At 66.9% G+C, this 54,941-nt stretch carries 48 protein-coding genes, 1 pseudogene and 1 CRISPR repeat array; of the genes and pseudogenes, 32 read left to right on the top strand and 17 right to left on the bottom strand.

Annotated features, from left to right (window positions below; genetic code table 11):
• Together D9T14_RS10390 and D9T14_RS10385 are read right to left on the bottom strand one after the other, a co-directional pair.
• On the bottom strand, positions 1-706 hold a 706-nt coding region (locus D9T14_RS10390; RefSeq protein WP_220668345.1), incomplete at its 3' end, for a hypothetical protein.
• Between the two features lie 211 nt (positions 707-917).
• On the bottom strand, positions 918-2,141 hold the full coding sequence (locus D9T14_RS10385) for an acetyl-CoA hydrolase/transferase family protein (protein ID WP_119162450.1): 1,224 nt from the start codon (positions 2,139-2,141) through the stop codon (positions 918-920).
• 304 nt (positions 2,142-2,445) lie between these two features.
• Between D9T14_RS10385 and D9T14_RS13685 the strand changes: the two genes are divergently transcribed.
• Positions 2,446-2,589 carry a hypothetical protein gene (locus tag D9T14_RS13685; RefSeq protein WP_170175609.1) on the top strand — a complete coding sequence of 48 codons (144 nt, stop codon included), beginning with the start codon at positions 2,446-2,448 and terminating at the stop codon, positions 2,587-2,589.
• 30 nt (positions 2,590-2,619) lie between these two features.
• On the opposite strand, the gene cysE is transcribed toward D9T14_RS13685, so the two are convergent.
• A complete protein-coding gene (gene cysE, locus D9T14_RS10380) occupies positions 2,620-3,411 on the bottom strand; it encodes a serine O-acetyltransferase (protein WP_119162446.1) in 792 nt (263 codons plus the stop codon).
• 227 nt (positions 3,412-3,638) lie between these two features.
• Between cysE and D9T14_RS10375 the strand changes: the two genes are divergently transcribed.
• From D9T14_RS10375 to D9T14_RS10360, 4 genes are all read left to right on the top strand, one after another.
• On the top strand, positions 3,639-4,679 hold the full coding sequence (locus D9T14_RS10375; protein WP_197720611.1) for an ABC transporter permease: 1,041 nt from the start codon (positions 3,639-3,641) through the stop codon (positions 4,677-4,679).
• On the top strand, positions 4,676-5,398 hold the full coding sequence (locus tag D9T14_RS10370) for an ABC transporter ATP-binding protein (protein ID WP_119162444.1): 723 nt from the start codon (positions 4,676-4,678) through the stop codon (positions 5,396-5,398). The genes D9T14_RS10375 and D9T14_RS10370 overlap by 4 nt, the downstream gene beginning before the upstream one ends.
• 165 nt (positions 5,399-5,563) lie before the next feature.
• On the top strand, positions 5,564-6,160 hold the full coding sequence (locus D9T14_RS10365; protein ID WP_119162443.1) for an SGNH/GDSL hydrolase family protein: 597 nt from the start codon (positions 5,564-5,566) through the stop codon (positions 6,158-6,160).
• A gap of 67 nt (positions 6,161-6,227) precedes the next feature.
• Positions 6,228-6,608, top strand: coding sequence for a hypothetical protein (locus D9T14_RS10360; protein WP_119162442.1), 381 nt, complete (start codon positions 6,228-6,230; stop codon positions 6,606-6,608).
• Between the two features lie 35 nt (positions 6,609-6,643).
• Here the strand turns inward: D9T14_RS10360 and D9T14_RS10355 are convergent, their stop codons facing one another.
• Together D9T14_RS10355 and dnaB are read right to left on the bottom strand one after the other, a co-directional pair.
• Complete coding sequence (locus D9T14_RS10355; protein ID WP_119162441.1) at positions 6,644-6,931, bottom strand: NAD(P)H-dependent oxidoreductase; 288 nt, start codon at positions 6,929-6,931, stop codon at positions 6,644-6,646.
• Complete coding sequence (gene dnaB / locus D9T14_RS10350) at positions 6,928-8,268, bottom strand: replicative DNA helicase (RefSeq protein ID WP_119162449.1); 1,341 nt, start codon at positions 8,266-8,268, stop codon at positions 6,928-6,930. The genes D9T14_RS10355 and dnaB overlap by 4 nt, the downstream gene beginning before the upstream one ends.
• Before the next feature lie 679 nt (positions 8,269-8,947).
• Between dnaB and D9T14_RS10345 the strand changes: the two genes are divergently transcribed.
• The 8 genes from D9T14_RS10345 to D9T14_RS10310 all read left to right on the top strand — a co-directional run bounded on the left by D9T14_RS10345 (position 8,948) and on the right by D9T14_RS10310 (position 16,547).
• Positions 8,948-9,304, top strand: coding sequence for a metal-sensitive transcriptional regulator (locus D9T14_RS10345; RefSeq protein WP_119162440.1), 357 nt, complete (start codon positions 8,948-8,950; stop codon positions 9,302-9,304).
• A 78-nt stretch (positions 9,305-9,382) separates the two neighbouring features.
• Positions 9,383-9,595 carry a heavy-metal-associated domain-containing protein gene (locus D9T14_RS10340; protein WP_119162439.1) on the top strand — a complete coding sequence of 71 codons (213 nt, stop codon included), beginning with the start codon at positions 9,383-9,385 and terminating at the stop codon, positions 9,593-9,595.
• 136 nt (positions 9,596-9,731) lie between these two features.
• Complete coding sequence (locus D9T14_RS10335) at positions 9,732-11,999, top strand: heavy metal translocating P-type ATPase (RefSeq protein WP_119162438.1); 2,268 nt, start codon at positions 9,732-9,734, stop codon at positions 11,997-11,999.
• A gap of 126 nt (positions 12,000-12,125) precedes the next feature.
• Positions 12,126-12,812 carry a response regulator transcription factor gene (locus D9T14_RS10330; protein ID WP_119162437.1) on the top strand — a complete coding sequence of 229 codons (687 nt, stop codon included), beginning with the start codon at positions 12,126-12,128 and terminating at the stop codon, positions 12,810-12,812.
• A gap of 138 nt (positions 12,813-12,950) precedes the next feature.
• The gene (locus tag D9T14_RS10325) at positions 12,951-13,853 is read left to right on the top strand and encodes an ABC transporter ATP-binding protein (RefSeq protein WP_119162436.1); all 903 of its coding nucleotides are present in this window, start codon (positions 12,951-12,953) and stop codon (positions 13,851-13,853) included.
• 1 nt (position 13,854) lies between these two features.
• On the top strand, positions 13,855-14,682 hold the full coding sequence (locus D9T14_RS10320; protein WP_119162435.1) for an ABC transporter permease subunit: 828 nt from the start codon (positions 13,855-13,857) through the stop codon (positions 14,680-14,682).
• 12 nt (positions 14,683-14,694) lie between these two features.
• Positions 14,695-15,597 (top strand): sensor histidine kinase, encoded by a 903-nt coding sequence (locus tag D9T14_RS10315; RefSeq protein WP_119162434.1) that lies wholly within the window; start codon positions 14,695-14,697, stop codon positions 15,595-15,597.
• Complete coding sequence (locus D9T14_RS10310) at positions 15,594-16,547, top strand: hypothetical protein (protein WP_126464128.1); 954 nt, start codon at positions 15,594-15,596, stop codon at positions 16,545-16,547. Before D9T14_RS10315 ends, D9T14_RS10310 begins: the two co-directional genes overlap by 4 nt.
• Before the next feature lie 362 nt (positions 16,548-16,909).
• On the opposite strand, the gene D9T14_RS10305 is transcribed toward D9T14_RS10310, so the two are convergent.
• The 9 genes from D9T14_RS10305 to D9T14_RS10270 form a co-directional block, all read right to left on the bottom strand.
• Positions 16,910-17,284, bottom strand: coding sequence for an FKBP-type peptidyl-prolyl cis-trans isomerase (locus D9T14_RS10305; RefSeq protein ID WP_119162432.1), 375 nt, complete (start codon positions 17,282-17,284; stop codon positions 16,910-16,912).
• 44 nt (positions 17,285-17,328) lie between these two features.
• Positions 17,329-17,472, bottom strand: coding sequence for a hypothetical protein (locus D9T14_RS13680; protein WP_170175608.1), 144 nt, complete (start codon positions 17,470-17,472; stop codon positions 17,329-17,331).
• Between the two features lie 147 nt (positions 17,473-17,619).
• Positions 17,620-18,999, bottom strand: a complete 1,380-nt coding sequence (locus D9T14_RS10300; RefSeq protein WP_126464127.1) for an Rv0361 family membrane protein — start codon at positions 18,997-18,999, stop codon at positions 17,620-17,622.
• 282 nt (positions 19,000-19,281) lie between these two features.
• A complete protein-coding gene (locus D9T14_RS10295; protein WP_119162430.1) occupies positions 19,282-20,424 on the bottom strand; it encodes a hypothetical protein in 1,143 nt (380 codons plus the stop codon).
• Between the two features lie 95 nt (positions 20,425-20,519).
• A complete protein-coding gene (locus tag D9T14_RS10290; protein WP_119162429.1) occupies positions 20,520-21,707 on the bottom strand; it encodes a hypothetical protein in 1,188 nt (395 codons plus the stop codon).
• Between the two features lie 95 nt (positions 21,708-21,802).
• Entirely contained in the window at positions 21,803-23,053 is a 1,251-nt protein-coding gene (locus tag D9T14_RS10285) for a hypothetical protein (RefSeq protein ID WP_119162428.1), read from the bottom strand.
• A gap of 309 nt (positions 23,054-23,362) precedes the next feature.
• Entirely contained in the window at positions 23,363-24,391 is a 1,029-nt protein-coding gene (locus D9T14_RS10280; protein ID WP_119162427.1) for a zeta toxin family protein, read from the bottom strand.
• Positions 24,384-24,863, bottom strand: a complete 480-nt coding sequence (locus D9T14_RS13360; protein ID WP_126464126.1) for a hypothetical protein — start codon at positions 24,861-24,863, stop codon at positions 24,384-24,386. Before D9T14_RS13360 ends, D9T14_RS10280 begins: the two co-directional genes overlap by 8 nt.
• Before the next feature lie 86 nt (positions 24,864-24,949).
• On the bottom strand, positions 24,950-25,159 hold the full coding sequence (locus D9T14_RS10270; RefSeq protein ID WP_119162425.1) for a hypothetical protein: 210 nt from the start codon (positions 25,157-25,159) through the stop codon (positions 24,950-24,952).
• A 231-nt stretch (positions 25,160-25,390) separates the two neighbouring features.
• Between D9T14_RS10270 and D9T14_RS10265 the strand changes: the two genes are divergently transcribed.
• The 7 genes and pseudogenes from D9T14_RS10265 (at position 25,391) to cydC (ending at position 33,403) form a co-directional block, all read left to right on the top strand.
• A complete protein-coding gene (locus D9T14_RS10265; RefSeq protein ID WP_119162424.1) occupies positions 25,391-25,591 on the top strand; it encodes an antitoxin VbhA family protein in 201 nt (66 codons plus the stop codon).
• 89 nt (positions 25,592-25,680) lie between these two features.
• A complete protein-coding gene (locus D9T14_RS10260) occupies positions 25,681-26,115 on the top strand; it encodes a Fic family protein (RefSeq protein ID WP_126464125.1) in 435 nt (144 codons plus the stop codon).
• A 240-nt stretch (positions 26,116-26,355) separates the two neighbouring features.
• Positions 26,356-26,979 (top strand): 3'-5' exonuclease, encoded by a 624-nt coding sequence (locus tag D9T14_RS10255; RefSeq protein ID WP_170175607.1) that lies wholly within the window; start codon positions 26,356-26,358, stop codon positions 26,977-26,979.
• A 221-nt stretch (positions 26,980-27,200) separates the two neighbouring features.
• Positions 27,201-28,709: a cytochrome ubiquinol oxidase subunit I gene (locus tag D9T14_RS10250; protein ID WP_119162421.1), complete on the top strand. Its 1,509-nt coding sequence runs from the start codon at positions 27,201-27,203 to the stop codon at positions 28,707-28,709.
• 26 nt (positions 28,710-28,735) lie between these two features.
• Complete coding sequence (gene cydB, locus D9T14_RS10245) at positions 28,736-29,860, top strand: cytochrome d ubiquinol oxidase subunit II (protein WP_374955800.1); 1,125 nt, start codon at positions 28,736-28,738, stop codon at positions 29,858-29,860.
• A gap of 135 nt (positions 29,861-29,995) precedes the next feature.
• Positions 29,996-31,606 (top strand): annotated as a pseudogene (gene cydD, locus D9T14_RS13950) (thiol reductant ABC exporter subunit CydD); the annotation flags it as partial.
• Between the two features lie 168 nt (positions 31,607-31,774).
• A complete protein-coding gene (gene cydC, locus D9T14_RS13945; RefSeq protein ID WP_232012569.1) occupies positions 31,775-33,403 on the top strand; it encodes a thiol reductant ABC exporter subunit CydC in 1,629 nt (542 codons plus the stop codon).
• Positions 33,404-33,424: 21 nt separating this feature from the next.
• Here cydC and D9T14_RS10235 read toward each other — a convergent pair whose 3' ends face one another.
• On the bottom strand, positions 33,425-34,015 hold the full coding sequence (locus D9T14_RS10235) for a YagU family protein (protein ID WP_119162418.1): 591 nt from the start codon (positions 34,013-34,015) through the stop codon (positions 33,425-33,427).
• Between the two features lie 139 nt (positions 34,016-34,154).
• Here D9T14_RS10235 and D9T14_RS10230 point away from each other — a divergent pair, with 139 nt between their 5' ends.
• Positions 34,155-34,463 carry a thiamine-binding protein gene (locus tag D9T14_RS10230; RefSeq protein ID WP_119162417.1) on the top strand — a complete coding sequence of 103 codons (309 nt, stop codon included), beginning with the start codon at positions 34,155-34,157 and terminating at the stop codon, positions 34,461-34,463.
• Between the two features lie 46 nt (positions 34,464-34,509).
• Here D9T14_RS10230 and D9T14_RS10225 read toward each other — a convergent pair whose 3' ends face one another.
• On the bottom strand, positions 34,510-34,947 hold the full coding sequence (locus D9T14_RS10225) for a TA system VapC family ribonuclease toxin (RefSeq protein ID WP_119162416.1): 438 nt from the start codon (positions 34,945-34,947) through the stop codon (positions 34,510-34,512).
• A gap of 5 nt (positions 34,948-34,952) precedes the next feature.
• Positions 34,953-35,186 (bottom strand): DUF2191 domain-containing protein, encoded by a 234-nt coding sequence (locus D9T14_RS10220; protein WP_119162415.1) that lies wholly within the window; start codon positions 35,184-35,186, stop codon positions 34,953-34,955.
• A gap of 582 nt (positions 35,187-35,768) precedes the next feature.
• Between D9T14_RS10220 and D9T14_RS10215 the strand changes: the two genes are divergently transcribed.
• The 11 genes from D9T14_RS10215 to cas2e all read left to right on the top strand — a co-directional run bounded on the left by D9T14_RS10215 (position 35,769) and on the right by cas2e (position 51,576).
• Positions 35,769-37,397, top strand: coding sequence for an NAD(P)-binding protein (locus D9T14_RS10215; RefSeq protein WP_119162414.1), 1,629 nt, complete (start codon positions 35,769-35,771; stop codon positions 37,395-37,397).
• Positions 37,398-37,582: 185 nt separating this feature from the next.
• Complete coding sequence (nifJ, locus tag D9T14_RS10210; RefSeq protein ID WP_119162448.1) at positions 37,583-41,173, top strand: pyruvate:ferredoxin (flavodoxin) oxidoreductase; 3,591 nt, start codon at positions 37,583-37,585, stop codon at positions 41,171-41,173.
• Between the two features lie 91 nt (positions 41,174-41,264).
• On the top strand, positions 41,265-42,269 hold the full coding sequence (locus D9T14_RS10205; RefSeq protein WP_259340985.1) for a dihydroorotate dehydrogenase-like protein: 1,005 nt from the start codon (positions 41,265-41,267) through the stop codon (positions 42,267-42,269).
• 389 nt (positions 42,270-42,658) lie between these two features.
• On the top strand, positions 42,659-45,517 hold the full coding sequence (cas3, locus tag D9T14_RS10200) for a CRISPR-associated helicase Cas3' (RefSeq protein ID WP_119162412.1): 2,859 nt from the start codon (positions 42,659-42,661) through the stop codon (positions 45,515-45,517).
• On the top strand, positions 45,510-47,132 hold the full coding sequence (gene casA, locus D9T14_RS10195; RefSeq protein ID WP_182482077.1) for a type I-E CRISPR-associated protein Cse1/CasA: 1,623 nt from the start codon (positions 45,510-45,512) through the stop codon (positions 47,130-47,132). Before cas3 ends, casA begins: the two co-directional genes overlap by 8 nt.
• On the top strand, positions 47,132-47,791 hold the full coding sequence (gene casB, locus D9T14_RS10190) for a type I-E CRISPR-associated protein Cse2/CasB (protein WP_119162410.1): 660 nt from the start codon (positions 47,132-47,134) through the stop codon (positions 47,789-47,791). The genes casA and casB overlap by 1 nt, the downstream gene beginning before the upstream one ends.
• 1 nt (position 47,792) lies before the next feature.
• Positions 47,793-48,914 carry a type I-E CRISPR-associated protein Cas7/Cse4/CasC gene (gene cas7e / locus D9T14_RS10185; protein WP_119162409.1) on the top strand — a complete coding sequence of 374 codons (1,122 nt, stop codon included), beginning with the start codon at positions 47,793-47,795 and terminating at the stop codon, positions 48,912-48,914.
• Positions 48,911-49,600 carry a type I-E CRISPR-associated protein Cas5/CasD gene (gene cas5e, locus D9T14_RS10180; protein WP_119162408.1) on the top strand — a complete coding sequence of 230 codons (690 nt, stop codon included), beginning with the start codon at positions 48,911-48,913 and terminating at the stop codon, positions 49,598-49,600. The genes cas7e and cas5e overlap by 4 nt, the downstream gene beginning before the upstream one ends.
• A complete protein-coding gene (gene cas6e, locus D9T14_RS10175) occupies positions 49,601-50,266 on the top strand; it encodes a type I-E CRISPR-associated protein Cas6/Cse3/CasE (protein WP_119162407.1) in 666 nt (221 codons plus the stop codon).
• An 8-nt stretch (positions 50,267-50,274) separates the two neighbouring features.
• Positions 50,275-51,213 (top strand): type I-E CRISPR-associated endonuclease Cas1e, encoded by a 939-nt coding sequence (gene cas1e / locus D9T14_RS10170; RefSeq protein WP_119162406.1) that lies wholly within the window; start codon positions 50,275-50,277, stop codon positions 51,211-51,213.
• A gap of 6 nt (positions 51,214-51,219) precedes the next feature.
• The gene (cas2e, locus tag D9T14_RS10165) at positions 51,220-51,576 is read left to right on the top strand and encodes a type I-E CRISPR-associated endoribonuclease Cas2e (protein ID WP_119162447.1); all 357 of its coding nucleotides are present in this window, start codon (positions 51,220-51,222) and stop codon (positions 51,574-51,576) included.
• 44 nt (positions 51,577-51,620) lie between these two features.
• A CRISPR array of direct repeats spans positions 51,621-54,809; the repeat unit is 29 nt; unit sequence GAATTCCCCGCGCCACGCGGGGGTGAGCC.
• Positions 54,810-54,941: the final 132 nt, after the last annotated feature.

Genomic DNA, 54,941 nt, shown 5'->3' with positions numbered 1-54,941 from the left:
CCTCAAACGCCGCAGCGACGGTGTTGACCCAGTTGACCTCGTTGGTGTTGTTCGTCTCGAACGAGGCCAACGCGGTCGTGATCCCAGAGGTGTTGATCTTGCACCAAGAGCACCGCTCCGCGAAATCGGTGATCGCCCCCTCCAGGGTGCCCTTCTGTGTCACCACAGTGTCGTTCGCACCCGACACGTTCGACGAGTACGTGCGCAGGTCATCAGGACGCGCCGACGACACCCCACCGGCGGCACCCGGAGCCGGCTCGGCCCACGGGGTCGTCACCGGATCATGAGGCTCCGGCATAGGGACATGCTCCGCGCCCACAGGCGGCTTGTCCGTCCCTACCCGATCATCCCACCAGCTCTTGATAGCCCATTCTTTTTCCTGCCGGTCGGCCCACTCCTTCGCCTTCCGGCGCCGCTCCCGCTCGGCCGCCGCGGCCTGCTTCAGTGCCTCCACCTCGGCAGCCAGATCATCCAGCGCCGAAGCAATACTCGTGCAATCCGTCGACGCGGCCTTCGCATTCGACTCGAACACATCCGCGTAATGACCCCGAAACTCCGTCAACGCGGTCGTAGCCCACCCCGACCGCGAGGCCCCCTGATCCTTCAACGTGCCCGACAACACCGTCGCAGCAGACTTCACCCCATCAGCTGTCGCATCATCAAACGGCACCGGCTCGTCATAGGCACCAAGATCGCCCGAACTCATCAGAACACCTCACAGCAGCCGCAAAGGGGATGCACGGCCACCGGACAAGAACGCTAAACCCCACCACCTGCACCCGTCACCCCCACCACCAGAACCCACCACCCCAACCCAGGGCACAACCAGGGACAACCCCCAAGGGCACGACAGGGTGAGAAGGACAACCCGAACCTGCTCACCGACCAGAAAACCCGCCGGGTCACAAGCCAGCGGTTCAGACCACAAGCCCCATCGCCCGGCCGGCCTCACGCAGCTCGTCCCGGGCGTTCGGGTGAGCGGCCTGCTCGATGATCTGCCGGGCCTGCTCGTGCTCGTCGTTGCCGAAGATCTGGGCTATGCCGTTCTCGGTGGCGATCGCGCTCATCTGCAGCGAGGTGACCGGCGAGGTGATCTTCGGCACGACCGTCGACACGTTCGCCTTCGGATGCCAGCTGTGCAGGGCGATGATCGCCTCGCCGCCGTCCGAGTGCATGGCGCCGACGAGGAAGTCCGTCGAGCCGCCGGTGCCCGAGTAGATGAGATCGCCGCGGCGGGTCGCGTTCGTCTGCGCGAACAGGTCGACCTGCATCGCCGTGTTGACGCTGACGACCCTGGGGAAGCCTGCGATGACCGCCGGGTCGTTCGTCACCTCGCAGCGCCGCAGCTGAACCCGCGGGTTGTCGTCGGCCCAGTCGTAGAACTCCTGGGTGCCCAGCATGAAGGTGCCGGTGAGCGGGACGCCGGGATCGAGGGCCCCCGCGCGGTCGAGCAGCATGGCGCCGTCGCTGACCAGTTCGCTCCAGAACCGCAGGCCGCGGCGCTGGTGCAGGCAGCCGAGTACCGCGTCGGGCACCGCGCCGATGCCCGCCTGGATGCTCGAACCGTCCTCGACGCGGTTCGCTATGAGCTCGCCGAGCCGCAGCGAGGCGTCGTCCGGGACGGGCTCGGGGATCGTGATCATCGGGTGGTCGATCTCGACGCCGTAATCGATGTCGTCCACGTCGAGGACGCCGTCGCCGTGGACGAACGGCATCTGCGGGTTCACCTGCGCGACGACGATGCCGCCGCGTGCCCGGGCCGCCTCGATGGCGCCGGACATCACCTGCACCTCGATGCCCATGGAGACCTTGCCGTCGCGCGGGGGCGTGGTGTGCAGGACGACCACGTCGGGCGGGCAGGTGGTGCGGAACAGTCGCGTCGACAGGGACAGCCGCATCGGGAAGTAACGGGTACGGCCCGACGCGCGCATGGCGGGGCCGAGGAAGATTGTCTCGTGGGTGATGCCCTCGCGCGAGGGGATGCCCGCCGGGGCGTTGACGCAGAAGAGGGACCAGTGTTCGAGCCGGGTGTCGAAGAGGTTCAGGAGCTCGAGGGGGGTGGAGAAGCTACCGGGGGCGACAAGTCGTGGTTCGTCGGGAAGGCCTGCGGTCACGGTGCCGAGGTCCTCGGGGCGGATCATTCGCATGGCGTTCAGCGTACCGATGAGCGTGCCGCGGCAGGCCCGGCCCACACGGTGAGACGACGGCTCCGGGGCAGCAGCCAGGTGCCGTGCACGGACGCCTGATCGCGCCGCGAGCGCCACAACCCGCTCAACCCGCCCGGTCCGCAGCGCTGCGTTAGCCCTGCGGGGTGCGAGCGGCAGTCAGAAGGATTTGCTGATTGACGATCCCATTGCGTTAGCCTTGCGTGGCGCGGGAGGAGCACCAGGATGCGCCCGCCAGCTGCGCCAGAATCGATGGCGCCCGGTGTGACAAGGGGAGACGATGGCAAGGAATCAGGTCAGGAGACAGCGCGGCACTAGAGCCTTCCGTGGCGAGGGGCTGCCCGCCCTGCTCATCCTGGCCATCGCCAGCGTTCTGTCCGCTGCCGTGCGCGGCTCGAACCGGGGACGCCGAGACCATTCCTGACAAGGAGGCACGCAGCGGCCCTGGCTCTGGCTAGCCCGCAGCCGCCTGCCCGCCGGTCCTTCCGGTGTTCGACGGGGGGTCCTCGACCGGGGTGTTCGTGACCCTGGCGGGCACGCCGACGACCGTCGCATTGGCCGGCACGTCCTTGAGCACCACGGAGCCGGCGCCCACCTGGGCGCCGTCGCCGACCCGGATGTTCCCGAGCACCTTCGCGCCGGCGCCGATCGTCACGCCGCGCCCGATCTTCGGGTGGCGGTCGCCGCCGATCTTCCCGGTGCCGCCGAGCGTCACCTCGTGGAGCATCGAGAAGTCGTCCTCGACCACCGCCGTCTCGCCGATGACGACGCTCGTCGCGTGGTCGAACATGATGCCCTTGCCGATGCGCGCCCCGGGGTGGATGTCGACGGCGAAGACCTCCGAGATGCGGCTCTGCAGGTACAGCGCCAGCACCGTGCGGCCGGCCACCCAGTAGTGGTGGGCGACCCGGTAGGACTGCAGCGCGTGGAAGCCCTTGAAGAACAGCAGCGGCGTCGAGTAGCTGCGGCAGGCCGGGTCGCGGCGCAGCACGGCGCGCAGATCCTCGCGGATCGCCACGCCGATGCCTGGCTCGGCGATGAGGGCGTCGTCGATGAGCCGGCGCAGGCTCATGCTGGACAGCGTCTCGCTGCCCAGCTTGGAGGCGAGGATGAAGCTGATCGAGTCCTCGAGGCGGTCGTGATCCAGGATCGAGGCGTGCAGGAAGCTCGCGAGCAACTGTTCCTCGGCGGCGTCACGCCGCGCCTCTGAACGGATCAGCTCCCACAGGGGATCCTTGGCAGTCATGGGCCCAATCCTATGGGCGGGGTCCGCATGGTGCCCGGCACGCGAGACGGGCGGTCGGCCCGGGGCGGGCGGAGCCGCTTCGATGCGGCGATCCGGGTTGCTATTCTCGACGCCAGCCCCCGAACGGCAGTGGTCATCATCGAGTTCGGAGTCATGTGTTCCTCGCACTACGCGAAATACGTCATCAGCCATCCAAGTTCGCTCTCGCCATCGTTGTCGTCGGCCTCGTGGCCTATCTCACGTTCTTCCTGGACGGATTGGCGAACGGCCTGGCCAGCAGCTTCCGCGCCGGGATCGAGCACCGCAGCACCGAGGCCGTCGTCATCACCCGGGACGCCAACGAGCAGGTCAACGCCTCGTTCCTGAGTCAGGGCCAGATCGATGCCGGGACTGGTGCGCTGGCCGCCCAGGGCGTGGAGGAGCTGGCCCTCGTCGCGGGCACCGCCCGCCCCGTCGCGGGCGCGGCCTCGAACGATGCGCGCTCCGATCTGTACGTCTTCGGCCTCGACCTCGACGGCTTCGCCCGACCCCAGGTCGTCGAGGGCCGCGGCGTCGTCGATACTGCTGGCGAGGTCGTCGTCGACGACTCGCTGAAACGCGACGGCTGGGGGCTGGGCACCGTCTTCCAGCTGGTCGGCTCGGAGCACCGGTGGACGGTCGTCGGGTTCACCCACGACGACACCTATCAGACCGCGCCGATGGTCTTCGTCGACCGTCAGGCCCTGTTCGCCAACGCCCCCAGCACGACGGTCCCCGCGGTCAATGCGTTGCTCGTCCACCACGCCGCCTCCGACGAGCAGATCGTCTCCGAGCAGACTCGGCAGAGCCTCGATGCGGCGGGCCTGCAGGTGCTGAGCACCCAGGAGTTCATCAACACGCTGAGCGGCTACAGCGCGCAGGCCGCCACCTTCACCCTCATGGTGGCCGCCCTCATCATCATCGCGGCCCTCGTGCTGGCGATCTTCCTGTACGTCCTGAACCTGCAGAAGAAACCCATCTTCGGTGTCATGAAGGCCCGCGGTGTGCCGACGAGTTACCTCGTGAGATCGGGCGCCGTCCAGGCCGTCGTCCTGTCGCTGGCGGGGGTCCTGGCCGGTTTCGCGCTCACCATGGCGACCTCGCTCGTCCTGCCGGAACAGATTCCCTTCCGCGCCATGCCCGGCCAGTACGCGGCGATCCTGGCGGCCTTCGTGCTCTGCTCGGTGATCGGTGGGCTCATCGCGGTTCGTTTCGTGTCCAGTATCGACCCCGCGGAGGCGATCGCATGAGCAGCACGACGGACAGGGCACGGCGCGCGGCCCTAGACGGCGAGGACGGTACGCCCGTGCTCGAACTGTCCGGGGTGAGCAAGCAGTACCGCCAGGGCGACGAGACGATCGACGCCCTGTGCGAGACCGACCTGAGTATCCGGCCCGGCGAATTCGTCGGTGTCCTGGGGCCGTCCGGCTCGGGGAAGTCGACCCTGCTGACCATCATGGGCGGGCTGCGCACCCCGAGCACGGGACGGATCCATCTCGCGGGCCGGGAGATCACCGGCCTGCCCGAGAAGGAGCGGGCGCGGCTGCGTCACCGCGAGATGGGCTTCGTCCTGCAGAACGCCGGACTGGTGCCCTATCTGAGGGTCACCGACCAGCTGATCCTGCACGACAAGGTCGAGCACGCCGCCTCGGACGATTCCCGGCGGCTCGGGCTGCTGGAGGCCCTGGGCATCGCCGACTACCGGGACAAGTACCCCGAGGAGCTGTCCGGTGGCGAGCGGCAGAGGGTGGCGATCGCGGCGGCCCTCTACCACGACCCGGCGGTCGTGTTGGCCGACGAGCCGACGGCCGCGCTCGACTCGGGCCGGGCGACGGCCGTGGCCCGGCTGCTCGCCGAGCAGACCCACGAGCGGGGCAAGGCCGCGGTCATGGTGACCCACGACGAACGACTGCTGCCGGTGTGCGACCGGGTGCTGCGCATGAGTGACGGGGTGCTGAGCCCCTGCTGACCGCCGCCGTACGGCCCGCGCGATTCCCCGCGGCCAGGGAGCGGCCCTTCAGCCTGCCCGGTCGCCCCGCGGGAGCTTCCCCGTCCGGCCCGCCGGGCGTTAGTCTCACGGGTGTGCCCCGGGTGCACTGATGAGCCGGGAGACGTCCGCGGAAGGCAGGGTGAGATGGCCGCCACAGGAGTCCTGAGCGGGTTCAGGTGCATCGTGATCGTCGGCGACTCGATCGCCTACGGGCGGGCGGACGCATCCGGCGGCTGGGCCCACCGGCTGGCCGAGCACCACATCGCCCGCGACGAGCAGAACAACCGCGTCTTCAACCTCTCGTGGCCCGGCGCGACGCTGCACGCCCTGGCCCAGGACACCGTGGACGAGGCCCTGTCGCGCCGGCCCGACGCCGTCCTCCTGGCCGCCGGGATCAACGACCTGGCCGGCGTGGACGGGGCCAAGGCCAGCCCGCTCGACGTGCTGACCCTCATGGACCTGACCGCCGACGCCATCGCACGACGCGGGGCGGGAGTCGTCGTCATGGGGCCGTGCTGGTTCGACGAGAAGGCCAACGGCTCCGGGATGGGTCTGGACGTCACCCTCAGTGCGGCGGGCATGCTGCGCCGGGCGCTGTCGCAGTGGGCGCCGGACAACGGCCACGGCTTCATCGACCCGTGGCCGGCGCTCGAAGGGCGCGCCGATCTGCTCGTCGACGGCATCCACCCCGGCCCCGCCGGCCACGAGCTGCTGTGGCGGGCGGTCCGCGACGTCTACTGAGCCCCGTGCCTGGCACGACGGCACGATTCCCGGCACGACCGGCAGAAACAGGACAAGGAGCACGAGAATGACCATCGGCACCCCGAACAGCGCGAGCACCCTTCGTCTCGTCTGGCCGCAGTGGCAGGGCGCCGGCGCGGCGACTGTCGCCGAGCTGCTGCCCGGCGTCGAGATCGACCGGGCCCGCCGGGCGTACTCGGTCGGCACGAGGGTGTTGCAGGCGGTACTGCCCGAGCACGCCGGGCCGACCCGGGTCGTCCCCGTCGACTCCGACGAGGTCGTCCTCCGTCTCGGGAAGGCGCCCGGCGGGCTGACCGGCACCCAGGTGCGCCGGGTCATCGACGACCTGTCCGGCGCCGCCGACGTCGTCGGCCTGACCGTCGCCGAGTTCATCCCGCGCAGCGTCCTCCGGCTCCAGACGATCCTCGCCGGTCTGCCCCTGCTCTGAGACGCAGACGGGAGGTGCGGCGATCGGCCGGATGCTCACTCGTCGAGCCGGTCGTCGGCGTACTCGCGGGCGCGGGCGGCGAGATCGGCCTCGCTGATCGTCATGGCCCCTGCGGTGACGAATGACATGACGAACCGCGTTCCGATCAGATTGCTGGTGGCCTGGAAGGGGCGCAGCAGGTCGGTGACCTGGTACCGGAAACCGCCCTCGCGCGTGTAGTTGGTGCCGAGGGCGCCGGGCGACACGGCGAGGAGCAGCTCCTTGCCGTGCAGGGCGGTGCCGGTCGAGCCGTAGGTGAGGACGTGCTGCGGTGGTGCGCTCACCGCTGCATGTCGACGAACCGCGAGTAGTGGCCCTGGAAGGCCGTGGTGACCGTGGCCGTCGGACCGTTACGGTGCTTGGCGACGATGAAATCGGCCTCACCTGCCCGGGGGCTGTCGCGGTCGTAGGCGTCCTCGCGGTGCAGGAGGATGACGACGTCGGCGTCCTGCTCCAGCGAGCCCGACTCGCGCAGATCGGACAGCATAGGCCTCTTGTCGTTGCGCTGCTCGGGCCCGCGGTTGAGCTGGCAGAGCGCGATCACGGGGATCTGGAGTTCCTTGGCGAGCAGCTTGATCTGGCGGCTGAACTCGGAGACCTCGAGCTGACGGCTCTCGACCTTGCGTCCCGAGCTCATCAGCTGGAGGTAGTCGATGATCACCAGGCGCAGGTCGTTGCGCTGGCGCAGACGCCGCGCCTTGGAGCGGATCTCCATCATCGTCAGGTTCGGCGAGTCGTCGATGAACAGGGGCGCCTCCTGCACATGCCCCGTCTTGCGGACGATCTGCTGCCAGTCGTCCTCGCTCATCTTGCCGTTGCGGATGTGGTTGAGCGGCACGCCCGCCTCGGCCGACAGCAGGCGCATGACCAGCTCGGTCTTGCCCATCTCGAGGCTGAAGTAGACCGTGGTCAGGCCGTTCTTCACCGCGGCCGAGCGCGCCAGGTCGAGCGCGAGCGTGGACTTGCCGACCGCCGGCCTGGCCGCGACGATGACCATCTGGCCCGCGTGCAGGCCATTGGTGAGCTCGTCGAGCTCGGCGAATCCCGTGGGCACCCCCGACATGGCGTCGTCGTGCGACTGGATGGCCTCCATCTCGTCGATCGTCGGCTCAAGCAGGTCCTTCAGCGACTGGTAGTCGTCGGACGTGTTGATGTCCGAGACCTCGTAGATCGCCTGCTGGGCGGCGTCGACGATGTCGGGCACGTCGCCCGCGCCCTGGTAGCCGAGCTGGGAGATCTTCATGCTGGCCTCGACCAGACGGCGCAGTGTCGCCTTGTCGTGGACGATCTGTGCGTAATGACCGGCATTCGCGGCGATCGAGACCGACTGCATGAGGTCGATGAGGTAGACCCGGCCACCCACCCGCTCGAGCTCGCCCGTCTTCTCCAGCTGGGCCGCGACCGTCACGGCGTCGGCCGGCTCGCCGTGGCCGTAGAGCTCGATGATGGCGTTGAAGATCGCCTCGTGGTTGGGGCGGTAGAAGTCGTCGGCGCGCAATTCCTCGGTGACGTCGGCGATGGCGTCCTTGGACAGCAGCATGGCGCCCAGCACCGATTTCTCGGCTTCGACGTCCTGTGGGGGGACACGGTCAAGGGCCTCGACCGGGGGCTCCTCGCTCATGATGGACGTGATGGTCATCGCCCTTGCCTCCCATCTGTTCCGTGCACCCCGCCGGGGGCTCCTCCGGTGGCACTCAGCACGCTAGCGGCGACCACTGACACGCAAGTCGTCTCCGTCGTGCTGGCGGCAGGCGGGGGAACCATCGGTTCCGGCAGCCCGGCGATCAGCTCGCGGCCCCTCACGCTAGCGCCGCGGGCACGGCGCGTTCAACGTTGGGGGAACCAAGGGAAGCAGAGTTATCCACAGGGGTTGTGGACAATGTTCGGATACGTGTGGAACTCCGTGGCGTGTCGCGTGGACGACTTGTGCACAGACCTGTGCGCTCACAGGTTCTCCGCTCAGAAAACCAACTTGACAAGCAAAGATAAGGGTTCGCTGTGAGCAATTCTGTGAGCATGGGGCTGGCTGGCCCTGATGTGTGATTCATGGACGCATGCGGTATGCCCCCACTGCACACCGGTGTTATCCACGACCCAGGTGGCACGCTGTGGATAATGATGCACCGTCGGACGGGCACTCCGGTCGGATGACCCCTAAGGGTTTTCATGCTCGCCCACTAGGGGGAATGAATGATTGATGATTGACGATTTGAGTACGTGCGATGGGATCGCCCCGTCCCTTCCTGGATACCCCTGTGGGGTATTTGAAAATACCCCACAGGGGTATTACTGTTCTGGCTATGAGTGAGCTGAGGACCGCCAGTGAGGACGCCCGCGCCACGTCCGACTGCTGCCAGGACCCGCAGTGCGAACACCACTACGGGTACCTGGCCGCCAAGGACAACTACCTCAAGCGGTTGCGCCGTATCGAGGGTCAGGTGCGGGGCCTGCAGAGGATGATCGAGGACGAGAAGTACTGCATCGACATCCTCACCCAGATCTCGGCCACCACGAAGGCCCTCCAGTCAGTCGCCCTGGGGCTGCTCGACGAGCACATGAGCACCTGCGTCGTCCGTGCGGCGCGGGCCGGCGGCGACGAGGCCGAGGTCAAGCTGGCCGAGGCGCACGACGCCATCGCCCGGCTCGTCCGTTCCTGACGGCCCGGCACCCACTGGTACGTCAGTGGCCGGACCACGGGGTCAGATGACCACACACCACTCAAAGAAAGGCACACCATGACCACCGCCCACTACACCGTCACCGGCATGACCTGCGAGCACTGCGTCAACCACGTCACAGAGGAGGTCTCGGCCATCGATGGCGTCACCGACGTCAAGGTCACCCTGGACGACGGCTCCATGGTCGTCACCAGCGACACCCCGATCGACTTCGCCACGATCACCGAGGCCGTCAGCGAGGCCGGTGACTACCAGGTCGCCACCGCCTGACGCGCCCCGGGGTTCGCCGCTGCGACCGCCGCGTCCTCGTGCACCGGCGGCCGCGGCAGCACGCCAGGGCTCCGCAGACCCGTCCCATCCTCACGACACGACCGAGCACCCGCGACCGGGTGCGGGAGGCACCGACATGACCGACACCGCGCGCGCCGAGCCGGGCGCCGGCAACCCCGCGTCCCAGGAGTTCTCGAGCATCGACCTCGACGTGCAGGGCATGACCTGCGCCTCCTGCGCCGCGCGCATCCAGAAGAAGCTCAACAAGGTCGACGGTGTCCAGGCCGCGGTGAACTACGCGACGGCCAAGGCGCACGTCCTGGCCCCTCACGGCACCGACGCCGATTCGCTCATCGAGGTCGTCCGGGCCGCCGGCTACGACGCCAGCCTGCCGGATCCCGGCGAGGACGCCGAGGCCAGGGCCCGGGAACACGCCGAGCGGATCAGGCGCCGCCTCGTCCTGTCGGCCTGCATCGCCGTGCCGGTCATGCTCGTGTCGATGATCACGCCCCTGCAGTTCCCCGGCTGGCAGTGGGTGGTCTTCGCGCTCACCACCCCCGTGCTGTTCTGGGGAGGCTGGGGCTTCCACCGCTCCGCATGGGTCAACCTCAGGCACGGCGCCTTCACGATGGACACGCTCATCTCCGTCGGCACCCTGGCCGCCTATCTCTGGAGCGCCTACTGTCTCGTCTTCGGCAATGCCGGGACGATCGGCATGAAGCATCCCTTCAGCCTCCACCTCATGCGCGCCGACGCCCTCGACGCCGTCTACTTCGAGGCGGCCTGCGGCACCATCACCTTCATCCTCCTGGGCCGCTGGATCGAGGCCCGCTCCAAGTCCGAGGCCGGCTCGGCGCTGCGCGAGCTGCTCATGATGGGCGCCAGACACGTCCACGTCCTCGACGACGACGGCACCGAGACCACCAGGCCGATCGAGGCCCTGCGGGTGGGCCAGCGCTTCGTCGTCCGCCCCGGCGAGAAGGTCGCCTCGGACGGTGACGTCGTCGAGGGCAACTCGGCCATCGACGCCCATGTCATCACCGGCGAGTCCGTGCCGGTCGAGGTCGGTCCCGGCGACCATGTCGTCGGCGCCACCCTCAACACCAATGGCCGACTCGTCGTGCAGGCCACGGCCGTGGGCGCCGACACCCAGCTGTCCCAGATCGCCCACCTCGTCGAGCAGGCCCAGACCGGCAAGTCCAACGCCCAGCGCCTTGCCGACCGGATCGCCGCCGTGTTCGTGCCGGTCGTCATCGGTCTCGCCCTGATCACCCTGCTGGCCTGGCTTCTCGCCGGGGCGGGCGTCAGCTTCGCCGTCACCGCCGGCGTCTCGGTGCTCATCATCAGCTGCCCCTGCGCCCTCGGCCTGGCCACCCCGACGGCCCTGCTCGCCGGAACCGGCCGCGGCGCCCAGCTCGGTGTCCTCATCCGGGGACCCGAGGCCCTGGAACGGGCCAGGGCCATCGACACGGTCGTCATGGACAAGACCGGCACCCTCACCAAGGGCGAGATGAGCGTCCAGCGGATCGTGCCGGCCGGCGGCGAGGACGACAGCGCCGTGCTCGCCAATGCCGCCGCCCTCGAGGCCGGCTCGGAGCATCCGATCGCCGAGGCCATCGTCGCCAGGGCGGCCGAGCGGGGGGCCGTGCCGCAGGCCGAGGACTTCCGCACCATCCCGGGCCGCGGCGTGCAGGCCGTCCTCGACGGTACGGCGGCCTTCGCCGGCAGCAGCGCCCTCATGGCCGACCAGGCCATGGCGATCCCCGCCCCGCTCGCCGAGGCGGCCGACAGCGCCTCGGCCCGGGGGGCGACGGTCGTCTTCGTCGCCTGGGCCGGTGCCGTCCGCGGCGTCATCGCCGTCTCTGACGAGATCGCCGCCAACTCTGCGCGAGCCGTCGAGCGCTTCCACGCACTGGGCCTGCGGACGGTCATGCTGACCGGCGACAACGAGCGGGCCGCCGGCCACGTGGCCGCGCAGGTCGGCATCGACGAGGTGCACGCCCAGGTGCTGCCCGAGCAGAAGCTGTCCGTCGTCAACGGTCTGCGCGGGAAGGGCCATCGGGTCGCCATGATCGGGGACGGCGTCAACGATGCGGCCGCCCTGGCCGCCGCCGAACTCGGCATCGCCATGGGCACCGGCACCGATGCGGCCATCGCGGCCAGCGATCTGACGCTCATGCGCCACGACCTCATGCTCGCCGTCGACGCCATCGCCCTGTCACGCGCCACGCTGCGCACCATCCGCGGCAATCTGTTCTGGGCCTTCTTCTACAACGTCTGCGCCATCCCGATCGCCGTGGCCGGCCTGCTCAACCCCATGATCGCCGGGGCCGCCATGGCGTTCAGCTCGGTCTTCGTCGTGACGAACAGCCTGCGGCTGCGCGGCTTCCAGCCGAATCGCTGAGCAGCCTCGCCGGCGGGGCGGGTCGGGGAGGCGAGCAGGAATGAGCAGCGCGGTCGATGAGCAGCCCCCGGCGATGGGTCGGGCCATGACGGTGCCATATCCGTTCGCCACTGGCACAATGGCGCCGTGAGCCCCGAACCCGTGGTGCTGATCGTCGAGGACGACAGGCAGGCCGGCCAGCTGCTCGGCGACATCTTCGCCGAGCAGGGCTGGCGCGTCGTGCCCGCCCGCACCGGCCCCGACGGCATCCGCCTCGCCCATTCCGAGCGCCCCGACCTGGTGCTGCTCGACCTCATGCTGCCCTTCAAGAGCGGCGACGAGGTCCTGGCCGCCATCCGCGCCGAGTCGCAGGTGCCGGTCATCGTCATCTCGGCCCGCGAGACCACCCGCACCAAGATCGACCTGCTCCACATGGGCGCCGACGACTACGTCACGAAGCCCTTCGACGTCGACGAGGTCGTCGCCCGCGCCGAGGCCGCGCTGCGCCGCGCCGGCAGCGCCGGTGCGGTCGGGGTCGTCCACGAGGCCGCCGGCCTGCTGCTCGACGAGACGGAGCGGCGGGCCAGCGCGGACGGCCACGAGCTCGCCCTCACGAGCACCGAGTTCGGCCTGCTCACCGCCCTCATGCGTGCCCCGCGCATGGTCTTGTCCAAGCCGCAGTTGTACGCCGAGGTCTGGGGCGCTGCGGCGGGATACGACGAGCGCACCGTCAACACGCACATGTCGAATCTGCGCCGCAAGATCCGCGAGGCCAGCGGAAGCGACCCGATCCGCACCGTCTGGGGCATCGGCTACACGCTGCGGCCGGCGTGATTGCCCGAGCCCTGTTTCTTCGAGCCCTGTTTCTTGAGGAAGTCTTGACCGTCTGCTTCACATTTTCTTGAGATCTGCCCGCGAGGATCGTCCTGTCGAACAGATAGCGGGGGCGCATCCCCGGGGCAGGAGTGGACGATGGAGACCGTCATCCGCACGCAGGGCCTGACCAAGGCATACGGGCGGCTCAGGGCTCTCGACGAGGTGTCGATCGAGGTGCAACCTGGGCAGATCTACGGCCTGGTCGGGCAGAACGGGGCCGGCAAGACGACACTCATCCGGTTGCTCACCGGGCTGGCAAGGCCAACGAGCGGCAGCATCGAACTGTTCGGCCGCTCGACGGGGCTGAACGAGCAGCGGCGCCGGATCGGCGCCCTCATCGACGCCCCGGCCCTCAGTCTCGACCTCACCGCACGCCAGAACCTGGAGGCCCTGCGCATCCAGCGCGGCCTGGCCGGCCGGCACTGGGTTGCCGAGGCACTCGAACTCGTCGGCCTCGCCGACACCGGGAAGAAGAAGGCACGTGCCTTCTCCCTCGGCATGCGCCAGCGGCTCGGGCTCGCCACCGCCTTCCTCGGCAATCCCGAACTGCTCATCCTCGACGAACCCGTCAACGGCCTCGACCCGACCTGGATGGTCACGATCCGCCGCGAGCTCGTCCGCCGGGCCCGCGAGGAGGGCACGACGGTCCTCATCTCCTCGCACCTGCTCGCCGAACTCGACCTGTTCGCCAGCTGGTACGGCTTCATCCACCACGGCAGGCTGGCCCAGCAGATCAGCGCCGAGCAGCTGCACGAGCGGTGCGAGCAGAGCCTGCGCATCCGCGTCGACGACCCGGCCCGGGCGGTCACCATCCTGGAGGAGTCCCTCGGCATCAGGCGCTACACCGCCACCGACGACGAGATCGTCCTGACCGAGCGGCTGGACGAGGCCGCCGCCATCAATGCCCGGCTCGTGGGGGCCGGCATCGCCGTCAGCGCCCTGGAGGCCCGCTCGATGAGCCTCGAGGACTACTTCACCGAGATCGTGAAAGGGGCCTGAGATGTTCGTCAACATCATGCGCGCCGACTTCTACCGCTTCATCCGCTCACGCTTCGCCAAGACGATCATCCCGGCGTTCGCGCTCGTCATCGGCGTGTTCAGCCTCTTCGTCTGGGGTGAGGGCAGTTTCTCCTTCGGCGGTGTGATCGGTGAGAAGGACGGCGTGGCGCTCATCGACGGCTTCCGCGGTTTCGCCTTCGCCGACCCCGACAACCCGCAGTTCTGGGAACTGGTCTACTCGGCGTCGTGCTTCGGGATCGTCGCCCTGTTCGCCATGGTGATCACGATGACGACGATCACCACTGCCGATGACCGCTCCGGCATCTCGAAGCTCGCCGTGGCGGCCGGTCAGCCGCAGGTGAAGCTGTTCTGCTCCAAGCTCGTTGTCGGTCTTCTCGTCACGGGCGTGCTGTGGTTCGTGCACAATGGCCTCACCATGGGGCTGACGCTCCTGGGCGAGCACCAGTCGCTCACCGGCGACCAGGTGCGCACCTGGCTCGGTTTCGTCGCGGTGCAGTTCTGCCTGTACACGGTGGTCATGCTCCTCGGCGCGCTGGTGGCCCTCCTCACGTCGAGTCGGGTCGTCTCGCTCGTCCTGATCCTCGTGCTCATCATGGGCGACCTGATCGCCATGTCGTTGGGCGGTGACGAGCCGGGCCGGGTCTTCGAGACCCTCACCTCGGTCAACCCGCTGCGCCACGTCAACCGGATCTCCCGGTACTGGGCCGAGCCCGAGCTGCTCACCCAGGCGTGGATCCTCGTCGCCGTCGCGATCCCGCTGCTCCTGGCCGCCTGCGTGGCGTGGCTGCGCCGCCGTGAGCTGAGCTGACAGGATGGGGCCATGACCGGGTGGATCGCGGCGGGCGTGATGGCGTTCGCCGCGATCCTGTTCGCGCGGCGTGCCCGACGGCTGCGAGGCCGGGTCGGCGAGCTGCGCGCCCAGGTCGCCGCCCGCAGGTCCTCGGGAGTCCAGGAGCCCCTGGTGGTGGACACCCGTGACGACGAACTGGAGGCCCTGGCCGCCGAGATCGACCTGGCCTGGCGGGACGGGCAGGAGCGCCTGGCGCAGGCCGAGCGGCGCGAGGGGCGGCTGCGCCGCGAGATCGCCAACATCTCGCACGACCTGAAGACCCCGATGATCGCCGTGAAGGGCTATCTGCAGCTGGTCGAACGGGACGGCCCCCAGGCCGTTCCTGGCCGGCTGGAGATCGTGCTGGCAAGGGTCGATGACCTGTCGAGGCTCGTCGACGACTTCTTCGAGCTGAGCGTCCTGGACTCGGCCGACCACACGCTGCGCATCGAGCGGGCAGATGCGACGGCCCTCGTCTCGCAGGTCCTCATCGGTTTCCAGACGCACTTCGCGGCCGGCGGCGTCGAACCGGTCGTCGCCCTGCCGTCCGTCGCGCTACCGGTGCGCGTCGACGTCACGGCGTTCACGAGGATCATCACCAACCTTGTCTCGAACGCTCTCGTGCACGGCGGCGGGCCACTGCGCGTCGCACTGTCCCGGGACGGCGACGTGGCCGTGCTCGCCGTGACGAACCAGACGACCGGGCTCACCGAGGCCGACGTCCAGCACCTGTTCGAACGCTCCTGGCGGGCCGATCCGGCCCGCGGCGGTCCGCATGCGGGTCTTGGCCTGTCGATCGTCGCCGAACTGGTGGACAGGATGAGCGGCACGGTGCATGCCGCCCTGGACGATGAGGACCTCGTCTTCACGGTGAGACTCCCACTGGCCGAGTGAGCCGGTGGCGCGCCGGGCCGGTGTTTGTGATGGGCCTGGCCCCATCACGCCGAAGGCAGGCCGGCGGCCCGGGTCTGGGCCTGCCGTGCGTCGGTCTGCGCGGAACCATCGGGGCGGTCGCGGGCCGTCCGGTGGTGACCGGTAGTCTCGGCGCAGTGCGGTTGCCCGCCGGGCACCTGACGAAGACCACCACTCCACGAGTCCCGCACGCGAAGGGCCTGACCATGAGCATGAGCCATGACAAGAAGATCACCTACCCGATCACGGGTGAGTGGTGGGGTGACCCGGACGCCGAACCGGTCCCCACGCCGGCTCCGGACGAGAACGGCGAGATCCACTACCAGCCGTATTCCGTGACGGTTCCGTGGGAGGAGGCCTGGCGGCTCAACAAGAGCGTGCTCCTGTCCGATGCGAGAGCGGTCGAGGCCGGCCGGGGCATCGGTGACTCGGACGAGAGCAACTGGCTGACCTATGGCGTCACCTTCGTCTGCCAGTTCGTGGGCGCATTGTCGTTGGCGTGCAGCATGCTCACCGATCTGGGGGCCCGGATGCGCGCCGCAGTCGACTCGGGCGAGCCCGTGCTCGTGCCGGACTGGCTCGCCGAGAAGGGCGCCGGCCTTGCCCCCGAGGACCTGCCCCAGCTCGTCGCGACGACGCTGGGTCAGCGCCTGGTCACCGAGTCCGAGCAGCAGGCCGAGGCCGCGGCCCGCGCCTACGGCATGCTCGTCGTCCGCGCCGCCATCGCCGGTGACCGCCACGAGTTCGACGAACTCGTCAACGAGCAGGCCGAACCCGAATGGCTCGTCCCCGGCCTGCAGGACGCCTGTATCACCATCGCCGTCTCGTGCGCCGGGATCGGCTGGGGCGCCGAACTCGCCCCATCGCGGGTCATCGAGATGACCGAGTACAGCTGGTCCGGGGAACAGGTTGCCGAGCTGCTGAGGCGGTGAGACGGGGCCGGTCGCCTTCACAGGAATCCCACTGATCCCACACAGTCATTCCTTGCGTCTGCGAGTCATTATCCTCTCCATGGATCCGGCGCAGGACCTCGGGTCAGGGCGCCGATTCACATGGGTGCGATTCCCCTCTGTGGATCGAGGGGGATCGGAACCCGCGCACTGCGCGGGGCGCCGCTCGCACGAGACGGGCTTGGGGGTTGCCTGGGTCTCGGGGCAGGAGCGGCGATGGTGGGCTCGGCGACGTCGGATGCGCCGAGCCCACCGCTGTGCCTCGGGTTCTCCTGCCGCCCGGTGTCTGCTCGTCCGCCGGATGGGTTCGGGCAGCCATGCCGGGTCGGGCGACTGCCCGGGGCTCAGTGAACGTTCACGAGATCACAGACGAAGACGAGCGTCTCGTTCGGCTTGATGACACCGCCGACCCCGCGCGTGCCGTAACCCATGTGCGCAGGAATGACGAGCTGACGACGGCCACCCACCTTCATGCCCTGGACGCCCCGGTCCCAGCCGGCGATGACCTGGCCTGCGCCGAGCTGGAAGGTCAGCGGCTCACCGCGACCGTAACTCGAGTCGAACTCCTCGCCCGTGCTCAGCGCGACGCCCACGTAGTGCACGTCGACGAGCGAGCCGGCGGTGGCCTCGGTGCCATCGCCTTCGGCGAGGTCCTCGATCATGAGGCTGGTGGGTGCAGCCGAGGGAAGGGCGACCTCGGGTTTCGTGGGATTCGTCATGGGCTCAGCCTAGACGTGGCGACCAAGCTCGTGCCGGGGCGGGCTCAGCTGGCCGTGACGATCACGTCCGCGTTCCTCGCGCTCTCCCGGATGAGACGGGCATTGGTCTCGTCGGGGCCGTTCGCCCAGGCCGCAGCCGCCTCCTGGGTCTTCCCGGTGGCGATGTGGCGGGCGGTCAGACGCCCCACCCGGGAAGTCCCTGAGCGAGGCGGCCAGCGTCGACTTGCCCGATCCGGGTTCCCCGACGACACCGAGGAGGTGCCTTGCGCCCCGGACCAGACCGGCTGCCCGCGCCGGGGCCTCCGCTGCTGTGATCGTCGCCGGGGCGGAGGCGGTCACTCCCACTTGACCTTCAGGTCCGGGTCGGTCACGTCGATGGACGGCGACCCGAAGTACCAGCCCGTTTCCACTCCGAAGAGGGTCTTGTGCACGGTGCACTCGCCGTGCTGACCGTCCTTGCGGCAGCCGACGGTGGTGTCGATGGTGCCGAGTTCGGCGTAGGACGCTGAGAGGATGGTCGCCCCCTTGAGGCCGAGCGTGGGGGACACCGACTGCAGCTTGGCGGCTTCGGTGGCGTTCTGGGAACGCTTGACGGTGCCCTCGTCGAGGGTTTCGCCGCTTTCCCAGGTGGCCGGGAGCGGTTCTCCGCAGCCGGAGTCGAGCCGGTTGGAGGCCAGGCACTCCTGGGCCGCGGCGATGACCTTCTCCCGGAACATCTGGGTACCGGCTTCGGAGACATCAAGGGTCGGGACGTCGAGGATGGGTTCTGTGGGGTCGTAGACCTCGATCTCGCCGTCCTTGATCATCAGGTACTCGTTGTCGGTGGTGATGGTGTAGTTGCCGGGGAAGACGTACGGGGAGTCGCTGTCGGGGGAGACCCCGTTGACTCGGACCTCAACATCGTCGAGCAGGCTCAGCGGCATGGTGGGGGGCGCGTCCACGAACGGGTTGCCGCTGGAGAAGGTGACCAAGAGCTTGGTCCGGGTGGTCGTGTCGTCGATGGTGTAGCTGACCGGGACCTGGTACTGGGTGTCGGAGCCGGTGACTTGCTGTGCGTCCTCGACGGCGACGTTGGTCATCGGGGCGCGCTCGTTGGAATCCTTGAGCACCTCGTTGGTGAGCAGGGACGTGTCGAGGAGTGAGCCGAGTAGGTAACTCCTGGCCTTGTCGGCATCACCTTGGGAGATGGCGGTGAGGTAGTCCTCGACGGTCTGCTTGGCCTTCTTCTCGTTCGAGCCGCCCAGGAGGGTGATGGCCAGTACGGTGCCGACGATGAGCGCCAGGATGATCGAAACGATGATGATGATCAGTTTCGCGGGCTTCGGTTTGGCCGAGGAGCCCATGGCTGCGGGCGCTCCGGGCTGCGCGGGGCCGGCACCTGGGTACGCATTGGCCTGGCCCGGGTACGCATTGGCCTGGCCCGGCCAGGGACCTTGCTGGGGCTGCTGCGCCGGGTTGGGCTGGGTGGGTCCCTGGGCGGCGAAGGCGGCTGGCTGCTGTGCTCCCGGCTGCCCGTAGCCCTGCTGCGGCTGAGGTTGATATCCCTGCTGAGCCTGCTGCCACGGCGTGTTCTGGGGTTGAGCGCCCTGGTTGCCCATCGGGCCCTGGTTCGGGACGCCCTGGCCGGGTTGCCAGCCATTGTTCGGCTGGGACGGCTGGTTGGCCCAGTTGTTCTGCCCGGCGCCACCAGCGCCCGGTTGCTGAGGTGTGCTCATAGGGGTTTGGTCCTCTCCGGTGGAGTAGGGCCATTCTAAGAGAACGCGCCGATCCGAACGCGCTGTCCACGATGGAATACCCTTGTTCTCATCGCGTTGAAACCAGGTGGTCCATGGGGGATCACCCCCATGGACCACCTGGTGACCTCGCCGCGAGGCGTCATCGGGCCGGGCCGGTCACGACACCGGTCTGGGCCGCTGGGTCCGCGCCGGTGCGTCCCAAGCCTTCAGGGAACAGGGCGAGGGCAAGGTGGTTCGGATCATCCTGACCGGTGCTGGGGGTCAGGCGTCCCAGGTGATCGTGAGGTCGGGGTCGGTCAGGTCGATGGATGGGGAACCGAAGAAGAATCCTCCGCTGAGCCTGGTGATCTCACGGTTGCTCCAGGTGTCGCCGAGGCGGCAGGCTGCGGTGATGTCGATCCGGCCGAGATCCATGAAGAGAGCCCAGATGGTGGTTGATTCCATGGGCTTGAGGCTGGGGGTCACGGATTCGAGCAGGGCCGCCTGACTGATGTCCTGCCGGCGGTGGACGGAGTCCTCCCGGATCTCCGCGCACCCGGGAATCGAGTCCGGGTACTGGGGCACCTCGATGCCGCAGCCGGGGTCGAGGCTGGTGGAGGCCAGGCATTTTCGGGCCTCGGCGACGACCTTCTCGCGGAACATCTGCACCCCGGCCTCGGAGACCACCACGGAGTTCTCCGCGGTCAGGCTGTAGGACTGCTTGGTCGGGTCGATGGCCGCGATGGGTTCGCCGGTGACCTCGAGGTATTCGCTGCGAGTCGTCAACAGATAGCTGCCAGGGAAGACGGTCGGCGAGGTTGTGTCGGGGACGGCGCCGTTGACCATGACCCCGACGTCCTTGAGCCCGCCGAGCCGTAGCGATGAGGCATTGATGATGACCGGGCCGTTGGTGAGGCCCACGTCCAAGCCGGCGGAGACCTCCTCGTCGCCGACGAGATAGGAGACCTGCACATGGTAGGGGGAGCCGATGCCCCTGTCCCTGGTCACCTTGCCGACGGTGATGCCGGTCAGCGGGGCGCGCTCGTTGGAGGCCCGGAGCACCTCGTCGGTGAGGAGGGAGTCGTCGTCGACCTCGCCCAGGTAGCCGCGGGCCTTCTCGGCGTCTGCTTCGGCGACGGCGGTGAGATAGGCCCGGACGGCCTCCTGGACGGCTCGCTGCTTCTTCTCCAGGACGGAATGGGTCAGGGCAGCCGCCGTCATGGTGCCGATGAGCAACGCCAGGACGACCGATCCGATGACGATGCGCCGGGTGGGGCTCGGCGCGCCGGCGGGGCCTGTCGTGGCGGGCATGCCGGTGTGGGTGGCCTGGCCCGGCTGCCAGCCGTCGGCTGGGCGGGCCGGGCGGCTCGCCCAGTCATCGGATCGTTCGGTGCCGCGGGTGCCGGGTTGCTGGGGTGTGCTCATGGCGTGGTCCTCTCCTGCATGCTCATCATGGCAGCCGGCCATGGCAGCGGCCCCTGAGCCGCCACGAGGCGGTCGGCTCGGGCCAGGTTTGGTGGTCAGCGATCCCAGACGACCGGGAGCTCCGGGTCGGTCAGGGCGATGGTCGGGGAACCGAAGAAGAGGCCCTGGAGCTGGCCGTAGTCGTTGATCTCGCGGCTGGTCCAGGTGTCGCCGGTGCGGCAGGTGACGGTGAGCGTGAAGCGTCCGAGCTCGGTGAAGAGGATGCCGATGATCGTCGGTTCCTCGCCGAAGGGGGCGGGTTCGGGGGTCACCGATTCGAGCCGGGCCGCCTGGTCGGCGTCCTGCTCGCGGTGCACGGTGCCCTCCTGGATCTCCTCGCACCCGGGGACCGAGTCCGGGTACTGGGGTATCGCCTTGATCCCGCAGCCGGGGTCGAGGCTGGTGGAGGCCAGGCACTCGGTGGCCTCGGCGACGACCTTCTCGCGGAACATCTGCACCCCGGCCTCGGAGACGACCAGCTCGTTCTCCACAGAGGGGCCGTAGGGCGCGATGCTCGGTTCCGTGGCGGCGATGGGCTCGCCGGTGATCTCGAGGTACTCGTTGCTGGCCGCCAGTTCATAGCTGCCGGGGAAGACGTTCGGTTCATCGGTGTCGGGGACGGCGCCATTGACCGTGAAGTCGACGTCCTCGACCCCGGTGAGCCACAACCAGGACACGCTGGTGATGACCAGGCCACCGGTGGTCTCCACCCGCACGACGGTGGAGACCTCCTCGTCGCCGATGGTGTAGGAGACCTGCACGTGGTAGGCGTCGTCGATGAGCCTGGTCCGGATCACCCTTCCGACGGTGATACCGGTCAGCGGGGCGCGCTCGTTGGAGACCTTGAGTACCTCGTCGGTGAGCAGGGAGTCGTCGTCGACCTCGCCCAGGTAGCCGCGGGCCTTCTCGGCGTCTGCTTCGGCGACGGCGGTGAGATAGGCCTCGACCGTTTCCCGGGCCGCCTGCCCGTCCCGGCCTTCTACGAGAGCACGCAGGAGGGATGCCGTGAGCATGACGTCGATGACCACCAGGGCCAGGAGGACGGCGACGACGATGGTGAGGGTGCGTTTCGAGGTATTCCGTGTGGGAGCAGGGCCCGTGGTGGCGCCGATGACGATGGGCCGGGTGGGACTCGGCGCGCCGGCGGGGCCTGTCGTGGCGGGCATGCCGGTGTGGGTGGCCTGGCCCGGCTGCCAGCCATCGGGCCGCTTGGCGTTGTCTCCTGGACGTGGGGGTGTGCTCATGGTGTGGTCCTCTCCTGCATGCTCATCATGGCAGCCGGCCATGGCAGTGGCCCCTGAGTCGCCACGAGGCGGTCGACTCGGGCCAGGTCTGGTGGTCAGCGATCCCAGACGATCGGGAGCTCCGGGTCGGTCAGGTCGATGGACGGGATGCCGAATTTGGTGGCCTCGAGCACACCGGGCAGCCGGCTTTCGGCCCAGGTGTCGCCGGTGCGGCAGGTGACGGTGATTCTCATGTAGCCGAGACGGTTGGGGCTGGCCTGGATCGTTGTCGGCGTCAAGGCATCGGGCTCAGGCGTGATCGACTGCAGCTTGGCGGCCTCCTCGGGCTCCTGCCAGCGGTGCACGGAGTCCTCCCGGACCTCCTCGCACCATGGATTGTTCTTCGGGTACCGGGGCACCTCGATGCCGCAGCCGGGGTCGAGGCTGGTGGAGGCCAGGCACTCGGTGGCCTCGGCGATGACCTTCTCACGGAACATCTGCACACCGGCCTCGGAGACGGCCAGCTCGACACCAGCAGCAAGGGCAGAATAAGTGTGCTCGCTCGGGTCGGTGGCCGCAATGGGGCCGCCGGTGATCTCGAGATATTCGCCGCCGACCGCCAGCTCGTAGCTGCCGGGGAAGACCGCCGGGTAACCGGTGTCGGGGGTGACGCCGTTGACCGTGATGTCGACATTCCTGAACTGGCTCAGTCCCAGCGAGGACCGGCTGGTGACGGTGATGGCCTTGGCGGCGGATGTGCTCTTGCGGGGGATGGACACGTCAAGGGTGGTCGAGACAGCCTCGCCGCCGATCATGTAGGAGACCTGCACCTGGTAGGCCGTGCTGACGTACTGCGAGTGCGCTACCCCGCCGACGCTGATGTCGGTCATCGGCGCACGGTCATTGGAGGCCCGGAGCACCTCCTCGGTGAGCAGGGAACCGTCGTCGACCTCACCCAGGTAGCCGCGGGCCTTCTCGGCGTCCCCGTTGGCGACCGCGGTGAGGTACATCTCGACGACCCGCCTGGCGCGCCCCTCGTTCGAGCCCACGGTGGTGCTCAGCACGATGGCGCCGATGATCATGGCCAGGAGAACCGCGGCGATGACGATGACCGTCACCGTCGATCTGCGGGCGGTCCCCACGGCGGGTGCCGGCTGTCCCGTGCTCCCAGAGAAGCCGCCCTGCCCGGCCAACGGGCCCCAGCCGGTCGCGTGCTGAGGTGCCGTGAGCCACCCTGCGTCAGGCGCGGGGCTCGTGCCGGCTGCCTGGGGGCTCGGCTGCCAGCCATCGACGGGCCGGGCCGGCCGGCTCGCCCAGTCGGCTGGCCGCTCCGTGCCGCCGATACCGGGCTGCTGGGGTGCGCTCATGAGAGGTTGGTCCTCTTTCCATGGAGATCAGGTCTTGAGGGGATGAACCTGTCCGTTCGGGTGTGGTTCGGAGCCTACCGGGCCCGGTCGTTTTCGGAGGCAGCTGCCGACGAGACCGGCCGGTGGGGTCGTCGCACCGTGCACCGGCCGAACTGATGCTCGCCCCGAAGCCTCAAGGCACGGGGAAGACTCTGTTCATGTGGGTGGTCGTGGAGGCTTGTTCACAGGAGACTCAGCGAGAGGTGAAATCCCTAGTCATTGCCTGATTCATTGAGGCTGTGAATGAGCCCCGTGGTGTTGGTCACAGTTCTATTCCGTGGGGTCCTGGGTTGCGGCCGTGGTTAGGTCGGTGGGTGGTTTGTCTGGTTGTTCTGGTCGTGGTGTGTGGGTAGGACGCCTGGATTGTTGGTCGTGTGGTTGCCGGTGGCGGGGTCGCGGCCCGTAGCCGGCCGTTCTCGTCGCGTTGGAGGTGGCCGGTGAGCCGGGGTGTGCCGGTGGCTGGCGAGCCTGTTCGGTGGTGGTGAAGAAACGCCGGTATTGTGAGACTTGGGGTATTTGTTCGGCTACGGTGCGTGCTGCTTTGTCGCTGCGGGAGTTCGTCCCGTCTGGGGTGTCGAACACCGATTCGCGGAATTCGCTGGGCACCCACCGGCCGCCAAGTTCGCTGGTGCGGGTCTGTTCCATCCACCGCTGCAGGATGCGACGTCTGGAGACTTCGGCGGGGACCTCGACGTCGACTACTTGGATGTCGTAGCCGGCCCGGGCGAGTTGGGTGGCCAGGTGCAGGGCCTTGCCCTGGTTCGCCATCACGCCGTCGATGACGATGTTCTCACCGAGCGCGATGGCGTCCTCGCGTACCTGGGACGCGAGGTGGGATGATTCCTCGTGGACCAGTGCGGCCAGTTCCATCGGGGCCAGGGGTGTCCCGCGCTCGGCCGCCTCGGGTGGCATGAGTTTCTCGATGCTGCCGTCCTCGACCGCCGCACGAACCAACAACACCTTGAACTCGTCGGGGTCCACGATGGTGAATCGTTGTCCGGTCTCGGTGATGACCTGGTCGCGGATTGTTCCCTTGCTGGCGCCGGGTGGTCCGGCCAGCATGATGGCTTGGTGGCCCGTCTCGCCGCGGCCGTGTTCCTGGTAGAACTGCGCCAGCAGCCGCTGGTGCAGTACGTAACGTTGCGGCGTCGGCTTGAGAGCCTCGCCGGGAGCCTGCTGGAACCATTCGGGGTTGCGCCAGGTGGCGTGTGGTGAGTCCGGGGACAGTGGCCCGTCGTCGCGGGACAGCTCGCGTAGTAGCTCGGCTCGGGCGGCCAGCTCGGCGGGGGTCTCAGCCACGGCCGTACACCGCGTCGAACACGGCCTCGCACACGTCCACGTCGATCAGGCCACGCCGTGCGGCCCGGTAGAGCTCGTCGATGGTGCCGGCGGGGAGGACGATGAGGTCGTCGCCGGGACTGGTGAACATGTCCTCTCCCATTGGTACGTAGGGCCAGGCGATCAGTTGTGCCATCAGCTCTTCGCGGTTCAGTTCTCCTGCTGCGTAGCGTTGGCATACCTCGTATGGGCCTGCGCTTGTGTAGCCCTGCTTGGGTATGGGGGTGTAGTGGGCTTTTTTCAGTTCTGCTGCCAGGCTTTCTGGTGCCAGGCGTAGTTCCTCGGCTACTTGGTCGTGTGAGGTTTGTGACACTGCTCGAAGGAGTTGGCGGTGGTATTCCAGGTCTGCTAGTTCCTTGCGCATGCGGGCGCGTCGCAGGGCCAGTAGTTCTTGCTGTTCGTCGTGGTGTTCGTCTGGTTGCCCGGTGGTCATCCTGGTCTCCTTCGGTAGGGGGCGAGGTGCTGCATCGACAGGCAAGACTGTATCCGCGAGCCGTGGACATCCGCCAGACAGGTGGATCAGGTGTTCCAGGCGACCCTGAGCGCCGGGTCCCTCAGATCGATGGACGGGGCGCCGAGGTACTTGCCGGCATGGGGTTCGAGGCGTTTCCGGGTGTCGCTGTCGCGGCAGGCGATGGTGGGGTTGATGGAGCCGAGATCGTGGGATGACCCCCGATGACGGGGCCTGGCAGTGGGAACACGGCCGCCGGGCTGCTGGGGTGCGCTCATGAGGATGGCCCTCTTTTCACCAAGATCAGGTCTGGGGGCGAACCTATCCGATCTGGTGTGGTTCTGAGTACACCGTGCACGGCCGTCTCTGAGGCCGGTGTGCAGTGCTCGCTCCGCTGTGCGGCGATCACCCGAAACTCGCCATCGAAACCTGGATGCGCCGAAACTGTCACTCGAACGTTTTCGGCCCATCCGGTAAATTGAGGCGGGGCTTGGACGAGTGGAGTCGACATGGGTGAGCACAGCACCGCTGGCACCCGACCAGTCGTTGATGACGTTGAAGGCGCGCTGGTGATGATCGAGAAGGCCCAGCAGCTCGCCGGGCACTTCCCGGATGCCGAAGCGCTTGACCGTGCCCGTCGTATCCTCGAAGGGCGCATCACTCTCGCTGAGGCTTATGCCGAGCTGGATGCGAAGTACGCGCGCGAGTGAGTGAGGATGACAAGTACACGTACCCCGGAAGCGGGGGCGTGCTCATCAACTCGGAGAGTATACGTGAGGCCGCACGGCTTGACGCTGTGATGAATGACTATGCCTCGGTCGCGATGGCCGGATTGCGGGCCGAGCCAGTGCCGCCCAAGCCCGGCTACGAGTACCTGCGCCATGTCCACACGCGGATGTTCGAGCAGATCGTTCCGGGTATCGCTGGGCGGCTGCGCGACGTGAATGTGCAGGCCATCGGGACGGGCGTCGCTTACGCTCGCCCGGAGTACATACAGGACAGTCTGTCGCAATTGTTCGATCGGCTTGACCGCGAGGATTACCTGGCCGGACTGGACGCTGAGACGTTTGCCACACGATTCGCGGATCGTTGGGGAGACTTGACAGCCATCCATCCCTATAGGGATGGGAATACACGTAGTCACGCGAGCCATTGGGCTCTCGCCTCAGCGCGTAAGTCAACTCTCCAAGTCAACTGGTCAAGTAGCAAGCAGAGAAGAAGACATGACCGTTGAGTCCACCGGCCGGTCGGACTCGATTGCTTCGGCGGCCGGTGTGGTGGGAGCCACCGGGCCAAGAGGGCGGTTCCGGGACCGATCGCGAATGCCTCCAGGTTCATCTCACGATGCCCGATGACTGGGGAGGACGCGGGCGTGCGGCGCGCCGGGTTCGTCCCCCTCATTCTGCCCGATGCCCGGGGCAAGCGCCGCTGGACGGGGTTTGGGCCGGTCGGTGCCGGGTGCGAGAATCGCGGCATGCCCGGATACGCAGTGCTCGACCTCGAGACGACCGGTTTCTCGCCGAGGAGGGGCGACCGGATCGTCGAGATAGGTATCGTGCTGCTCGACGAGCAGGGGCGCAGCCAGGGGGAGTGGGGCACGCTCATCCAGCCGTGGCGGGACGTCGGGGCCACCTCGGTGCACCACATCACCGACCGCGACGTCGCCGCCGCGCCCACCCTGGAGCAGGTCACCGGGCGCCTCATCGCCCAGCTGCGCGGCCGGCTCGTCATCGCCCACAACGCGTCCTTCGACGTGTCCTTCCTCGACACCGAGCTGCGACGCGTCGGCGCCGAGCTGCCACCGGAACCGATGCCCTCGGTCTGCACGATGCGCCTGGGGCGCACGCTGCTGAGCCCACGTCCGCCCACGTTCAAGCTCGCCGACTGCTGCCGGGCCGCGGGTGTCAGCCTGCGTCACGCCCACTCCGCCCTGGGCGACGCGCGGGCCACCGCGGAACTGTTCGGTGTCTACCTGGACATCGCCAGTGCCCTCGACGGTCCCGCGCCCTGGTCGGGGGCCGGCGGCCGCGCCGAGCACTACGCCTGGCCCGTCGGCCTCGCCGACCCCGTCGACGCGCCCCTGCTCCTGCGGTCATAGCCGCCCCGAGACCCTCCCGCAGCTCGTGGGGCTCCTGTTCACAACAGGTGAAATGCCCCGGCGAATTCCCTCTGACAAGGCATACCACCTACTGTTTTGCATGGCTGGAGTCGTACCTAAACCGTTGTCGAGGGTCCGAACGGCGGACTCGTCAGCCGGACGCGAACACCACGGTCCCTGATTTTTGCGTCAGGGTGTCTCGGGGGCCTAGCCTGCCTGCCATGGATGCTGAGGTTCTCTCGCGGTGGCAGTTCGGCATCACCACCGTCTACCACTTCCTCTTCGTGCCCATCACCATCGGCATCACCTGGCTCATGGCCGGGATGCAGACCGCCTGGATGCGCACGAGGGATGACCAGTGGCTGCGCCTGGTGAAGTTCTTCGCCAAGCTCATGCTCATCAACTTCGCCGCCGGCGTCGTCACCGGCATCGTCCAGGAATTCCAGTTCGGCATGAACTGGTCTGAGTACTCGCGGTTCGTCGGCGACATCTTCGGCGCCCCGCTGGCTCTGGAGGCACTCATCGCCTTCTTCATGGAATCCACCTTCATCGGTCTGTGGATCTTCGGCTGGAACCGCCTGCCAAGGATGCTGCACCTGGCCTGCATCTACCTCGTCGCCATCGGCACCACCGCGTCGGCGGCCTTCATCCTGGCGGCCAACTGCTGGATGCAGAACCCGGTCGGCGCCGTCTACAACGAGACGGCGGGCCGCGCCGAGCTGTCGAGCTTCACCGATGTGCTCACCAACCCGTTCTTCCTCGCCACCTTCCCGCACCAGATGGGCGCCTCACTCATGGTCGCCGGCGCCCTGCTGCTCGGGGTGAGCGGCTGGTGGCTGGCGGCCAGGCGCCGCGAGGCCCTGGCCGGCACCGGCGGCGAGGACGACATCGACACCTGGCGCAAGTCCGCCCGTCTGGGCGCCTGGGTGCTGCTGTTCGCCGGCGCCGCGACCCTCGTCTCCGGCGACCTGCAGGCCCAGGTCGAGACCCAGTACCAGCCGATGAAGCTGGCGGCCTCCGAGGGGCTCGTCGAGACCGAGGACGGCGCGCCGTTCTCCCTCGTCGCCATCATCACAAAAGAGGGCGAGGGCGCCGAGACCACCTACCACAAGGTGCTCAGCATCGAGGTGCCCTACGTCCTGTCGCTCCTCGCCCAGCACGACCCGAACGCCACCGTCCAGGGCATCCAGGACCTGCGCCAGCAGTACCTCGACGAGGGCTACCGGAGCAACGACGGCGAGGTCAACCAGCTGCAGGAGGCGTTCGCCGCCGAGCTCAGGGACATGCCCGTCGACCCGGTGCCGGATGTCATGGTGAGCTTCTACAGCTTCCGTCTCATGATCGGCCTCGGCTGCCTGGCCATCGGCATCGGTGCCGTCATGCTGTGGCTCACCCGCGCCGGCCGCGTCCCCGGTGGCGGCCGCCTCTACACGGCCATCATGGTGTGCCTGCCGTTCCTGCCGCTGCTCGCCAACTCCTTCGGCTGGATCTTCACCGAGATGGGCCGCCAGCCCTGGATCGTCTACGGCGTCCTGCCCACCGCGGCCGGTGTCTCGCCGGGCAACACCGCCCTCGACGTGCTCCTCACGATGGTCCTGTACACGCTGATCTACGCCGCCGTGGCGGTCGTCGTGCTCAAGCTGTTCATCCGCACGATCCGGGAGGGCCTGCCCGAGCTGGTCGCCCCCGCCGCGAGCGGCACCGACCGCCCGATGACCTTCGCGTACTGAGAGGTGACCGACCCATGCTGACCACCATGGTTCCCCTGCAGCTCCCGCTCGACGCGAGTCCGCTGCAGATCGTCTGGTTCTGCCTGATCGCCCTGCTGTGGACGGGCTTCTTCTTCCTCGAGGGCTTCGACTTCGGAGTCGCCATGCTGTACCCGGTGCTCGGCAGGGACCCCAGGCAGCGCCGCGTCATGATCAACACCATCGGCCCGGTCTGGGACGGTAACGAGGTCTGGCTGCTGACCGCCGGCGGCGCCATGTTCGCGGCCTTCCCCGGCTGGTACGCCACGCTGTTCAGCGCCCTGTACCTGCCGCTGTTCCTCGTGCTGGCCGGGCTCATCGCCCGCGGCGTCTCCTTCGAGTACCGCGCCAAGATGCCCGACGACCGCTGGCGCAACACCTTCGACGCCTGCGCCAGCGCCGGCTCGTTCATCGTCTCGCTGGTACTCGGCATCGGCTTCGCCAACCTCGTCCGCGGCCTGCCGGTCGCCCCGGACACGAGTGCCGCCTTCGGCGCGCCCAATCTGTTCACCGGCGGCTTCTGGAGCCTGTTCAACCCGTTCAGCCTGCTCGGCGGGGTGCTGTTCATCCTGCTGTTCTGCACCCACGGCGCGGTCTTCCTGGCCCTCAAGACCTACGGAGAGGTGCGTGAGCGCGCCATGACGGTGCTGAAGACCCTCGGCCCGCTCACCGTGGCGGTGCTCGCCGTCTTCGTGCTCGCCGCCTGCACCGTCCACGGCGCCGCCGAGAACCCCTACCTCGGCGCCCCGGCCACCGTCCTCATGTGGACGGCCGGTCTCGTCGCGGTCGTCGCCCTGACGGTGGCCGTGCTGGCCCAGCGCGCCGAGCGCAACGGCCGGGCGTTCCTCTTCACCGGACTGACGATCATCGCCTTCTTCGTGATGGTCTTCACCAAGCTCTACGGCACGCTCGGTTTCGTCTCGGCCGACCCGGCCAATCCGATCACCATGGTCAACGCGTCGAGCTCGCCGCACACGTTGCGGCTCATGACGATCTTCGCGGGCTGCATCGTACCGGTCGTCCTGGGCTACCAGATCTGGAGCTACTGGATCTTCCGCAGGCGCATCAGCAGCCGGGAGCTGCCCGAACACGAGGAGGAACCCAACGAGGTGCCGGCGACGACCTGGACGTGACGCGCTCGTGGCGCGATCCCGCCGAGACTGCCGACCCGACGGCCGGTTGACATCATTTCCACGGGTCTGGCTGTGGGGAAGTGTGTGCCTGGGCCCGCTGCGGCGGTGTGAGACGACCGGGGAGGAGACCAGCCGATGCCGGCCCCACTCGACCCGCGCCTGATCAGGCGGGCCAGGGCGACGAGCCGCTTCCTCGTCGCGGTCGCACTGGTCGGCGTGACGACGGCCTTCCTCGTCCTGGCTCAGGCGCGTCTCATCAGCGACGGCATCGCCCACGTCGTCGGCACCGGGAACGCGGCCGGTACCGGCCGCATCGCGGCCCTGCTGCTGGCCGTCTTCGCGGCCCGCGCCGGCCTGAACTGGCTCTCGCAGCTGTTCGCCCACCGGGCCTGCTCGGCGGTGAAGTCCCAGCTGCGCACCGACGTCATGCGGGCCCGGCTGCGGCTGCCCAGCGACGCATCGGCCCCGTCCGGCACGCTCATCACGCTCCTCACCCAGGGCCTGGACGCCCTCGACGGCTACTACGCCAAGTACCTGCCGCAGCTCATGATGGCCGTCAGCGTGCCGCTCGTCATCGGCGTCGCGATCCTCACCCAGGACCTGCGCTCGGCTGCCATGATCGCCGCGACGATTCCGCTCATCCCGCTCTTCATGGCCCTCATCGGCATCGCCACCGCCAAGCAGGTGGACCGGCGGTTCGCCCAGCAGACCCGCCTGTCGAACCACTTCGCCGATCTCGTGGCCGGCCTGCCCACCCTGCAGGTCTTCGGCCGGGCCCGCGCCCAGCTCAAGGGCCTGCGCAGCACCGAGCGCGCCCACCGCACCGAGACGATGCGGACCCTGCGCCTGGCCTTCCTGTCGTCCTTCGTCCTCGAACTGCTCAGCACCCTGTCCGTGGCGCTGGTGGCCGTCTCGATGGGCCTGCGCGTCGTCTCCGCACAGTTCGACCTGCGCACCGCGCTGTTCGTCCTCATCCTGACCCCCGAGGTCTACCTGCCGATCCGCCAGGTCGGCGTCCACTTCCACGACTCGGCCGACGGCACCGCGGCGGCCGCCCAGGCCTTCGAGATCATCGAGAAGGCCGAGGCCGGCGCCCTCGGCGGCGCGGCACCGGCGCCCGACCCCGGCCGGGTGCCGGTGCTCCTCGACGGGCTCTCGGTCACCTACCCCGGAGCCGACGGCCCGGCCCTCGCCCCGCTCAGCTGCCGCCTCGAACCGGGGCAGGTGCTCGCCCTCGCCGGGCCCTCCGGCGGCGGCAAGTCCACCGCCCTCAACGTCCTCATGGGTTTCCAGCCGGCGACGAGCGGGCGCGTTCTCGTCGGCGACGTCGACCTTGCGCGGATCGACCTCGACTCGTGGCGCGCCCGCATCGCCTACGTCTCGCAGGACCCGGCCATGCTGGGCGGGACGATCGCCGACAACGTCCGCGTCGGCTTCCCGGCCGCCGATGACGCGCAGCTGCGCGACGCCCTCGACCGGGCCGGGGGCGAGGCGCTCTGCCTCGACCACCGCGTGGCCGACGAGGGCGAGGGACTCAGCTCGGGGGAGCGCCGCCGCGTCGCCCTCGCCCGCGCCCTGCTGCGCATCGAGCTCGGTGGCGCCCGGCTCCTCGTCCTGGACGAGCCGACGGCCGGTCTCGACCAGGACACCGAGGCCCGTGCCGTCGCCGCCGTGCGCTCCAGCGGCGTCTCCGCCATCGTCATTTCGCACCGGCCGGCCCTGCTGGAGATGGCCGATCAGGTCGTCACCGTCACCCCGCCGACGGCCGGACCCGACACCCGGCCCACCGGGGCGCCCGCCGGTCCCGTGGCGCCGGAGGGCCGGCACGAGACCGCCGCCGGTGAGGACGTCTTCCTCCTCACCACCGGCGGCCACCCCCATGCCCTGGACCGCCGGCCGCCGGAGAAGGAGGTCCTGCTCGACCTCGATACCGCAGAGCACCTCGTCACGACGCCCGGCCGGCTCGTCAGCAGGCTGCTCTCGGCGGTACCGGCCGGCCGCGCGCGGCTGGCCGGGGCGGTCCTGCTCGCCGTCTGCGCGACGGGCTCGTCCGTCGGCCTGATGGGGGTGGCCGGCTGGCTGCTCAGCCGCGCGGCCGAGCACCCGCCGGTGCTGCACCTGCTGGCCGCGGCCGTGCTCGTGCGCTTCTTCGGCATCGGGCGCGGCGCCTTCCGCTACGCCGAACGCCTGCTCGGCCACGACCTGGCCCTGCGCATGGAGAGCGCCCTGCGTGAGGTCATCTTCGCCCGGCTCGCCCGCACCACACTGCTCGGCCGCCGGCGAGGCGATCTGCTCGTGCGCGTCACGGCCGATGTCGAGGGCGTCCTCGACGTCGTCGTGCGGGTTCTCGTGCCCTTCCTCGGCACCGGCCTGGTCCTCGTCGCCACGAGCGCCGTCATGGGGTTCTTCTCACCGGCGGCCGCGGTGCTGCTGTTCGCCACCGGTGCTCTCGCCGGATTCGTCCTGCCCTGGCTGGGTCAGCGGCTCTCCGAACAGGCCGACCGCGCGGCCATCCCCCTGCGCGGTGAACTCGGCGACGAGGTGCGCCAGATCGCCCGCTGCGCGCCCGAGCTCGTCGCCTACGGCGATGCCGGGGCGGCCCTGGCGCGGCTACGGGCGATCGACGGCGCCCTGGCCGCTGCCGAGGCCCGCGCGGCCTGGACCCGCGGGCTGGCCGCCGCCGGCCAGATGCTCCTGTGCGGCGTCGCCGTCGTCGGTGGTCTGCTCATCGGTGGCCGCGCCGTCATGGCCGGGACGCTGCTGCCCCGCGAACTCGCCGTCCTCGTCCTGACGCCACTGGCTCTCAACGAGGGCTTCAACGACCTGGTCAAGGCTGCCCAGAGCCTCACCCGGGCCCGTTCCGCGCTGGGCCGGGTGCTCGCGATCATGGCCGCCGAGCCCGTGGGGCGCGGTGACCGGGAGATCGGCGTCGACAACGGTGTGCGCGAGCTCGTGCTCGACCGACTGCTCGTCGGCTGGCCCGACGGTCCCGTCGTCGCCGGCCCCGTCGACCTGCGCGTCGCACCCGGCGAACGGGTGGCGCTCACCGGCCCGTCCGGAGCCGGCAAGACGACCCTGGCGGCCACCGTCATGGGTCTCATCCCCCCGCGCGGCGGGGAACTGCAGGCGCCGTCCGGCATCGGCTATCTCGCCCAGGACGCCCACGTCTTCGCCACCTCCATCGCGGAGAACGTGCGCATCGGGAACAAGGACGCCACGGACGAGCAGGTGCGCGCCGCTCTCGACGCGGCCGGCCTGAGCGCCATGAGCCCCGAACGCGAGGTGGGAGAGGCGGGTGCCACTCTCTCCGGCGGGGAGACCCGCCGGGTGGCCATGGCCCGCCTGCTCGTGAGCCGCGAACGCAACCGGCTGGTCATCCTGGACGAGCCCACCGAGCACCTCGACCACGACACGGCCGAGGCCCTCATGGGCGACGTGTGGGCGGGTGTCGGGGGCGCCGGGGTGCTCGTCATCACCCACGACCCGGGCCTCGTCGAGGCATGCGACCGGCAGGTGGGGCTGCGCCCTGCGGTGCGGGCCTGACCGATGGGGCGGCCGGACCGGTCAGCGGGTCGCGGCCGTCAGCGGTATCTCGGCGTCCGGTTCGTGCGTGATGCGGTTGCGCAGGTCCCGGCGGACGATCTCGATCGACCACATCCACACGACGTGGCCGAGCGCCTCGGAGAAGTGCTCTGCCCAGGTCTGGCCGCCGTCGACCCACGGGAAGGGTGAGGGGACGATGCCGGTGAGCGGCATGAGGACCAGGTGCGCGCCGACCCAGACGAGCAGGCCGAAGGCCGCGCCCTGCCACAGCTTGATCCGCGGAAGGTACTCGGCCAGGACGCAGTAGAAGAGCGCGACGGCGATCGAGAAGGCGAAGTGGACGATGAAGGAGTAGATCGGGAGCGTGTCGTTGAGGTTGAACGACACGGTCGTGTGGGACTGCTCCGGGCTCATGCCGAACCACTGTTCGAGCATGGTCTGCGGCGGGTTGGTGGCGTTGCGTTCGGGTGTGCGGGGCGGGAAGGGCACCTCCCAGCCGAACTTGACGATGGCCGAGAAGAAGCCTGCGATGGCGCCGACGAGGAGCGCCGTTCCGATGCGGCGACGCGCGGGTTCGGTCCTACCGAGCAGGGATGCGGTTCGTTCTGGCATGCTCGTTCCTCCGTCATGGACAGTGGTGGCTGAACCGGGGGCTTTCCTCGGCCCTGTTGGCCACACTGTTTCACTCGGGAACCCCGGAGTCCAGTGCCCGGTGGTTCTGTCAGGGCTGGGCGGGCCGTAGTCTCGTGTCATGCTTGTTGCCTTTGCGATCAGCCCTGCCGGCGGCGACGAGGCCCACGGCTACATCCATGACGCGGTGGCCGCCGCGGTCAAGGTCGTCCGCGAGTCGGGCCTGCCCAACGAGACCAATGCGATGTTCACGAACATCGAGGGCACCTGGGATGAGTGCATGGGGGTCATTCATGATGCCTGCGAGGCGGTGGCCGCGGTGAGTCCGCGTGTCTCGCTCGTCCTCAAGGCCGACATCCACACCGGTTTCACCGGTGAGATGACCGGCAAGCTCGAGCGCCTGGACGAGGCCCTCAAGCAGATCAGCTGACGGTCAGCCCCTCCGTGACCCTGGTCGCGCCGAACGCCCTTCCCACTCAGACGGGGATCAGCTCCACGTGCCTGCGGTCATCGGGGGCGAGCGCGTTCGGGATCCGGCTGTCCATCGTCGCAAGAACCGCACGATGCCGCGCCGCCAGGTCGACGAGATGAAGATCGGTGACCTGCTTGCTGCCGGACAGGACCGAGAAGTCGATCAGCGGCTCACTCAACGGTGCGTCATCGGACAGGAACTCGTGTCCGTCCACGGCGCACAGGGCGGCCATTCCGGCAAGGACGTCACCTGGTGCGATCCGGAACCCCGTCACATTCTGGTTGAGCAGCAGTCGTACATACGCCGACTGCGTGATCGGGCATGTCGCCCAGTCCCTGACGTCCTCGAACCAGGTCGTGACGATCTCGTGATGAACATGGGATGGCAGGGACAACGCGATGACGACATTGACGTCGAGGAGTCGTGTCCGATGCTGCGTCATGGGTTTCACTCGTCTTCGTCACGGTGCTGCTCGATGAGCTCAGGCGTGACCGGGTGGGGGCTGCTTCCCGGCGGTGGGGTGAACAGAGGGACCCCGCGGCTTCCGGTCTTGAATGAGATGCCGGTGATGCCCAGCAGGGCCAGTTGAGACACGGCACGCCCCAGGGAGATCCCTTCGCGTCGCGCTCGTTCACGGGCCACCGCCAGAACCTTGTCATCAAGATCAAGAGTCGTCCGCATAAGCACATCATCGCATCACGGCATCAATGTATCAAGAAAGGACCTTCGCGATTCGCTCATGTCGTCGGCACGGCTCGTAGCGCGGCGCCAAGGGATGCCGGAACGTGTGGCCGGGGCTCTTCCGGCCCTTGTCCCTCGGATTATGCCAAGGCGAGCCTTTCCTTTTGTTTCAGTTCGTTCGTGGCAGCAGTCCCGTAATTCCCTCCGGATCTCGGCTGTCAGTGGGGTGGCATTGGTGGCCGGATGAAAAAATTAAGGCGAGCCTCACCATAGCAGCGCCGCGAATGTCGGGTGGCTCGGAGTGAAGGATGGTTCTGTGAGCGTCGTGGCTGGACTGTGAATAACTCCCCGCGGGTCAGGAAAATACCAAGAACCCAAGCCGACGGGGGTTACTTTCCGCGCATTCTCATGTAGTTTGGGACCAAGCCGGTCCGTTACCTGTGGTGGGCTCAGGTCCCCTGCAGGCCCGCCGGAAAGTCAGTGGCCAAGGTCCTGCGACCGATGCGGGGTTCTTGGCGCGGGTTCAACGAGGCCCCGCTCACTGTGGAGTCCCGCTGACGAGGCAAAGGAAAAGGGTTCGCCATGACCACCGAGCGCAGCGACATCACGATGCTCCCCGACCTTGCGTCCAGTGCCGGCCGAGTGGGTCCGGTGCGCACGCGCATGCCGATCTACGTGGACCTGCTGCCGCCGTGCAACAACGCCTGCCCCGCGGGCGAGAACTGTCAGGAGTGGCTTCGCCTGGTCAAGGAGACCGACCCCGAGAACGCCTGGCGTCAGCTCGTACGCGACAACCCGTTCCCGGCGATCCATGGCCGCGTCTGCTACCACCCGTGCGAGACCGCGTGCAACCGAGGTGAGCTCGACCAGTCCGTCTCGATCCACTCCGTGGAGCGCTACCTGGGAGACATGGCCATCGAGCGCGGCTGGAAGTTCAACCGGCCCCGCAACAACACCGGCTACCGCGTCCTGGTCATCGGCGCGGGCCCGGCCGGCCTGTCCGCCGCCTACCACCTGGCGCGCCTCGGCCACGAGGTCGAGATCCACGACGCCGGTGAGAAGGCCGGCGGCATGATGCGGTACGGCATCCCCGAGTACCGGCTGCCACGCGACGTCGTCGACGCCGAGATCGCACGCGTCGAGGAGCTGGGCGTCAGGATCGTCCTCAACCACCCGGTCGAGGACCTGCTGGCCGAGCAGCGGGACGGCAACTTCGACGCCGTGTTCGTCGCCATCGGTGCGCACCTGTCGCGTCGCGTCGAGATCCCCAGCATGGACGCCGGCCGCATGGTCGACGCCGTCGAGTTCCTGCGCGGCGTCGCCCGCGGCGACAAGCCGGTCATCGGCCGCCGCGTCGCCGTCTACGGCGGCGGCAACACCGCCATGGACGCCGCTCGCGTGGCCAGGCGCCTGGGCGCCGAGGACGCGGTGATCATCTACCGCCGTACCGAGGAGCAGATGCCGGCTCACAAGGAAGAACTCGACGAGGCCGAGCGCGAGGGCGTGCAGATGCACTGGCTGCGCACCATCAACCAGATGGACGCCGAGGGCGTCGAGGTCGAGGTCATGGAGCTCGACGAGAGCGGCAGGCCCCACGGCACGGGCCGCTTCGAGCGGCTCGCCGCGGACACCGTCATCATGGCCGTCGGGCAGGTCGCCGACACGGGTTTCCTGCAGAAGATCCCCGGCATGCAGTTCAACGGCGACGTCGTCCGTGTCGACCCCACGACGCTCATGACCGACGTGCCAGGCATCTTCGCCGGCGGCGACGCGGTCCCCTCCGAGCGCACGGTCACCGTCGGTGTCGGGCACGGCAAGCGCGCCGCCCGGCAGATCGACACCTGGCTCAACCACCAGGCCCCGGGCCCGCGGGTCAAGCACCCGATCGTCCACTTCGACGACCTGCACCTGTGGTACTTCGGTGACCACCCGCGCGAGGTCCAGGCCGAGCTCGACCCGAGCGAGCGCATCGACTTCGGCGAGGTCGTCAAGGGCCTGACCGAGGACGAGGCCATCTTCGAGGCCCGCCGCTGCCTGAGCTGCGGCAACTGCTTCGAGTGCGACGGATGCTTCGGGTCCTGCCCGGAGGACGCCATCATCAAGCTCGGCAAGGGCCACCGCTACCGCTTCGACTACGAGAAGTGCACCGGATGCGGCACCTGCTACGAGCAGTGCCCCGTCCACGCCATCGAAATGATCCCGGAGAGGTGATCGACATGAGCACGACAACCACCCGCGGCCCCGTCCCCGGCTCCGACGTCATGTCGGTCGGCAACTCGATCCCCACCGGCGAGGCGGCCACCGCCACTCCGTCGCCCGTCGACATCGCCGAAGGCGCCAAGGACGCCGTCGAGGAGGTCCGGGAGACCCGCGAGGAACGCGACCGCCGCAATCAGATGATCTGCGACGGCAACACCGCTGCCTCCGACGTCGCCTTCCGCATCAACGAGCTCTGCTCGATCTACCCGATCACGCCGAGCTCCCCGATGGCCGAGCTCGCCGACGAGTGGGCGGCCAAGGCCCGCCTCAACATCTGGGGTCAGGTCCCGCACGTCATGGAGATGCAGTCGGAGGCCGGCGCGGCCGGTGCGCTGCACGGTGCGCTGCAGGGCGGTGCACTGTCGACGACCTTCACCGCCAGCCAGGGCCTGCTGCTCATGATCCCCAACATGTACAAGATCGCCGGCGAGCTCACCAGCACGGTCATGCACGTGGCCGCCCGCTCCCTGGCGGCCCAGGGCCTGTCGATCTTCGGTGACCACCAGGACGTCATGGCCTGTCGCCAGACCGGCTGGGCGATGCTGTGCTCCACCGGGGTCCAGCAGTGCCACGACAACGCGCTCATCGCACAGGTCGCCACGCTGCGTTCGCGCGTGCCGTTCGTGCACTTCTTCGACGGCTTCCGCACCAGCCACGAACTCAACACGTGCATCCAGCTGTCCGACGACGAGCTGCGGTCGATGGTGCCCGACTCGCTCGTCCGCGCCCACCGCGAGCGCGCCCTGAGCCCCGAGCACCCGTTCATCCGCGGCACCGCGCAGAACCCGGACGTCTACTTCCAGGGCCGCGAGGCGGCCAACAAGTACTACAACGCCGTCCCCACCATCCTCCAGGAGGCCATGGACGACTTCGCGGCGATGACCGGCCGCCAATACCACCTGGTCGACTACTACGGCGCCCCCGACGCCGAGCGCGTCATCGTCATCATGGGCTCGGGCGCCGAGACCGTCCAGCAGACCGTCGCCAGGCTCAACGAGCAGGGCGAGAAGGTCGGGCTGCTCGTCGTGCGCCTGTTCCGGCCGTTCCCCGCCGCCCAGCTGCTCGACGCGCTGCCGTCCACGGTGCGCAAGATCGCCGTGCTCGACCGCACCAAGGAGCCCGGCTCCAACGGCGAGCCGCTGTTCCTCGACGTGGCCAGCACGCTCGCCGAGGCCTACGCCGCCGGCGAGCGCTCCTGGCTGCCCGTCGTCACCGGCGGCCGTTACGGCTTGTCGAGCAAGGAGTTCACGCCGGGCATGTGCGCCGCCGTCTTCGACGAGCTCGCCAAGGACAAGCCCAAGCGCCGCTTCACCATCGGCATCACCGACGACGTGACGAACCTGTCGCTGCCATGGGACGACAGCGTCGACCTGGAGGACCCGCGGACCCAGCGCGCCGTCTTCTACGGCATCGGCTCGGACGGCACGGTCGGCGCCAACAAGAACACCATCAAGATCCTCGGCCACGAGCCGGGCATCTACGCCCAGGGCTACTTCGTCTACGACTCGAAGAAGTCCGGCGGGCGCACCACCAGCCATCTGCGCTTCGGCCCCGACCCGATCAGGGCCCCGTACCTGGTCACCCAGGCAGGCTTCATCGGAGTCCACCACTGGGCCGACCTGGAACGCATCGACGTGCTGACCTTCGCCCGCAAGGGCACGACGGTGCTCATCAACTCGCCGTACCCGGCGGAGGAGGTCTGGGATCGGCTGCCCGGCCCGATGCAGCAGAAGATCATCGACCTCGAGCTTCAGGTGTACGCGATCGACGCCGGAGCCGTCGCCCGCCAGGTGGGTCTGGGCAACCGCACCAACACGGTGCTGCAGACCTGCTACTTCGCGATCTCGGGCGTGCTCGAGGCCGAGCACGCGATCAAGGCCATCAAGGACTCGATCACCGCGACCTACGCGAAGAAGTCGATGGACATCGTCAACAAGAACCACGCCGCCGTCGACGCCGCACTCGAGCACCTGCACCGGATCGAGGTGCCGGCCCAGGTCACGAGCACGACCGGTTACCTGCCGGCCGTGCCGGACACCGCGCCGGAGTTCGTCAAGGACGTCACGGCGGCCATGATGACCGAGCGCGGCGAGACCCTGCCGGTCTCGAAGGTGCCGGCCGACGGCTCCTACCCCTCGGGCACCACGCGCTTCGAGAAGCGCAACGTCTCGGAGATCATCGCGGTGTGGGACGAGGAGAACTGCATCCAGTGCGGCAACTGCTCGTTCGTCTGCCCGCACGGTGTGCTGCGCGCCAAGTACTACGAGCCCGGCGTGCTCAACTCGGCCCCGGCCAGTTTCCAGTCCACGACCCTGGACGCCGCCGGCCTGCCCGATACGCGTTACACGCTGCAGGTCTTCGCCGAGGACTGCACCGGCTGCGGACTGTGCGTCGAGGCCTGCCCGGTGCGACCGATCGGTCAGCCCCAGCGCAAGGCCATCAACCTGGAGGCCGTGCTCGACCGCACGAACGAGCGCGCCAACGTCGAGTTCTTCCAGAAGATCCCGCACCCGCAGCGCACCAGGGTGAACTTCGGTTCGGTGCGCGGCACCCAGTTCCTCGAGCCGCTGTTCGAGTTCTCCGGTGCCTGCCCCGGCTGTGGCGAGACGCCCTACCTCAAGCTGCTCACCCAGCTGTTCGGCGACCGCGCGCAGGTGGCCAACGCCACCGGCTGCTCGTCCATCTACGGCGGCAATCTGCCGACCACGCCATGGGCCAAGAACGCCGAGGGCCGCGGCCCGAGCTGGAGCAACTCGCTGTTCGAGGACAACGCCGAGTTCGGCCTGGGCATGCGCATGGCGGCCGACCTGCACCACGAGCTGGCCTGCCAGCGTCTCACCGAGCTGCGTCCGCTCATCGCCGACGACGAGCTCGTCGACGCACTGCTGGGCGCCGAGCAGTCCTTCGAGTCCGAGCTGCGCGCCCAGGCGAGACGGGTCGACGTGCTCAAGGAGAGGTTGTCTGCCATCGCCGTCGACCCGATGATCGACGAGGCCACGCGCCTGAGGGTCGAGGACCTGCGGTCGGTCTCCGACAACCTGCTGCGCCGCTCGGTGTGGATCGTCGGCGGCGACGGCTGGGCCTATGACATCGGCTCGGGCGGCGTCGACCACGTGCTCGCCTCGGGGCGCGACGTCAACGTGCTCGTGCTCGACACCGAGGTGTACTCGAACACCGGCGGTCAGGCGTCCAAGTCGACGCCGATGGGTTCGGTGGCGAAGTTCGCCACGGCGGGCAAGGTGACGAACAAGAAGGACATGGCCATGCAGGCCGTCTCCTACGGCGACGTCTATGTGGCGCGTGTGGCGATGGGCGCCGACCCGGAGCAGACGCTGAAGGCATTCCGCGAGGCCGAGGCATACAGCGGCCCGAGCCTGATCATCGCCTACAGTCACTGCATCTCGCACGGCTTCCCCATGCGGCTCGGCCTGGAGCAGCAGTACAAGGCGGTGGCCTCCGGCCACTGGCCGCTGTTCCGCTACAACCCCGAGACCCGTAACGCCGGAGGCAACCCGTTCCTGCTGGACTCCGCCCGCCCGCGCATCCCGCTGGCCGAGTACCGCAAGGGCGAGCTGCGGTACAAGATGCTCATGTCCACGGACCCGGATGAGGCCAAGCGCCTCACCGACATCGCCCAGGAGCAGGTGAACCGGCGCTGGGCCGACTACGAGGAGATGGCCTCGCGTCCGGCCGAGATGTTCGCCTCCGCCGCCCGAAGGACGGACTGACATGGTCGTCGAGTTCAACGAGGCCCTGAGGGCCGCCGCCGAGTCCGCCGCCGCCAAGTCGGCGGCGGGCAGCGGCGCGACTGATCTGCTCATGCCCGTCGAGCAGGCGGGCGCCCAGGTCGAGACGTCGGCCGGCGGTGAGCTCGCGACGGAGTACATGGGGCTCCGCCTGCCGTCGCCGCTGGTGGCGTCGGCGGGTCCGCTGTCGCAGTCGCTCGACTCCATGAAGGAGCTGGAGGAGTCCGGGGTCGGCGCGATCGTCATGTTCTCGCTGTTCGAGGAGCAGGTGCGCGAGGAGAACGGCTCGCCGGATGCCCGCCCGGTTCCCCGGGGCGACGAGCTCGGCGCGACGGACGCCTACCTGCGGTTGCTCGAGGCCGGGGCGCGGACCCTGTCCATACCGCTCATCGCGAGCCTCAACGGGTTCAGGGGCGGCGAGTGGACGGCGACCGCGCGCCGCATGCAGGACGCTGGCGCGGCGGCCATCGAGGTGAACGTCTACGCCGTGCCAGGCGATCTGTCGATGAGCGGCGCCGAGGTCGAGCAGCGGCACCTGGAGATCCTGCAGTCCGTCAAGGACGTCGTGTCCGTGCCGGTCGCGGTCAAGCTCTCGCCGTACTTCTCCAGCCTCGGGCAGATGGCCCTGCGGCTGGACGAGGCCGGCGCCGACGCGCTCGTGCTGTTCAACCGTTTCCTGCAGCCGGACATCGACATTCGCCGCAGGGAGGTCGTCGCCGGGGCCGGGTTGTCCGGCCAGGACGAGGGGCTGCTGTCCCGCACCTGGCTGGCGGCACTGCACGGCAGGGTCAGGGCCTCGCTGGCGGCGGCGAGTGGCGTGGCGGGCCCCGATGACGTGGTCAAGGCCCTGCTGGCCGGTGCCGACGTCGTGATGACCACCTCGGCGCTGGTCCGGCACGGGGCCAGCTACGCCACCGAACTCGTCAACGGCCTGCGGCACTACCTCATCCGCAACCAGCTCACCCTGAGCCAGTTGCGCGGCATGCTCGCCGTGCCCGCCGACGCCCGGGTCGACGAGTACGAGCGCTCCGGCTACCTGGCGGTGCTGGAGCAGGCCAGGCGGCGCCACGGCCTGTGAGCCCGTGGCCGCCGCCGCGACTTGGGTAGATGCATGACGTGAATCATGAGGTCGGTTTGACTAGGCTGGGCGCCGCCACGCCAGGTCCCAGCCATCAGGGGAGTCTTCCTGGTGGCAGGGGTGAGCCGTTGCATGGGGTCTCTTGTGGCGTTGTCCCCGCCTATGCGGGGGTGGGCCGTCGTCGTGGACGCGGCCGCGTCTCCTGAAAGGGTTGTCCCCGTCTATGCGGGTGGCGAGTCACTGGTAGCGAGTGTCTCGGATTTCTCGCGTGGCGAGGGGATCTCGGTGAGGCCTGTGATGTGCGGCATGAGAGCAGGCGTCTGAGGATAATTTATGAACTTGCATGGGTTATCTTGACAAACAGATGAGGTGTATGTGACCATAAGATCATGGACACCCCGGCAGGAATAGATGCGGCGACATGGACGCCACGGGCGCGTTCGGTATGGGCCAAGACGAACGTCGATGACCAGACATGGTTCCCCCTGGTGCAGCACCTGCTCGATGCGGCTGTGGTTGCCGGCGAACTCTTCGATGAGCTGCCTGAGACCATCATGAGGGCTGCCACTGACGATTTCCGGTCAGACGAGGCTGAGGCGCGATGTTTCGCGATGTTCGTCGCCTCGGTGCATGACATCGGCAAGGCATGCGAAGACTTCGCGTTCAAGGCGCAACGGACCCGTCCGAGCATGGGGCACCTGTGCGAAGCCATGCGGGCAGAAGGCTTCCCGATCAGAACAGAAATCACTCACCCGCTGCCTCACGGACAGCTTGGGGCGGCTCATGTCAGAAGCTGGCTCAAACGGACCTATGCCGCTGGTATCCGTCGGCCGCGAGGCGTCCGGGCCATCGCATCGATCATCGGCGGGCATCATGGTGTCAACCCGACTTCGGAGGACATCAAACAGGCGGTAGAGCGACTTGCCAGTGAGAAAACCATCAGCCGCAACGGTGGTGATGGTGCCCTGTGGGGTGCCACCCGTGACGAGATCCTAAACGAGATGGCTCGCCTGACAGGAGCGGACCGCTACCTTGGTGAATGGGTGAACCATCGGTTCCACGACTCGACGCTGATCCTCATGGAGGCCCTGACCATCCAAGCCGACTGGATCGCGAGCTCCGAGGACCTCTTCCCCTACGAGCTCGATTCGAGGACTAGCGCCCGTCTCGAGCAGGCCATGTGGCGGCTTGATCTCCCAGGGGCGTGGCGGCCCCTTGAATGTGATGAGGGCATCGACGCGCTCTTCCGCGATCGATTCCCCCATCTCAGGGGATTCACGCCAAGGCCCGTCCAGCGTGCCGTCTTTCGTCTGGCCCAAGAAATCCGGGAGCCTCCGCTCATCATCGTCGAGGCAGACATGGGCAACGGAAAGACGGAAACCGCCCAACTCGGCGCGGAGGTACTCGCCAGACGTTTCGGATGCGGAGGCACTTTCTTCGGTCTACCCACCATGGCCACGAGCAATCCCATGTTCGTGCGGCAGAAGGATTGGCTCGAACAAGTCCCCTGTGAGGCGGGAGGTTCGACGATCGCGCTTGCCCACGGCAAGGCAGCGCTGAATGATGCCTACGCCCAGCTCATGCCGTGGACGCGCGGAATCCGAGGCCTCGAGCAGGACGCCACGGACAAGCAGGCCGACATCGACGTGCACTCATGGTTCCTTGGGCGCAAGCGCAGCATTCTCGCCAATCATGTGGTTGGCACCATCGACCAGGCATTGTTCGCAGTACTCAAGGCCAAGCATGTCGTATTGAGGCACTTGGGCCTGGCGGGCAAGGTCGTCATCATCGACGAGGTGCACGCCGCTGACACCTACATGCGCGTATACTTGGCGCGCCTGCTTGAATGGCTCGGTGCCTATCACACGCCCGTGATCCTCATGTCGGCGACGCTACCGCCCATCCAACGTGAAGAACTGGTCAAGGCCTACCTCAAGGGGCGCGGCGTCGAACAACCAGCCATCGAGACACCTCCGACTACCGCATACCCGCTGGTCACAGTGGCCGAATCAGGGACAGTGCGGTTCGTCCCTGTCGAAAGGGACAACAGTTCGCGGCTGGTGTCCGTGTGGCAGCTGGACGACGATGACGCCGCCCTCGTCGCAGAGCTCGACAAGCGGCTCGTCGAGGGCGGCTGCGTCGGCGTCATCCGCAACACGGTCAAGCGGGCCCAGCAAACCTATGACGTCCTTCGCCGGGTCTACGGCGATGACGTCGTACTCGTGCACAGCCGCTTCCTCGCGCCACACCGCGCCGCACGCGAGGAAGCACTCGTTGGGGAGCTCGGCCGCTCGCCCGGGCGCAGGCCCGAACGTCGCATCGTCGTCGGCACTCAGGTGCTCGAGCAGTCCCTCGACATCGACTTTGATCTGCTCATCACCGACTTGGCGCCCGCCGACCTGGTTCTGCAGCGCATCGGGCGGCTGCACCGGCACGAACGAACACGTCCTGAACCACTGCGTGACGCGGTCTGTCTCGTCACAGGGGTCAACGACTGGGCGGCGACACCACCAGTGGTCGATGGTGATGCCGAGCGCATCTACGGCAGGTCCGCTCTGCTGCGAGCCGCCATCGTCCTGTTCAGGGACCGCAGTACAACCCTTGCGCTGCCCCGTGACATCCCAGTGCTCGTAGAGAGGGCCTACAGTGAGGATCTGCAGGCTCCCACGGCATGGGGTACTGCGCTGGACGAGGCGGATCAGCAGTGGGACCAAGCCAACGAAAGAGCCAGGAACAAGGCGAGGAATTACCTACTGCGTGCCCCGGGGAACAGCTCCGACCTGGACGGTCTCATCGAGGCTTCCGCATCAGATCCTGCAGTCGAAGAGGCACGAGGACGTGCAGCAGTGCGCGACACCGAGGACTCGCTGGAAGTGATCGGCTTGGTGCTTGGTGAGGACGGCCAGGTCCGATTCCCCGCTGGGGTCGGGAAGAACGCAGGAAGGATCCTCCCGTCGATCATCACCGAGAGCGACGAAGACCTCGCAAAGGATGCGGCGCGCTGCACCGTCTACCTACCCCGTGCGCTGAGCGCCCCCTGGGTCATCGACAAGGTCATCGATGGATTGGAGAGACCGCCGGTCGACATCAGTGGCTGGCAGCGCTCCCGCTGGCTTGGGGGACAACTGGCCATTTTCTTCGATGCCGACGGAAATGCCTCGCTCAACGGCTGTCAACTCCATTACGACGAAGATCGTGGACTTATCGTCAACAAAACAATCGAAAAGGAGGTTGAGTGTTTTGACTGATTCCTTCAATCTGTGTGACGAGCCGTGGGTCAGAGTGCGTGACAAGCAGGGGCACGTGACCGAATTGTCATTGCGCGAGGTATTTGCGCATGGAAACGAGTACGCGGCTCTTGCGGGTGAGATTCCAACCCAGGATGTTGCCGTGCTACGGCTGCTGCTCGCAATCATCATGAGGGCTATGGACTTGCCGGGTTCAGACGAGGAACGTGTCGATCTATGGGACGAATGGTGGGGGCAGAGAAAACTTCCTACCGAAGAGATCAACGCCTATCTCGAGCGCTGGCATGGCCGTTTCGATCTGCTCGATGCGGCGACGCCTTTCATGCAGGTGGCCGATCTTTCATCCCCATCGGGTAGGGCTTCAGGATTGGTCAAACTGATAGCCGAGGTGCCAGACGGCAACAGGTTCTTCACACTGCGCGAGGGAGCCGGCCTCGACTCTTTGACGTTCGCCGAGGCGGCCCGTTGGCTCGTCCATTGCCAAGCCTACGACATGTCAGGTATCAAGACTGGTGCCGTGGGCGACACGAGAGTCAAGAGTGGCAGGGGCTATCCCATCGGTCAGGGCCTTGCCGGCTGGTTGGGAGTCGTGATTGCAGAAGGAAATACGATCACGGAGACACTCCTGCTCAATCTTTGCCTTGATCGGTGGACCAGTGATGACAGCGTCGTGTGGGAACGTTCCCCGCAGGGACCTGAGGAATGCGTCGACCACCCGGTTCCGGTCGGTGTCTCCGACATGTATACGTGGCAGGCCCGCAGGGTGCGTCTCTTCACCAAGGACAGTCGGATCATTGACGTTCAGCTGTCCAATGGTGATCGCCCGGGACTGCAGAACATGCATCGGGTCGACACCATGAGCGCGTGGCGATTCAGTGCGCCGCAGAGCAAGAAGTTCGGACATGACGTTCTCATGCCCAAAACCCATCAACCAGAGCGGACGATGTGGCGAGGACTGGAATCAATGCTTGTCAAAAACGAGGACCCCCAACGGGGACAACGGCCTGCGGTGATTGAGTGGGAAGCGAGACTGGTCAATGAAGAAGTTCTTGATCCGAACTATTCCCTGACACTGCGTGCGATCGGCATCGAGTACGGTCCACAAAGTGCCAGTATTGCCCGAGTCATTGATGACGAGATGAGCGCGAATGTAGCGGCCATCACCGACCCCGCGTTGATAGACACAATCAACTCTGCGGTTCAGAGCGCAGCTGCTACGGCCCGTTGTGTTGCCTTTTTGGCGGACAACCTGGGTCAAGCGGCAGGAGCGGAGAACGAGGGTGAACACGATCGTGCCTATGAGCGGGCTTACGGGGTGATGGACCCATTGTTCCGCGACTGGACGAGAACACTGAGAAAAGGTGCTGATACCACTCGCTACGAGCGCGCTTGGCAGTGCCAAGTAGCGGGTGCGGTGACGGCACTGGGCGTGAACATGTGTCGATCGGCGGGTCGGAAAGCACTCGTCGGACGACAAATTCAACAGGGTGACAGAGTCATTCTTCGTGACACGGCCCAATGTTGGCACGTCTTCATGCGTGGGCTCTACAAGGCACTTCCACTAGCATATGCGAAGGACGCAATGAATAATTCCGAGGCAAAGGAGGGCGACTGATGGGGCAACAGTCATCGGCGCTCAAGGATCTTTATGGCTATGCCAGCAGGAAAATTAACACCCTGCAGCGACTGTATTTGGATGACACCTCACAGGGAAAGCAGCTATTGGCTGAGTTGCGGCATGGCGACATGATGACTCCGGGTGTGGATCCACAGCTGTGGGCTGTCGTCTTCGACGGCATGCCGGACAGCCTGGTCGGGCGCACGGATGAACCATCCCGGGCTGAACTCGCGGTGCATGCAACATTGATTCTCTATGCAACGCACCAGCAATCTCAGCGTGCTGGTATGCATCGTCCCGCAGTGCGTTTTGGGCAGGCCGTGCAGCAGCTAGCCCGTTCTCGTGGCTCGGAGGGTGAATTCGATCAGGGAACCATCACTCGATTTCATCAGTTGTGTGCACAGCAGAGCTTTCCCATGCGGCTGCGCTCACTTCGTTCCCTCGTCACGCTGATGCGTAGTGAAAAAATAGTTGGTTTTGATTACGCTCAACTGGCCTGCGACCTCTACCTGATTCAGAACAATGCTTCGGTTAACAGGGTGCTGCTGCGATGGGGCAGGGATCTTCATGCCAACCTCCGTCAGGACGCCACGGACTCAACCTCTGACTCCACCTCAACGAATGACAACGACACGACTATTTCTAAGGAGAACTGACATGACATCCTACTTTCTTGACATCAATGTGATCCAGCAGCTTCCGCCGAGTAACGTAAACCGTGACGACACCGGTGCTCCCAAGACGGCCATCTACGGTGGCGTCAACCGCGCTAGAGTTTCCAGTCAGGCATGGAAACGTGCTGCTCGTCAGGGGATGAGGGATCATCTTGACGTTTCTGATCAAGGGGTTCGCACCCGCCGCGCCATTGAACTCTTGGCTGACCGTGTGACAGAACTCGATATCAACATGGCTCGCGAGGATGCGCTGAAGAAAGCAGCCGAACTGCTCAAGTCCTTGGGGCTGAAGGTCAAGACACCGAGGAAAACGCAAGATGACGAACAGTCGCCCGACCAGATCGAATACTTGGTGCTGTTCAGTAATCATCAGTTGGATCGTATGGCGCAATTGATCTTGGATTCAGGTGACAAGATTGCGAAGAAAGATGCGGTTCAAGCGGCGAAAATAGGACAAGGCGTTGACCTGGCATTGTTCGGCCGGATGGTCGCAGATGCCACAGAACTGAATGTGGACGCCAGCGTCCAGGTCTCGCATGCGATCAGTACTCATGCCGTCGAACAGGAAGCTGATTACTTCACGGCGGTTGATGACGTGAAGGAGGAGGGTGATGACGCAGGGGCTGGCATGATTGGTACGATCGGTTTCAACTCATCAACGCTCTATCGCTTTGCGACGGTGGATTTGAGTGAGCTGCTCAACAACATGGGAGACATGGCGGCGACCGCCCGTGCAGCGCGTGCTTTCGCTGAGAGTTTTGTTCTTTCCATGCCCACGGGCAAGCAGAACACTTTCGCAAACAACACCGTGCCCGATGCGGTGCTCGTGTCTCTTCGCAGAGGAAGGTCTGTGAGTCTTGTCGGTGCGTTCGAGAATCCTGTCACTGGTGAAGATGGTGGTTTCGTGAAGGAATCCTGCACCAGACTCGCCGAATACGACCGGTCCGTGCAGGACAACTTCGTCGGTACGCCGGTGATCTCCGTGCTCACCCGGACCGAGGCTGCCGGCCCGGCTCTCGATGCCGTTGCTGAGAGGTTGAGCCTGAACGAGTTGCTCGACAGGGTGGAGACCGAGATTTCCGCTGTTCTCGAGGACGTGTCGTGAGCGTGCTGCTGCTAAGGCTGGCTGGCCCCCTGCAGTCATGGGGCGACTCCAGCCGGTTTACCCGCCGAGAGACCCGCCACATGCCCACCAAGAGCGGGGTGATCGGTCTGCTAGCGGCCTCCCAAGGACGTCGGCGCGTCGATCCAGTGGAGGATCTCGTCGCGTTACGGTTCGGGGTGCGTGCCGATCAGCCAGGAACGATCGTGCGTGACTTCCACACTGCCCACAATGCGAAGGGTGAAGCCATGCCGCTGTCATACCGGTACTATTTGGCCGACGCTGTGTTCGTCGCTGCGCTGGAGGGGCCCCGCCCTCTGCTTGAAGGGCTCGATTCTGCCATCCAGGAACCTGCGTTCCCGTTGTACCTTGGCAGGCGCTCCTGCCCAGTGTCGGGGCAGATCTCGATGGGCATCACAGATAGTGAACTGATCCCTGCACTGACCGATGCCGAATGGCAGGCCTCTGCCTGGCACCGACGCAGGCAACCCCGCACCGTGCGTCTCGACATGGCCTATGACGCCGTTGGGGAAGGACCAGTGGAGAGCGTACGTGACGTGCCGATCAGCTACGATGAGGAGCGCCGCGAATACGGATGGCGTGCCGTAGCTTCCCAACAGGTGACGATAGACAATCCGTCAGGCAGTGATGCGGATGACTGGATCAGCGTGTTGGAACGGGTGATTTGAATGTTTTTGACTGAATTCCCGGTCAATACAGGACGCCGAGCGGCTCGACAGCTGCTGGGCAGCCCCCAACGGATCCATGGTGCGGTGCTCGGTTGTTTTCCGCCGGGACAGCATTCTGATAAATCTGCCAGATGCCTGTGGCGGCTCGAAAAGCGAGTAGGCCACGACGTCGTTCTACTCATAGCCAGCCCGTTGAGGCCTGATCTCACAGCATTGAACGAGATTGCAGGATGGTCCACAGGGGTGGTGGGGCGGAGCGCTGACTACGAACCATTCCTGACCAGACTTGCCGAAGGACAGCAGTGGCGCTTCCGGCTTGTCGCGAACCCGGTTCACAACGTTCCGGTCGACAACTCAGAACGGACGAAACGTTTGGCTCACGTCACGGCAGCTCAACAACTCGGCTGGCTCCTCAAGAGAGCCGAGGGGAATGGTTTCAGTCTGGGATATCCTGAGTCACCGACAGCGCGAATCACTGCCAGGGAAACGGTCTCTTTTGACAAGGGGATCGGATCAGAGCGCCGTAAGGTCACTCTGGCCCGAGCCCAGTTCGATGGGGTACTGGTGATCAATGACGTCGATTTCCTGCGTCATGCATTGCGATTCGGTATCGGAAAGGCCAAGGGCTATGGCTGCGGTCTGCTCACTTTGGCACCTACCCGGTAGGAGCTTCAGTGTCAGATAAGATTCCGGGCACGCGCCCCTCCGAGGTGCAGGAGTTGGCGCGTGCCCAGGACCGACTAAGTTTCGTATACTTGGAACACTGCGTCATCAATCGACAAGACAATGCCATTACAGCTGCGGATCAGCGGGGTGTCATCCACGTTCCAGCATCGATGATTGGTGCACTGCTGCTCGGACCGGGCACATCGGTGACCCATCAAGCGATGATGCTGCTTGCCGACAGCGGTGCAACAGCCGTGTGGGTAGGAGAACAAGGGGTTCGGTATTATTGTCACGGGCGCCCCTTGGCTAGAACGAATCGTTTGATCGACATACAGGCTGCTGCAGTGTCATCCAGGCAAGAACGTCTCAAGATCGCTCGACGGATGTACGAGATGCGATTCCCCGATGATGTTTTCGAAGGGGAAACACTTCAACAGCTGCGAGGACACGAGGGACGTCGCGTCAGGGATATTTACCGCGCCGAAGCTGACAGAACTGGCGTGGCATGGGATAGGCGCAGTTACAATCCAAAAGATTTCAGTGCGTCTACTCCTGCAAATCAAGCGATAACGGCTGCTGCTTCGTGCTTGTATGGCGTGGTTCACGCAGTTGTTGTCGCTTTGGGTTGTTCACCTGCACTGGGATTCATCCATACCGGTCATGACCGATCATTCGTTTATGACATTGCCGATCTTTACAAGATGGAACTAGCTGTTCCGGTGGCATTCGACGTTGCGGCTCGTGTTGAGGAATCGGAGATTAGCGGTGAAACCCGGCGGGCCATGCGCGACGCGTTCCGCGAGCAGAAGCTGCTGACCAAGTGTGTCAAAGACATCCATCGTGTTCTCGGTGTCCATGGTGATGAAGATGCTGAATACGGCTGGGACGTTATTGAGCTCTGGGATGACAAGATCGGGGTAGTCGCCGGTGGGCAGCAATGGGGGTGATGGGTGTTGGTTGTTCTTGTCCTCACTGCATGTCCTGCAAGTCTACGCGGACATGTGACTCGATGGGTGCTCGAGATAAGTCCTGGAGTTTTTGTTGGGCGCATGCCAGCCAGAGTTAGAGACGAGTTGTGGGATCGCGTCATGGAGCTCTGTCTGGATGGACGGGCTATCATGGTAATCTCGACTCGTAACGAACAAGGATTCGATTTTCGAGTCCACAACCACAACTGGGAAGTGATCGACGCTGATGGGCTACGCCTCATGCGCCGACCGTCTCAGAACAGCAATGGTGCCAACCCGATGCGTAGGGGCTGGAGCAAGGCCTCTCGCTACCGTAGGGCAGTCAAGCGAGGCCGAGGCTGAGCTATACTTCATCCACAAGCTGGTGAATGGGCTAGCCAGTTAGGGAATTCCCCGCGCCACGCGGGGGTGAGCCTGACTGGCACGGACGGCACCCGAAACGCCGGTGGAATTCCCCGCGCCACGCGGGGGTGAGCCGACGCCTAGCGGGTTGTTCCAGCTCTTCTGCCGGAATTCCCCGCGCCACGCGGGGGTGAGCCCTACGACATGCCCAACGTGCGGCTGACGGCCGGGAATTCCCCGCGCCACGCGGGGGTGAGCCCGCTCGTTCCTTAATATAATCACGAACGGCGTTGAATTCCCCGCGCCACGCGGGGGTGAGCCCTGTCGGGAGCACTCCGTGAGGACTCACTGAATGAATTCCCCGCGCCACGCGGGGGTGAGCCCCACATCTCCGCGCTCTTGGCCAGCTCAAGCATGAATTCCCCGCGCCACGCGGGGGTGAGCCCGATTGAAACCGTTGAAGAGGCAGTCGAGTTCCGAATTCCCCGCGCCACGCGGGGGTGAGCCCTCTAAGCGGAGCCCGCGCGGCAGTCAAAGCAGGAATTCCCCGCGCCACGCGGGGGTGAGCCCAGACCGGCAGCTGGGGACTGGATGTCCGCGAAGAATTCCCCGCGCCACGCGGGGGTGAGCCGCCTGCTGCCAGCATCGCTGACGCCCACGGCTCGAATTCCCCGCGCCACGCGGGGGTGAGCCCGCGGTCCTCGAGGTGTACGAGCTGTTCTTGACGAATTCCCCGCGCCACGCGGGGGTGAGCCCAAGCAGCCCGCACACCGCGACTGCAACCGCCAGAATTCCCCGCGCCACGCGGGGGTGAGCCTCGCCGTATTTGCAATCCCGCCTGCTATCCCACGAATTCCCCGCGCCACGCGGGGGTGAGCCCTCGCGGATATGTCGCTTACAATCAATCAGAGCGAATTCCCCGCGCCACGCGGGGGTGAGCCTGTCCACGGTGTCCCGATCGGTTACCCCCACACGAATTCCCCGCGCCACGCGGGGGTGAGCCCACGTTGCGGGCCCTGGACCGGATGCACACCACGAATTCCCCGCGCCACGCGGGGGTGAGCCTGGTTTTGTTGTGGCCAATTATCCGAACTCGAAGAATTCCCCGCGCCACGCGGGGGTGAGCCGTCGGTAAGAATCGTGAATGGGAACGCCGGTACGAATTCCCCGCGCCACGCGGGGGTGAGCCTTAATAACACAATTCATCGTAAAGTAGACAACGGAATTCCCCGCGCCACGCGGGGGTGAGCCTAGTCATGTAGCGATTAATTGCGTAGCCATAGCGAATTCCCCGCGCCACGCGGGGGTGAGCCCCAGTCAGTTTCCTGAGCACATTCTCCCACAAGGAATTCCCCGCGCCACGCGGGGGTGAGCCCCAGTCAGTTTCCTGAGCACATTCTCCCACAAGGAATTCCCCGCGCCACGCGGGGGTGAACCGTGGAACACGTGTGTGCAGATCGTGTACCGCCGGAATTCCCCGCGCCACGCGGGGGTGAGCCCGTGACGATCTTGTGGTCCAAGTCGTTGACCACGAATTCCCCGCGCCACGCGGGGGTGAGCCCAGCAAACCCAGGACCACCAGGACCGCCGGGGCGAATTCCCCGCGCCACGCGGGGGTGAGCCCCACGGATTGCACCTCTGATAATTCCACTGATGGAATTCCCCGCGCCACGCGGGGGTGAGCCTTACTCTAGGCAGAACAAGGCACAGCTCGAAAGGAATTCCCCGCGCCACGCGGGGGTGAGCCCACCTCGTGGGTTTCTTTCAGCGCCGCCATTGAATTCCCCGCGCCACGCGGGGGTGAGCCGATTAGCGAACCCATCCGCCAACACAAGATGTTGAATTCCCCGCGCCACGCGGGGGTGAGCCTGGCCCCACCGACATTACCGGACAGGGCCTGCCGAATTCCCCGCGCCACGCGGGGGTGAGCCCGGGCAAGTTTCTGGGCACGGCGGCAACCCGTTGAATTCCCCGCGCCACGCGGGGGTGAGCCGATTAGCGAACCCATCCGCCAACACAAGATGTTGAATTCCCCGCGCCACGCGGGGGTGAGCCTGGCCCCACCGACATTACCGGACAGGGCCTGCCGAATTCCCCGCGCCACGCGGGGGTGAGCCCGGGCAAGTTTCTGGGCACGGCGGCAACCCGTTGAATTCCCCGCGCCACGCGGGGGTGAGCCGATTAGCGAACCCATCCGCCAACACAAGATGTTGAATTCCCCGCGCCACGCGGGGGTGAGCCTGGCCCCACCGACATTACCGGACAGGGCCTGCCGAATTCCCCGCGCCACGCGGGGGTGAGCCCGGGCAAGTTTCTGGGCACGGCGGCAACCCGTTGAATTCCCCGCGCCACGCGGGGGTGAGCCTGGGTAGCCCATTCCTCCATGGTGCCCTGGAAAGAATTCCCCGCGCCACGCGGGGGTGAGCCCCGCCCGGCGACGAGGACCTGAGCCAAGACCCCGAATTCCCCGCGCCACGCGGGGCTGAGCCCGCCTCCTCGGACTGCACCTGCAGGCCGGTCAGGAATTCCCCGCGCCACGCGGGGGTGAGCCCCAGTGGGAGCGCGATTGGCGCGAGCATTACGGGAATTCCCCGCGCCACGCGGGGGTGAGCCTGCATGGCGACCGTGCAGTCGTCCGATGAATGGGAATTCCCCGCGCCACGCGGGGGTGAGCCCCAGGCGACGATCCGGCTCTTGCCCTCGTACTGGAATTCCCCGCGCCACGCGGGGGTGAGCCGTTTTTCTATTCGCAGGACGCGTGGGTGCGCAAGAATTCCCCGCGCCACGCGGGGGTGAGCCCCTCTGATCGTGTGAACACGTGTTCACCGGACCGAATTCCTCGCGCCACGCGGGGGTGAGCCGCGGTTGATCGTATCAACGCCAAGTACGGCCTGGAATTCCCCGCGCCACGCGGGGGTGAGCCTCCACCCGTAGTGCTCGCGCCAGTCGCGCTCCCGAATTCCCCGCGCCACGCGGGGGTGAGCCCATGACTTATAGGAGGTACATTAATGACGCTTGGAATTCCCCGCGCCACGCGGGGGTGAGCCTCACACATCAACCTGCTGAAGTCGTATACGTATGAATTCCCCGCGCCACGCGGGGGTGAGCCGGACATGCCCTCGCCGTCGCCTCCTGACGGCGTGAATTCCCCGCGCCACGCGGGGGTGAGCCGTGACGCCGCGTCGAGTATTCCGGTGATCGAAAGAATTCCCCGCGCCACGCGGGGGTGAGCCCCAGACCTGACTCGTGCCACTTTTGGTTGGTTGGTGGGTGTTTGTGGGTGTTTTGCCTGGTGAGAGCGGGGTTGGTTAGTGTGGTTCACACACTAATCGGGTTGTTGGAGGGGTGGTGTGGCGTACGTTCGG

It is taken from the genome of Propionibacterium australiense (assembly GCF_003666605.1).
Lineage (GTDB): Bacteria > Actinomycetota > Actinomycetes > Propionibacteriales > Propionibacteriaceae > Propionibacterium > Propionibacterium australiense.
This window is presented reverse-complemented; position numbering and strand designations above follow the sequence as displayed.

What these genes read in the sequence shown, in the direction of transcription:
- D9T14_RS10270 (WP_119162425.1), bottom strand. Translation starts at nt 25,159, where the DNA reads ATGAGCGCACCCCAGCAGCCCGGCGGCCGTGTTCCCACTGCCAGGCCC.
- D9T14_RS10230 (WP_119162417.1), top strand. Translation starts at nt 34,155, where the DNA reads ATGCTTGTTGCCTTTGCGATCAGCCCTGCCGGCGGCGACGAGGCCCAC.
- D9T14_RS10360 (WP_119162442.1), top strand. Translation starts at nt 6,228, where the DNA reads ATGACCATCGGCACCCCGAACAGCGCGAGCACCCTTCGTCTCGTCTGG.
- D9T14_RS13685 (WP_170175609.1), top strand. Translation starts at nt 2,446, where the DNA reads ATGGCAAGGAATCAGGTCAGGAGACAGCGCGGCACTAGAGCCTTCCGT.
- D9T14_RS10215 (WP_119162414.1), top strand. Translation starts at nt 35,769, where the DNA reads ATGACCACCGAGCGCAGCGACATCACGATGCTCCCCGACCTTGCGTCC.
- D9T14_RS10385 (WP_119162450.1), bottom strand. Translation starts at nt 2,141, where the DNA reads ATGATCCGCCCCGAGGACCTCGGCACCGTGACCGCAGGCCTTCCCGAC.
- D9T14_RS10225 (WP_119162416.1), bottom strand. Translation starts at nt 34,947, where the DNA reads ATGACGCAGCATCGGACACGACTCCTCGACGTCAATGTCGTCATCGCG.
- D9T14_RS10300 (WP_126464127.1), bottom strand. Translation starts at nt 18,999, where the DNA reads ATGAGCACACCTCAGCAACCGGGCGCTGGTGGCGCCGGGCAGAACAAC.
- D9T14_RS10235 (WP_119162418.1), bottom strand. Translation starts at nt 34,015, where the DNA reads ATGCCAGAACGAACCGCATCCCTGCTCGGTAGGACCGAACCCGCGCGT.
- D9T14_RS10205 (WP_259340985.1), top strand. Translation starts at nt 41,265, where the DNA reads ATGCCCGTCGAGCAGGCGGGCGCCCAGGTCGAGACGTCGGCCGGCGGT.
- D9T14_RS10260 (WP_126464125.1), top strand. Translation starts at nt 25,681, where the DNA reads ATGAATGACTATGCCTCGGTCGCGATGGCCGGATTGCGGGCCGAGCCA.
- dnaB (WP_119162449.1), bottom strand. Translation starts at nt 8,268, where the DNA reads ATGAGCGAGGAGCCCCCGGTCGAGGCCCTTGACCGTGTCCCCCCACAG.
- D9T14_RS13360 (WP_126464126.1), bottom strand. Translation starts at nt 24,863, where the DNA reads ATGACCACCGGGCAACCAGACGAACACCACGACGAACAGCAAGAACTA.
- D9T14_RS10255 (WP_170175607.1), top strand. Translation starts at nt 26,356, where the DNA reads ATGCCCGGATACGCAGTGCTCGACCTCGAGACGACCGGTTTCTCGCCG.
- D9T14_RS10220 (WP_119162415.1), bottom strand. Translation starts at nt 35,186, where the DNA reads ATGCGGACGACTCTTGATCTTGATGACAAGGTTCTGGCGGTGGCCCGT.
- cas6e (WP_119162407.1), top strand. Translation starts at nt 49,601, where the DNA reads ATGTTTTTGACTGAATTCCCGGTCAATACAGGACGCCGAGCGGCTCGA.
- D9T14_RS10285 (WP_119162428.1), bottom strand. Translation starts at nt 23,053, where the DNA reads ATGAGCGCACCCCAGCAGCCCGGTATCGGCGGCACGGAGCGGCCAGCC.
- D9T14_RS10315 (WP_119162434.1), top strand. Translation starts at nt 14,695, where the DNA reads ATGACCGGGTGGATCGCGGCGGGCGTGATGGCGTTCGCCGCGATCCTG.
- nifJ (WP_119162448.1), top strand. Translation starts at nt 37,583, where the DNA reads ATGATCTGCGACGGCAACACCGCTGCCTCCGACGTCGCCTTCCGCATC.
- D9T14_RS10305 (WP_119162432.1), bottom strand. Translation starts at nt 17,284, where the DNA reads ATGACGAATCCCACGAAACCCGAGGTCGCCCTTCCCTCGGCTGCACCC.
- D9T14_RS10295 (WP_119162430.1), bottom strand. Translation starts at nt 20,424, where the DNA reads ATGAGCACACCCCAGCAACCCGGCACCCGCGGCACCGAACGATCCGAT.
- D9T14_RS10340 (WP_119162439.1), top strand. Translation starts at nt 9,383, where the DNA reads ATGACCACCGCCCACTACACCGTCACCGGCATGACCTGCGAGCACTGC.
- casB (WP_119162410.1), top strand. Translation starts at nt 47,132, where the DNA reads ATGGGGCAACAGTCATCGGCGCTCAAGGATCTTTATGGCTATGCCAGC.
- cas3 (WP_119162412.1), top strand. Translation starts at nt 42,659, where the DNA reads ATGGACACCCCGGCAGGAATAGATGCGGCGACATGGACGCCACGGGCG.
- D9T14_RS10345 (WP_119162440.1), top strand. Translation starts at nt 8,948, where the DNA reads ATGAGTGAGCTGAGGACCGCCAGTGAGGACGCCCGCGCCACGTCCGAC.
- D9T14_RS10365 (WP_119162443.1), top strand. Translation starts at nt 5,564, where the DNA reads ATGGCCGCCACAGGAGTCCTGAGCGGGTTCAGGTGCATCGTGATCGTC.
- D9T14_RS10325 (WP_119162436.1), top strand. Translation starts at nt 12,951, where the DNA reads ATGGAGACCGTCATCCGCACGCAGGGCCTGACCAAGGCATACGGGCGG.
- D9T14_RS10370 (WP_119162444.1), top strand. Translation starts at nt 4,676, where the DNA reads ATGAGCAGCACGACGGACAGGGCACGGCGCGCGGCCCTAGACGGCGAG.
- D9T14_RS10320 (WP_119162435.1), top strand. Translation starts at nt 13,855, where the DNA reads ATGTTCGTCAACATCATGCGCGCCGACTTCTACCGCTTCATCCGCTCA.
- D9T14_RS10290 (WP_119162429.1), bottom strand. Translation starts at nt 21,707, where the DNA reads ATGAGCACACCCCCACGTCCAGGAGACAACGCCAAGCGGCCCGATGGC.
- D9T14_RS10250 (WP_119162421.1), top strand. Translation starts at nt 27,201, where the DNA reads ATGGATGCTGAGGTTCTCTCGCGGTGGCAGTTCGGCATCACCACCGTC.
- cysE (WP_119162446.1), bottom strand. Translation starts at nt 3,411, where the DNA reads ATGACTGCCAAGGATCCCCTGTGGGAGCTGATCCGTTCAGAGGCGCGG.
- D9T14_RS10265 (WP_119162424.1), top strand. Translation starts at nt 25,391, where the DNA reads ATGGGTGAGCACAGCACCGCTGGCACCCGACCAGTCGTTGATGACGTT.
- cas7e (WP_119162409.1), top strand. Translation starts at nt 47,793, where the DNA reads ATGACATCCTACTTTCTTGACATCAATGTGATCCAGCAGCTTCCGCCG.
- cydB (WP_374955800.1), top strand. Translation starts at nt 28,736, where the DNA reads ATGGTTCCCCTGCAGCTCCCGCTCGACGCGAGTCCGCTGCAGATCGTC.
- D9T14_RS10335 (WP_119162438.1), top strand. Translation starts at nt 9,732, where the DNA reads ATGACCGACACCGCGCGCGCCGAGCCGGGCGCCGGCAACCCCGCGTCC.